Origin of the sequence: Chimaeribacter arupi (assembly GCF_002858805.1) — a bacterium.
Taxonomy (GTDB): Bacteria; Pseudomonadota; Gammaproteobacteria; order Enterobacterales; family Enterobacteriaceae; genus Chimaeribacter; species Chimaeribacter arupi.
In genome coordinates this window covers 56,689-109,096 of record NZ_PJZI01000014.1, presented here as the reverse complement: position 1 = coordinate 109,096, position 52,408 = coordinate 56,689, and the positions used below count along the sequence as shown (strand labels likewise).

The window sequence follows — 52,408 nt, the reverse complement described above, 5'->3', positions numbered from 1 at the left end:
CCGCCGTCACCGGCGATACCGGGCAACGGCGGGGCGGGTACTGGATAAACTGACCCGCCTGCCGGGAGACGGGCAGCGTCTGAGCTATCTGCGCAAAGTCAGTCCCTATGTCTTTGAAGAGCTGTTGCTCTCTGCCTTTGAACGCCAGGGGCTGACCGTGGTGCGCAATGCCTCCTACAGCGGTGACGGCGGCCTTGATGGTCAGGTCATCATTGACGGTGAGCACTGGCTTATCCAGGCCAAACGGTACAGTCGTGCTGTTTCCCCCGCACATGTTGAGGACTTCGACCGGCTTCTCCTGCAGTCCGGCCGCCGGGGGCTGTTTATCCACACGGGCCGTACCGGAAAAATGAGCCGCACCATTCGCACGGCGTCACCGCGTCTGCGCATCATCAGCGGGCAACGCCTGCTGGCCATTCTCGCCGGTCAGGACGTCCGGCAGTATCTCTGAGGAATCTTTTATGCACATCTTCCTGAACAGCCTGCGTTACGCGTTGTGGCTTGTGTTCTGTTTATTCCGTCATGCCGTTTTCGTGCCTGCCGCTTTCGGCGGTGTCTACCTGCTCGCCTGGCTTGTTTTCGGCCATCCGGTCAGTGACCTGAACGACCAGTTGCAGAAGGAGGCAACGGCATGGCGCACCGCGCCGCCCGGACATTACATGTGGGAGGAATGCCCGGCGCCTGATAATGCGGCTCCGCCTGATGCAAAGCCGGCAGCCTGTACCGTCACTGCCGTCTCCACAGAAACCGCGGCGAACAATTACCTGCTGTCATTGCGGGCTGTATGGATCATTTTTTTCATCCTGTCGAATGTTCTGTATGTGCTCTGGCGCTTACTGGCGGATGCCCTGCGTTACCACTCCCTTTCCTGCAGGGAAGCCGGTGCCGGGAGGGGAACGTATATCCGTATAGCCGACGGTAAAATTATAAAGGAGGCAGACGATGAGTAACCGTTACGTCATTGAGGCCCTGCTGCGTCCGGCCGTTGAGCTGAATACCGCCGTGGTATCGGGCATGGCGGCGTATGTCTGTGTGCAGGCACCCTGGGCTGTCGCTCTGGCTCCGTCTGTCAGCTATGTCACCGCAGCCGGGTTTGCGGCGCTGGCCGTCACCCGCACGCATCAGGGGATGAAGATTATTCGCTACCGCCGGAATCTCCGCCGCCTGCCGCGCTATGTCATGAGTACTAAACAGATCCCCGTCAGTCATCGTCGCCTGTTTCTAGGCCGGGGGTTCCGCTGGACGCAGAAACACACCCAGCGGCTGCAGGATACGTTGCGCCCTGAAGTGGCCCGTTACCTGCAGCCAAACCGCTTTTACCTGGGGGCGCGTCAGCTCGAAATGATGACAGAGCACCGTCTGCCCTGGCTGGGTAAGCTGCTGAGTGCCGATACGCCGCTGAACCCGGTGCGGCCATTACCACCGGTGGGCGGCAATCCGGCGCTGCACGGCATCGAGCCCGACGAAAAAGACGTCACCCTGGCTCTGGGGGAGCGCGTTGGCCATACGGTGGTGTACGGCACCACGCGCGTCGGGAAGACCCGGCTGGCAGAGCTGCTGGTCACCCAGGATATCCGGCGGGGTGAAGTCACCATCGTGTTTGATCCGAAAGGCGACGCAGACCTGATGAAACGCGTCTGGGCAGAGGCCCACCGGGCCGGACGCGGGGACAAGCTGTATATTTTTCATCTTGGCTGGCCTGAAATTTCAGCCCGTTATAATGCCGTCGGGCGTTTTGGTCGCGTGTCAGAGGTGGCGTCCCGCGTGGCCGGTCAGCTGTCGGGTGAGGGGAACAGCGCGGCATTTCGCGAATTTGCCTGGCGGTTCGTCAACATCATCGCCCGTGCGCTGGTCGCCCTGGGTGAGCGCCCTGACTACACGCTGATCATGCGCTACGTGAACAATATCGCCGATCTCTATATCCGCTATGCGGAAAAAATCATCCAGGCGCAGCTGCCGGCTCTGCAGACGCAGATTGAGAATAATCAGCAGGTGCTGGGAGAGGACGACGTGCCCCGTAACATGCAGGGTCAGCCGGATGCCTTACGTATCTGGGCCATTGAGGTTGCCCTGAGTTCAGAAGAGGGTAAAAAACTCTATGATCCCATCCTTGACGGGCTGCGGTCAGCGGTACGTTATGACCGTACTTACTTTGACAAAATCGTGGCGTCGCTGCTGCCGCTGCTGGAAAAACTGACCACCGGCAAGACCGCCGAGCTGCTGTCGCCGGATTATCAGGACATTGACGACACGCGGCCGATTTTTGACTGGGAACAGATCATCCGTAAAAAAGCCGTGGTGTATGTGGGGCTCGATGCGCTCAGTGACAGTGAAGTGGCGAGCGCGGTCGGTAACTCCATGTTCGCCGATCTGGTGAGTGTGGCCGGGCACATTTATAAACACGGTATCAATGCGGGCCTGCCGGGCGGGAAAGAAGGGAAGTCCCTGATTAACCTGCACTGCGATGAGTTTAACGAGCTGATGGGGTATGAGTTTATTCCTCTCATCAACAAAGGGGGCGGTGCCGGCATGCAGGTGACGGCCTATACCCAGACGTCTTCTGATATTGAGGCACGCATCGGGAATGCGGCCAAGACGGCCCAGGTACAGGGTAACTTTAACAACCTGATTATGCTGCGCGTCAGGGAGAACCGCACCGCCGAGTTGCTGACCACGCAGCTGCCGCAGGTGGAGATTTACACCAAAACGCTGGTCTCCGGGCACCAGGACACGGCGGATGTCAATGCAGACCAGGACTTCACCTCAAGCACCCAGGACCGCGTCGGGACGGTAAAAGTCCCACTACTGGAGCCGGCCGATATCGTGACGCTACCAAAAGGGCAGGCGTTTGCCCTGCTGGAAGGAGGGCAACTGTGGAAAATCCGCATGCCGCTGCCTGCCGGGGATGCTGATGATGTGCTGATGCCGGAAAGTATTGAGAAAATAGCGGAGGAGATGCGGCGCAGCTATCACAGCGGCGAATCCTGGTGGCGGGACGGCCCGGCCCTGAACGTGCCGGTCACAGGAGGGGCGAATGGCTGAGGTAAAACGTCCCCCACAGCAGCAGACGCTGCCGGAACGCAAGCACGGCATTCTGTATAATCTGCTCTGGGGCTGGCCATGGGCCCTGGTGGGCGTGGTGCTGTCCTCGCTGCTGCTGAGCCTGCTGATTGAATATATCGGCATCGCCTTCTTCTGGCCGGAAGCCGGGGCGGCGCACAGTGAAGCGGTCATGAACACCGAGCTGGGGTGGCTGTCCACAGAGTTCACCCGCAGCCTGCTGCTGTCTGAGCCATCGGTGACGGTTGTGCGCTGGGTTAGCACCGCGTATCAGTGGGCCTTTGTGGACAGTGGCTTCCTTGACTGGGTCCGGCAGCAGTATGCGCACCAGATGCACAGTGACAATGCAGTCACGCGGGAAATCAACAGCTGGAGCGGCTGGCTTGCCGGCTACCTGCGTGAATACCTGCTGGCCACGGTATGGATAAGCATTATCACACTGGTACGCGTCACCATCCTGGTGCTGTCCGTCCCGCTGTTTGTGCTGGTCGTGGTGGTGGCCCTGGTTGAGGGGCTGGGGCGGCGTGATCTGCGGCGTTACGGGGCGGGGTATGAAAGTTCTTTTGTCTATCACCATGCCAAGAAACTGGTCAAACCGGCAGCCGTGGTGCCCGCCATGCTGTACCTTTCCTGGCCCACTGCAGTCTACCCCAATCTGCTGTTGTTGCCGGCGGCTGTCCTGTTGGGTATCGCCGTGACCGTGACCACTGCCTCATTCAAGAAGTATCTTTAAATCAGGGCTGGACGGAGGCGTGCAAAACTTGTTTTGCGCGCCTGCCGTCAGCAGACAAGCCATGAAACCACTGTTACTGGCGCGTCAGTGTCAGTTATTAAATACCGTCAGTTCTGTCACTTTGAAGCTGTCTGGCTTGTTGGTTATGCTGTCGTAGGGTGCCTGTAGCTTCCATTGCTGACCCGGCTCCAGATTTTCAGCCATCGCTGCCGTATTTCCTATTACTGCCCCATTCTGAAGCAAGTTGAATTTGACAATTACAGTCTTCACAGGCCCACCTGACACGTTTGTTCCCGTGCCTTCAATTTGCTGCAAACCATTTGCTGCTGTGGCGAAATGCAGGTCTGAAAGTTGGACTTTGCCAGTACCGTCGGCCGCAAGAACAGGGCCGGTAATCAGTGCAGTGATTAACGTGGCCTTCAGAACAGTCTTCATCATTTTCATTTTCCCTCTGTTTACCGTTGAGTTTTCTTAATATCACAATGAACCTTTATTTACAGCTAAACCTGCCACCGGCACTGACCTGCAATTAATTTTGAAATTCCTGTTTAGGGTTTATCGCTGACCCGACGCTCCCTCTTCCGCATCCTGTCCGCACCCCTTAATCCTTCTGGAGGTGCGTATGAACTCAAATCGTCCGGCCATGCGGCGCAACCGTCGTGTCCCGGGCATCACTGGCCTGGTATTGCTGACCTTTCTGGCATCAGCTGCTGCACAGGCATCCGAGAAAGACGAGCTTGCGTCTGTTCAGCGTCAGCTGGACCAGGTTCAGGCGTCGCTTGAACGGGCCCGCGTGGCGGCTGCACAGGCCGACCCGGCTGACCGTGGCCGCTTTTTCTTTGATTACCGTCAGGCCACATCCGATCTCAACACCATCCGCAGCGGCATTGACCGCTATCTGGAGCCCTCCCGCGCGCAACCGCGTGACCCGTCTTATGTGGCCGGTAATTACCGGCGGGAGCGGCCCTGATGCCCATGACATCCGAACAAACGAACGCGTTTAAAGCCGGCTCCGGCAGTCTTGATGTGAACATCCTTCATCTGCTCTGCATCGGGGCACTGCTGGCATTTCTTTTTTTATGGGCCGCGTGGGCGCTGTCGGATGTCTGGACCGGCTGGAGTAACACCAAAGTGCGGGACGCGGCCCTGGGGCGTTTTGCCGTCCGCACCGTGCTGCTGTTGCTTGTGTGTATCTGGATGTTTGCCAGTTAACCCGATTATGAACGTTAAGTCAGGAGATGAATTCCATGCACCATTCTGAGTCTGTTGTTGCCCGCCTGCGCCGTCTCGCCAGTCGTACGCTGACCCGCGCCGGTACGCTTGCCCTCCTGGGCTGGCTCACCTGCAAACCGGCCTTTGCGGACTTGCCAAGCGTTGAAGCGCCTGAATCCGGAGGCGGAAGCGGGCTGTCCGGACAAATCAAGGGCTACCTGCAGGACGGCATTGTTATCGGGGGGCTGGTCGTGGCGGCCGTTGCCTTTATCAACGTTGCCATTGCCGCCCTGCACACCTTCACCGAAGTCCGCAATGAGAAAGCCACCTGGACCAAATTCGGGGCCATTGTGGTGGTGGGTGTGGTGCTGCTGGTTGCCGTTATCTGGCTGCTCGGCAAGTCTGCCGACATTCTGTTGTAGGAGCCTGCGACGATGCAGACCATTCGTTTTTTACCTGACCGTCTCAACAGTGAGCCCGTGGTATTTCGCGGGTTTACCACCCATGAGATGGGGCTGGCAGCCCTTGCCGGCGCGGGTGCGGGTCTGCTCCTGTCACTGCCGTTTATCCCGCTTGCCGGCTGGGTTGTCGTTCCCACCGGCCTGCTGGTCATGCCGCTGCTGCTCGTCTGGTTCGGCGGCCGCTGGATGGCCAGGCTCAAGCGCGGTAAGCCCGAGAACTGGCTCTGGCAGCGACTGGAGACGAAAAAACGCCGGCTGGGGATGGGCAATCCGAAACTGATTGTGGATGCCCGGGGCTGGTCAGTGAAACGTAACAGGAGAGCCTCATGAGCCGTTTTCGCCATGCGGTAAAAGACCGCGACCAGCATATTCAGACGCTGCGCATCGCCTGCGCCGTGCTTGCCTTTTTCCTTTTATTCACCTGTGCAGGCTGGATGCTGGCACCCAGCAAGCTGACCGTGCATAACCCGCCGGATTTACGTACCGGCAGCACGCGGCCCTGGTGGGAAGTGCCGCCCCCGACGGTCTACTCCTTTGCGTTCTACATTTTTCAGCAGCTCAATGCCTGGCCGAAAAACGGCGAGGTGGATTATTCCGCCAAAATCAATGCGCTGTCGCCGTATCTGACGCCGTCCTGTCAGGATTTCCTGAAAGCGGATGCAAAGAAACGCGGTGACGCCGGGGAGCTCACCGACCGCGTGCGCGTGGTGTATGAAGTGCCTGGTCGCGGTTACCAGTCACAGAGCGTGACCGTACAGGATCGCGATCACTGGATTGCCCGCCTGGACGTGGTGGCCGACGAATATTTCCATGCCGAGCCGGTCAAACGCGCCCTGGTACGTTACCCGCTTAAAGTGGTGCGCTGGGAAGGTGATGCGGAGCGCAACCCGTTCGGGCTGGCGCTGGACTGTTATGCCGGTGTGCCCCAGCGTCTGGAGGCGGCACCGCCTGCACCTAAACCGGAGAAGTCAGGAGTGTTTCAGTGATGAGTAAAAACCCCCACTACCGCGCCGGGCTGATGGCGCTGTCCTTCGCCCTGCTGCCCCTGGCAATGCTGGTATCACGTCCTGCCGGCGCAGATGAGCTGATGAAATGGGAGCGTATTCCGCTGCAGATCCCCCTGAAGGTGGGGCAGGAGCGGGTGGTCTTTGTGGACAAAAACGTCCGCGTCGGTTTTCCGCCGGCGCTTAACGGTAAACTCCGGGTGCAGAGCACCGGGGGAGCCGTCTACCTGAAAGCCGACAGCGCCTTTCCGCAGACGCGGGTGCAGCTGCAGGATGTGGAAAGCGGCGAGGTTCTGCTGTTTGATATCGCCGCCGGTGAAAAAGGGCCGACTGAGCCGGTGCGGCTGGTCTACAGCGGTGATGTCAGCACGCTGAGTCACGCCGGCGATGCGGCCGGTCAGCCAGGTGGTGCAGACCGGGCTGCTTCCGGATCAGGCTCATCTGCTCCCACCGGCAGCGATGATGGTACTCAGGCAAAGCGTAAAAAAATCCGCTACAGCGCCCCCATCCCGGTGCTGCTGACCCGATATGCCGCTCAGAGCCTTTATGCTCCGGCACGTACGGTCGAGGCGGTCCCGGGTATTCATCCGGTCAATCCTCATCTGCCCCGACGTGTCAGCACGCTGTATCCCTCTGAACCATTAACGGTCACGCCGCTGGCTGGCTGGGGTGTGGCAAACCGCAGCGTGGTGGCACTCAGGCTCACGAACACCGGCAGCCGTAAGGTCGTTCTGGATCCACGCTCGCTGCAGGGACAGTTTGTGTCCGCCACCTTCCAGCACCGCTGGGTCGGTCCGGCCGGCACGCCTGAAGACACCACCACGGTGTATGTGGTGACCGCCGGTCGTCCGGAGAGCGCATTCATTGCTGAGCCGTCTGCACTGCGTAAAGCGACCCGCACGGTAAAACAGGAGGCCCGCCATGCAGATTAAATCTAATGCCCTGGTGAAGTTTATCGTGCCGGCCGTGGTGATTGCCGGGCTGGCCGTGGGGCTCAAAAGCTGCAAAAACGAACCGGCAGAACAACCTCAGGCAAAACAAAGCGGCTCCCTGAAAAACCTCTCGCCGGATGAACTGAAGGCGCTGGGGGTGGAAGGCGACACGCCGGAGGACACCCTGCGCACGCTCATCGGCCGGCTGAACGATGTGCGTGACCGCCAGAAAACGCTGGATAAGCAGAACGCGGATTTGGTGAAAGAAAACGAACGGTTGCGCCGGCGCAATCAGGACGTTTCAGGACAGGTGAATGAGGCCGTTAATGGCCTGCGCGAGCAGTACGACAAGCGGCAGGCTCAGCTTCAGAACGAACAACTGAGCCTGACGGCGAAAATCCAGGAGCTGACTGACAAACTCAAAAAGCCTGACAGCGAGAAAAAAACGGCGGACAGCGATATCCCGCTGGGGCTGGGACTGGACGGCATGGGCAGCAGCACCGGGGGGAGCGCTTCTCAGGGCAGTGACGGCATGATGTGGGTCGCGCCGACGGACCAGAAAGAGACGGATCCGCGGGATGCGGCCAGCGGCAAAGCCTCACCTCAGTTCCCGACCTCTTTTCTGGGGGAAAATGAGCTGACCCGCCAGAAAGCCGCCTATGAGCAGAAAGTGAAGGGACGGACGAATGAAAAAGGGGCGGAAGAGAGCGCCGAGCCGGTTTACACGCTGCCGGAAAATTCCACGCTGGTCGGCAGCCGCGCCATGACGGCACTGCTTGGCCGGGTGCCCATCAACGGCACCGTGACCGATCCTTATCCGTTCAAGGTGCTTATCGGTAAGGATAACCTGACGGCGAACGGCATCGAGTTACCGGACGTCGAAGGGGCGATTGTTTCGGGGACGGCCAGCGGCGACTGGACGCTGTCCTGCGTGCGCGGGCAGGTTAACAGCGTCACCTTTGTTTTTTCCGACGGTACGGTGCGCACCCTCCCCAGACCCGACACCAGTAACAACGCCGGCGGGCAAAATAATAACGCTCAGGCTAAACAGGATACCGGCACCAGTGGCGGTATCGGTTGGATTTCGGATGAAAACGGGATCCCGTGCATTGGCGGCGAACGTAAGTCCAACGCCTCCACCTACCTGCCCACCATCTTTGGCCTGTCGGCTGCCGGTGCGGCGGGTGAAGCGATGAGCCAGGGGCAGTACACGACGCAGAACAACGTGAATGGCATTTCCGCCACCATGACCGGCGACGCCGGACAGGCGGCGCTGGGGAAAGCCATTTCCGGCGGCATGTCTGAAACCACCGACTGGATCAAACAGCGTTACGGGATGACGTTTGATGCCATTTATGTGCCGCCCGGTGCCCGTCTCGCCGTGCATATCACCCGTCAGCTGGCCATTGATTATGAAGATAAGGGCCGTAAGGTGCGCTACGACTTCACCCTGCCGGGTGGCGTCAGTGACAATGGCGGACTGGACTGAGTACACGGCCATGGCGGGACAGATAACGTTTTTCCCTCTTTCATCCGTGTGCTGGATGTTCAGCGACGGGGCAGGCTGGCATATTGACGTGATCCCTGCGTCTTCTGCGGTTCTGTTGCTGCGACCCGTCGCGCTGTTGCCTGCCGGCGCACCTTTACTGCGCTGGCGCAATGGCCAGCTTTTACTGGATATCGGCAGGTTCTCCCTGCCGCTCAGTGCCCGGGAGTGTGCCGTTTCGTGGCGCAGCCCGAAAATCCCGCGCCGGCTTTACTGCCCGCGTATGACATTACGGGAGCTGGGGCACCTGCTGAATGTCAGTGCGTTCGTTTTTATCTGCGGCGGTTACGATCCGGCCGCCTCACAAAGGAGATACCGGTAATGTACAGAACGGTTTTCATTCTGGCCCTGAGCTGTGTAATGCTCAGCGGCTGCTCAACCTCCAAAGAGGAAATGCTGCCGGCGGGCGATAACACCATGCTTGAACTGTGGAACGGGGCGGACGGTGGCGGCAGTACTTCCCGCCAGTCTGCGGCGGCCCGCGACACGCTGCGACGCCCGCTGACGGGCAGCGAAACGCAGGCGGACGCGCAGGCCGACCGCAGCTACAGCCGTACTCAGGAAAGCGAAATCACCCAGCAGTTTCCCCGGCTGCCCAACCCCGACATGGTGATGTACCTGTATCCCCATCTGGCAGACGGTAACACGCCGGTGCCGGGTTACAGCACTGTGTTCCCGTTCTACAGCCAGACGCAGTATGCCATGCCTGGCGAGCGCACGGAGGCCCTGTAATGCTTTCACTGTTTACGCGTAATAAATCCACCGACCGGCAGACGCCGGTTGATGACGGCCAGTCCGTTCAGGCAGATGAAACCCTGACCGCGGCCGTGAAGGGCCGGCAACCTCTGAAGCGCCCCGGGAAAATGACGCGCCAGGATGAGGAGAAGGTTTATCACGCCAATCCGTCCATCATTGACTTTTTGCCCTGGGCAGAATTTCTCGATGAAGAGCAGTGTCTCCTGCTTGATGACGGCGTGTCGGTGGGGGCCGTTTATGATGTGACACCGGTGGCGACCGAAGGGCGAACCGAAGAGCGCCTGGAGCAGATCCGGGACTCGGTTGAGGATGCACTTCAGGACAGCTTTGATGAACATGACGTGAATCCCTGGGTCGTGCAGTTCTTCTGCCAGGACGAGGACGACACTGACGCGTACCTGGACAGGCTGCGCGGGTATGTCAAACCACATGCACAGCGCACGGCGTTTACCGACGCCTGGCTGGGTGAAATGGAGCGCCATATCCGCAGTATCTCCCGGCCTGAGGGACTTTTTACTGACTCGCTGATTACCGGCCAGCCGTGGCGCGGGCAGCAGCGCCGCACCCGGATGGTTGTTTATCGCTGGCTTGGTAAAAGCCGGGATCCGATGCCGCCGGTGGCGATGCTCAATCAGGTGTGTGACCGGGTCGTTAATGCCCTGGGCGGGGCGGGGATCCGCTGCACCCGGCAGAACGGCCTGCAGGTGCATGGCTGGCTGCTGCGGCTGTTCAATCCGTCACCGGACTGGGTGGAGAAAACCACGCTCTATCGGCAGGCTGCTTACGCAGACCCGCGCGAGACACCTGAAGGCACCGTGCCGGTCAGCAATGATTTTGCCGAAACCCTGTGGTTCACGCCGCCGGTTTCAGACCCGGAAAACGGCGTGTGGTGGATTGACAACAAGCCGCACTGCGCGGTGGCGGTGGAAAAACTGCGTACACCGCCGGAGCCGGGCACCCTGACCGGCGAGAAAAGCCGGGGTGAAAAGAAAATTAATGCCCTGATGGATATGTTTCCGGAAGGGACCATGGTGTGCATGACCGTGATGGTACAGCCCCAGGACCGGCTTGAAGAGCAGTTTAACCGGCTGTCGAAAAATGCGGTCGGTGAGAATACCGAGTCGGGCCGCGTCCGCCAGGATGTGAAGACGGTCAAAGAGTATCTGGGCAACCGGCACAAGCTGTACCGGGCGGGGATCACCTTCTTGCTGCGCGGCGACGACATGACCAGCCTGAAGCGCAAGCGGCTGGAGCTGTCCACCGTATTGCTAGGGGCCGGTCTGCAGCCGGTACGGCCGGAGTTTGAAGAAGGTCCGCTGAACAGCTGGCTGCGGGCGCTGCCGATGTGCTTTAACCCGGACAGCGACAAAAAACACTGGTATACCCGTCTGACATGGGTTCAGCACCTGGCAGGACTTTTGCCGGTAACCGGGCGGGAAACCGGCACGGGGCATCCCGGCTTCAGCTTTTTCAACCGCGGCGGGGATACCCTTACATTCGATCCGCTCAACAAGCTCGACCGCACCCAGAACGCGCATCTGCTGTTGTTCGGCCCGACCGGGGCGGGCAAGTCGGCCACGCTGTGTGCCGCGCTCTCCCAGCTGATGGCCGTCCATCGTCCGCGGCTGTTTATTGCGGAGGCCGGCAACTCGTTCGGCCTGCTGGCCGACTTCTTTGACAGCCTCGGGCTGACGGTGAATAAAATCAGCGTCAAACCCGGAAGCGGCGTCAGTCTGCCGCCGTTTGCTGATGCTCACAAACTGGTGGAAGAAGGCCTGGCCGCCCAGGCCGTGGATGAGAGCGACCTGCCTGATATCGACACGGACGACGATGGCGAGGATGACAAGCGTGACGTTCTCGGTGAAATGGAAATCTCCGCGCGCATGATGATCACCGGCGGCGACCCGAAAGAAGAGGCTGACCTTAAGCGTGCCGACAGGGCGATGATACGTGAGGCGCTGCTGATGGCGGCACATGCCACGTATAAGGAAGGGCGGCAGATGCTGCCGTCTGACCTGCAGAAGGCGCTGTACGACATTGCCTCTGACAACGATGAGGGCGTCATCAATGTCCGCAATGCTCAGCGCAAGGCGAAAGCGGCGGAAATGGCGGAATCCCTGGGCATGTTCACTCAGGCCGGGAGCTTTGAAGCGGAGCTGTTCAACCGCGAAGGGGAGCTGTGGCCGGAAGCGGACGTGACGCTGGTCGACCTGGGGCATCTGGCGCGTGAGGGTTACGAGGCGCAGATGGCCCTGACCATGGTCTCGATGACCAACATGATCAACAACATCGCGGAGCGTGACCAGTTCCTGGGCCGGGATATTGTCTTCACGGTGGATGAGGCGCATATCGTGACGGTCAACCCGCTGCTGTCGCCCTACATGACGAAGGTGGTCAAGATGTGGCGTAAGCTCGGTGCCTGGCTGTGGCTGGCCACCCAGAACCTTAAAGACTACCCGGATATTGCCGAAAAAATGCTGAACATGGCGGAATGGTGGATTTGTCTGACCATGCCCCCGGAGGAGGTCAAAGATATCAGCCGTTTCCGCGCGCTCACGCCGGAGCAGGAATCGGTGCTGCTTTCCGCCAGTAAACTGTCGGGGTGTTATACGGAAGGCGTGGTGCTGGCGAAACGGATCGAAGCGCTGTTTCGTGCCGTGCCGCCCAGTCTCTTCCTGGCACTGGGCATGACGGAAAAAGAAGAGAAAGCCGAACGCCGGGCGCTGATGAATGAATTTCACTGCAGCGAACTCGAGGCGGCAAAACGCGTCGCGCAGAATCTGGACCGTCTGCGCGGTCTGACGGATAAACAACAGGAGCCTGCCACGGTATGATGACACTGAAGTACCCTGAACCCGCCATTCATGAGCACAGTGGCGGTGCGCTTTTCACCCTGTCGCCTCAGGGGGAGCCCGGCGTGCTCCCGGCGACACATCAGCATCTGGTGAGGCTGCGGGCGATGCTCAGGCAGCGCCTGACCGGGCCGGTCAAAATGACGTGTCACCCGCACCGGGTGGGACTCAGCAGCAGCGTGGCCATCTATCTTGAGGGAAAGCTGAAGCAGGCGGTGAATATTCTTATCACCGTGACGGGACAGACGAGCTGGCCGCAGGAAGAGGAGTATGCGCATCCGCGCTGGTATATCACGGTGCCGGATTCGGCTGACCTGGTGTATCTGATGCTGTGGATTAACGGGCTTGACGTATAACTACAGACTTGCCTTCACCAGGGGCATGATTACAAAAAGAAAATAACAATATTGCATACCGGCCCTCAGGGCCGGTTTTTTGCTAAGTAACGTCATAAAATTGACTACGAGGTCAAGAAGATTTCCTTCGCATAACCTTCTTAACGCATTCACTTATAAATCCTTTTTGCTGATGGGAAATATCCATGAACATTGATTCACCTTCCATTTTGAAAGGTAAAACTCCTCCCTCGTATGCAAACCCTGTTTTGTTTAGAGGATAAAATAGCGCAATCCTATACTCTGCTTCATGAGAAAATATATTTGGTTTAAAAAAAACAAGTTCTTCAGGAGTGAAGCTGTCTGGTGCCGTTCCTGGATGATAATAGATCACATCTTTCCCTTTAATTTCAGTACCCGGGAATCTGTGGTCTAAAAGAGAAAGTCTTTCTTGGAGGAGATCAACGTCGAATGCGATGCAGATATCAGCTTTAAAAGCAGCATAGAGTTCTGGCTCATCTTGCCGATTACTCAAACATATACAATAACAATGACGAGGCGATAGCGTAAACATGGGATCTGCAGTCATATCGTCAGGGTTAAGGGTGCGCCCATTAATTTTTATAGCAACTTGATAACGATCCGGAGTGAAAATTTTTTCCATTTCATTATCGCGCATTTTTTCGTTTTCCATGCGTGAATAATGCGTCAGGTCACACAGTCGTATCGGAGCTTCGTCGCGGATAACGGGGCCAAGAATCTTCTCCTTTCCATACAGATACCTGATATTCATCATCACCTCTGGCAATTTAGTTGAATGATTACAGATTAGTACTTTATGCCGGGTTTAACCGTCTGTAGTTATATCATTAGCTAAATGGTTGTGATCATTTCCTACTGCAAAAGCTACAGATTCGCTGATTAATTTTTTTGTTCGGGTATAGAATTTAATGCGGCTTTTTTGAACGGCCACGGGCACGCTGTCAGGCGATTCAGTCTGACGGAGCCCCGATTCATGAAACTGACCTCACTTGTTTTCCTGCCGGCTCTGCTGCCGGCATCCGTACTGGCCGGCACGGTCGTCTTCACCGACAGTCAGCATCTGCCGGCAAATCTGCCGCCGGACGTGCCGGTGGTACTTCTTGATGGTCCTGACCAACTGCAGGCCGAGATGTTCGGGGAACTGCCTGCAGACCCGCAGCAGGCCGAAGCACAGGTCAGGCAGGTTATGGCATCATCTGCCTGGCAACAAAAACAGCTGCAGCTGAATGATTCCTATCGCCAGGTGGTCCGGGCCTGGGAACTGGGCATTAAAAAAGTGCCGGCCGTGGTGTTTGATGACCGCGATGTGGTGTACGGCACCACGGATGTTGACGTGGCCACTTCCCTGCGTAACCGGGGGGGTGGTCAGTGAATACAAAACCTTCCCGCATCAGAACCACAGTGTGCTCGCTGGCGGTTGCCACGGTACTGGGTACGGCAACCGCGCCGGCAGCTGTTGCAGCACTTAACACGGCGCAGATTATTGCCAGCGCCGTATCGCAAAACTGTATCAGCTGGCGTGTCAGTGGCATCTGTTACTGGCTGTTCTGCACCCCCTTTGGCTGCAAGGTGCGCACGTCGGTCAAAGTCACCCACTTCATTCCTCAGGCAGTCGTTTCGACCTATGTCGCGCCGGGCGGCAACCCGTGGCAGGAAATGGCGTTTGTCAGCCAGACCGCCGGCGGGCTGGAAAGTGCCGTAACCAGCGGGCTTTCCGGTGTTTCTGCCGGAGGAGCCAATCCGGCAGACATGAAAAATCCCGGCCAGCGCAAGTCCGCCGTGCGTTTCAAGTATGCCGATGCGATTGGCCACCCGGCCACCTCCCTGATTGGCGGCAGTATTCCGGGCTATTCCTGTGATACCGCAGCCACCCCGTTAATGCCTTACTTCCTGAGTACGCTGGATTCGGCGGCCTGGCGCACGGGCGTACCGGAGTCCCTGTATCCGGAAGCGCTTGTGCCCGGCCAGCGGGAAATCGGCAGTCAGGCAGCAGCCAATATGTGGGGCAACATCTATCCCCGTTCGGGGTTTATCAGCCAGACCGATGATGACAAAGCCTCTGCCGTGGTGGCGCAGCGTGTGGCAGACATTATCACCCGCGCCGGGCAGCCCCATGTTTATCAGGTGCTCCAGGGCAGCCATCATGACGGGTACTGGCCACCGGGCGAAGTCACGGAAAACACCGGCACGCGCAATCACAAATGGCAGCGGCTGGCTCCCCACATGACTCAGTCATGTGCCGTCTTCCCGGACGGGAGCTATACCGCCGCGAGCGATAACAATGAAGCCTTTGCGTTCTGGCAGCCCTACAGCTGCTGCAAAAAGCGCGGGCAGAAATTTTTGGGCAGCACTGATATCTGATGAGGAAAACCGTGAAAAAAACACCTTCATTTTCAGCCGTTCGCTTAAGCCTGCTGCTGACCGGCTCACTGCTGACTGTCCTCCCGGGCGCGCACGCGGCCGATGATGACAATACCATCCTGGGCATGTCCCTGCCGCAGGTGAACAACAGCGCCATCGGTTACGGCAAGTCCGTCGATGGTGCGGTGTCGGACAAACTGTTCTACACCCTCGGCGGCGGCTCGGTCATTTCCCAGCCGGCCACGCGCGGCAATATGCAGAAGCTGGGGCTGAATACCGGCTGGAGCAGTGACCTGATGTGCGGCAATTTTGATCTGAAAACCACAGTCGGCAACCAGCTCAACGGCGTCACATCAGGCTTTAAAAACCTGATGGGCGACGTGATTCAGGGGGCCACCGGCGCGGTGGCCAGTCTGCCGGCGATGGTCATTCAGCGGGCTAACCCCGGTCTGTATGACATGCTCACCAACGGCGTGCTTCAGGCCAATGTGTCATTCGACAAGGCGCAACTCAACTGCCAGAACATGGCGAAAAAAATGATGGACTTCAGCGACAGCAGTAACTGGACGCAGCAGGCCATGATGGATGAGTACAAATCCATCGTAAACAGCGGTGATGCTGACGCAGTTCGTGTTGATGACGCAGGTCGCAAGGCCAGCGGCGCGTCAGGTAGTAACTGGGTTGGCGGCCAAAAACGTGGGGGGGCGGGGCAGCCCGCGATACGTGTCACCCATGACCTTGTCGCTGCCGGCTACAACATGATGAACGGTCTGCCCGTCACGTCTGATTCGACCGTGGGCGAAAGCAGCTGTAACGGTGGCGCATGCTCTAAATTCGGCAGCGCGGAAGAGGCGGCGGCCATGACCGTGAAGGTGCTGGGCGATCGCTCGATGCGCACCTGTGCCAACGCGAGTGAATGTACCAGCGGTGATGCGGATGACCAGCCCGGTACGACCGTTGCCGGCACCGGTTTTGCCCCACTGCTGGAAGAGGCAACCAAAGCCAACGCTGAGCAGCTGGTCAGGCTCGTCAACGGTACGGAAAAGCCCACGGCCGCGAATCTGGCGAAGCTGAAAACTGGCGGACTGCCGGTGACGGCCGGCGTGATTAAAGCCCTGCAGCGTGATCCGGATAACGCGGCCCTAACCGCCCGCCTTGCAGGCGAACTGGCCATGTCTGACACGGTGGAAACGGCGCTGCTGATGCGTCGCATGATGGTTACCGGTATGTCGGAGCCGAATGCCGCTGCCCAGCCAAAGGCCATTGATACCGCCGGCCAGCGCATTGAGGCGCTGGATCGGGAAATCGCGGCGCTGAAAAACGAGATGGAGATGAAGCGCGAACTGTCACGTAATTCTGTGCTGACCATTATCGACAGGGAGAATCAGCGCGTCGAAACCAACCCGCAGACCCAGTCCGATGACAATACCGACAGTCGCTTCAACCAGATGGCAGCGCCGCAGTCGGCTGAATGAGGGAATAAGGATGCGTAATAAAACGACTGTCAGGAAAGTCTTGACCCGTGCCGGCTTCTTCCTCGCCTGTATGGCGCTGTTCATGGTGGTCTCACTGATGATGGCTGACACCGCCATGAAACATCCGACTGAAGCTGCTGCATTCCGGAGCTGGATGCAGTCGACGCGTTACGGCTGGCTGATGTGGCGACTGGCGCTGTATGCGCTTGTTGCCTGGGGCCTCTGGAAAATCCGGCATGCGCCGGGTTTTCGGGAGGCATACCGGCGGCCGCTGCTGCGCATCAGTGTGGTCAGTGTGCTTTTTATCGCGTTGTGTGAGTACGCGATGTTTACCGGTCCGGGAGCCTGACGATGACAACAAACAGCTATCTTGAGTATTTTCTCACGCTGCTCGGCTGGGTGATCAATAACGGCCTGTGGAATGTCCTGCTGAGCACCGGGCTTTTTGTCCTGCCGCTGGCGTTTAAGGTGGTGGGGATCTGGCTCAAAGTCCGTGAAGAGGGGGAGGATGAAGGCAACAAGGGGATGCTGTCGCTGCCTCGTATCGAGAACGCGCTGTATGCCGGATTCCTGGTGATGATTGCCTGCTGCGTACCGCTGATTAATGTCAGCCTCAGTACGATGCAGTACGACACAACCCGGGCAAAGAGCTGTGGTGTGTGGACGCCAAAAGCGCCGGATGAAAGCGGGTATGCCGGCGTGGTCACCAGTCTCAACGACCAGACGGCCGCAGCACCGGTGTGGTGGGTGCTGATTCATAAACTCTCGAAAGGGGTAACCCAGGCGGCCGTGGCGACCATTCCCTGCCGCCCTGACATGCGGCAGATCCGCTTTGAAGTGCAGCATACGCGTATCGACAACAAAGCGCTGGCGCAGGAACTGCAGGACTTCACCAACGACTGCTATTCGGTTGCGCTGTATCTGTGGAAGCAACAGGATCAGGGCCAGACAAAGGACAAAACTACGCTGCGTGATATCGAATGGATTGGCAGCAGTACATTCCTGAGCCGGTACTATCCTTCGTTGCAGTCCAAACTGCCCCGGGCTGCGTTCCCATGGTCTGACAGCCGGGACAGTGGCCGGCCCAATACCGGAAGAGGAGGCTATCCCACCTGCAGCGAGTGGTGGAGCAGTACGGACACAGGACTGAAAGCGCGGGTGAAAGATCAGGCCGACCCCGATATGTGGCTGCGTATCTCGGCCGCAATGAAAATGTCAGGCTTTAACGACAGTGACTATCAGGAAGCCGTCATCCGTCGTCTGGTAAGCCCGGAAAGCCTGACTGTCTCACAGAATGGTCACGTGTATGCCGGCTATGGCGGCAATGCCGATTTTACCCTGGATAATGCCGCGGCGCGCGTGGCCTCCATTGGCGGTACGGCCCTCGGCAGTCTGGCCGCGTTCCCGGCGTTCGATGCGATGCGACAGGCGCTGCCAATGGTGCAGGCCATCCTGCTGATGGCAATATATGTCATGCTGCCGCTGATCCTGGCATTTGCGGCCTACGAATTCAAAACCGTTATTACGCTGACCTTTGTGATGTTTGCTCTTAACTTCCTGACATTCTGGTGGGAACTGGCGCGCTGGCTCGACAGCTGGCTGTTAACCGCGTTGTACAGTTCGGATACACACAGTCGGTTCAATATGGCGGGACTGCAGAACAGCTCAGATGACCTTATTATGAATCTGGTTATGGGCACTATGTTTCTGGTACTTCCTGCTGTTTGGTTAGGGGCATTATCATGGGCAGGAGTTACCATCGGGAATGCTTTAAGCTCAGCATATCAGCAAGGAACAGCAAAAGCTGAAAGCTCTGGAGGTAAGTTGGGAGAGGCTGGAGCTAATGCTGTTGCAAATAAAGCTATGAAGTAAGCGTAAATTGTCACAAATGAGTAAGGGGGAGCCCTTACTCATCCTCGTTAACCATACGCCCTGCAGCGTCGTACCATCCCCATCCATGCTGGCCATCACGATATTTTCCATAACCTGGCTGCTCTTCCATAAAGTTCTCACATGGTGCATTTTCACTTTCGGAGAGATGTTTTCTATGAGGTGAGAGCACGGCACTAATGAGAAACAATGATCCAAAAGTGAGGATTACAAAACATGCAATGGGTATCATTGGGATATGCCCACACCAAGACGGTAGACGATGAGTAGCCGCCCACGACACACACCGTTTATCCCAGTTTAATAGAGTAGTTCTGGCTCGTTTCCATATACCCGCAAAACGGACGCCACGATTCCAGGCGCGTTTCTCTTGAGACTGATACATCACCCCCTCCGAATTACGTGAATTCTAAAGGGACTATAGCGGAATTTTTGTGCAATTACGAACATCCATGATACCTGACTGAGAACACTAATTAATTCTTTAAAACTCATCAGGTTACTTTTTTCCAAATAGTTACAGCTTGTCATCGTTGAAAATGCATTATTATACTGTATTTATAAACAGTATAATTTGAGGGGGGCGAGTTATGCCAATTCCTTTAGAACAGACGATGTGTTGGGATAAAAGTTCGCAGAAAAATTCAGCAAACACACCGGTTTTGATGATGGCGGCGATAGCCAGACTTACAGGTAGCAATCCATCACTGGCATGTGTTCCTTTGTTTGGCGATGGGGTTTCATGTGGTTTCCCTTCTCCCGCTCAGGATTATGTTGAAAAGCGTCTTTCCCTGGATGACCTTTGTATCCGCTATCCAGAAAGTACTTACCTGGTGCGAGCAGAAGGGGATTCGATGCGTAACGCCGGTATCAGAGATGGAGATTTATTAATAGTTGAATGTATTCGTGAGGCCAAGCACGGTGATATTGTCATTGCAGCTGTAAATGGAGAGTTTACCTGTAAACGACTGCAGTTGTTGCCTTCTCCAGCCCTGTTGCCAGCTAATCCCGCATATTCAGCTATACCCCTGACTGACGACATCGAAACCGTTGTCTTCGGTGTGGTACGCCATCTTGTGCATTCATTCAAGTTTAGGGGCGCTTAGCAGTGTTCGCCCTAGTCGATGTTAACTCATTTTACGCTTCCTGCGAGACAGTTTTCAGACCAGATCTCCGTGGCAAACCTGTGGTGGTGCTGTCTAATAACGATGGCTGCATAATAGCCCGTTCCTCAGCAGCAAAATCACTTGGGTTAAAAATGGGCGATCCCTGGTTCAAGGTTGGTCGTGAGGCTGAGAAAAAGGGTGTTGTAGCATTTTCAAGTAATTACAGCTTATAGTAAGTTAAATGGAATGCAACATCTTCGGTATAAACTTTAATCAGTTGTTATGAACTGAAAGGGGAAGGCCGTGAACACTTCCATGCATTCCGCATCTGCTCTTCTGCTGACTGAGCAGTGGCTTACAATTCTTTCGAATTTAGGAAGAGCCAGCGCAACTATTAAAGCCTATCGAAGTGCCCTGACGCATTTTTTTGCCTTCTGTGAAATACACGACATTGCTCCTGAAAGAGCTTCCTTTGAAGACATTGCAGGATATATCCGACCTCAGCTCCCTGATATGCCGTCGTCCGTTGCAAGCGCCACGCTCCAGTTGCGCCTTTCAGCTCTTCGTCTCTGGTATGACTTTCTGGTTTATCAGGATATTTGCAGTCTCAACCCGTTACCCCGTTCGGGTTTGCCTGGTGCCATTTATACCGGACGCGGCCTGATCCCACGTATCAACCGACTCCCCGTTATTCCCGATGACGGGGAGTGGCTCAGGTTCCTGAAACACGTTTCTGCAGCGCCTCTGCGTGACCGACTGATGCTTGCTCTGGCTTATTATGGGGCGCTCCGACGTACTGAAGTGACGGCTCTGAGGCTTGAGGACATTGACCTGGCTCATCGCCTGATACGCATCCGGGCAGAAACGACGAAAAACAGACGGGAAAGAATGGTCTGCTATAGCGCCGACGTTGCGCCGGTACTGGCAAACCATTTTCAAAAGCTACGGCTGGAAGGCTGGTCAGGCGGTGCTTTGTTCCGTTCCGTCTCTGACCGTAATTACGGCGCTCCTCTCTCTTTCTGGAGCTGGAGTAAAACCGTACGGAAATGGGCGGCAGAGACTGATCAGCCAGACATCACCACGCATACTTTTCGTCACCTCCGGCTGACGCATCTGGCACGGGCCGGATGGAAACTGCATGAACTGGCTACTTATGCAGGGCACAGGGACCCACGTACAACACAAATTTATATTCATCTGTCGGGAACGGATATGGCTGCCCGCATGGCTGCTGCCGTCGCTGAAACCGACCGTAAGATTGCAGGGCTTATCTTTCAGGCGGGAGCCGTGTGATGAAAGCAGAAACAGGAATTCATAAAATTTATGTCCCCTTCAGGCGTTCAGATTATCAGCTGAATAATGTGTTAAGCATTGAAGAGCTTGAGGCATTAAGCACAGGGCACAAACGTATCTCTGCTTTGAGCAAGCAAGGTCCGCTGTCATCTTTACTGCGGCCACTTCAGGATATTGCCGCCCGCAGCGGTACGAGTGACAGACTCGTCAGGATTATCATTCCTGTCGTGCTGGCGGAAATACACCGGACAAGGAAACCCTGCTGGCTGTGGGATTCGGAAAAGTGGCTGACGTTGTGCCTGCAGCACCGTTCCGGCAGGCCCCTTATTGCGGCATTTGCCTTCCATCTTGGCCCGTTTCCCTCACCGTTCGACCTGCCGCATCATGGTGCTCCGTCGTTGTACGCCTGTGCCATCTATGGCCGGGACATTTTCATTCAGGAACTCAACCGGCTGACTGATACGCTTGTCTCGCTGGGATACAAACGACAGAACCAGAAAAACGCCCTGTCAGCCCTGCTGGGCATACTGATGATGATGAACAATAATCCTGAGCTTGAAAGCTTCACAACTGAACTCCTGTGGCGCGCGCAGAATTATCACGATCGGGGAATCGCACGAACAGTAGGCAGAGTTTCACATGCGCTGGCCGCAATGGGCATCCTCAAAAGTGCCGTACGTATGCGCAATTACCGTGAGTGGCACGAAAAACCCACAGAAAATATTGCCACAGAGTGGGTAACGTGGTGCCGGCGCTGGAGAGAAACGTCGGTGCTTCGGCCCCGGTCCAGAGAGAGCCAGTACAGCTTTATCCTCCGCTGCGGTCTGTGGCTCGCCCGCGAGCATCCGGAAATTCGCTCGCCGTCCGACTGGACAATGGAGATCTGCGCCAGCTTCATTGCTGCAATCGGAAGAATGAAGGTTGATGAACTTTCACTGGGTACAGAACGTGGGGTGCGCCGCTCTCCACGTTCCGGAGAGCCCATGCTGCCAAATTCCCGTGCCGGTTTCGTGTATGCCGTTCGTCGTTTTATGTTTGACTACGAACTCTGGGAATGGGGACGTCTGAAATTCAGTCCGGCCCGCCATCTCTCCACACCTGATACACCGCTCTTTCGTCAGGGCGTCAATCCGCGTGTTATTGATGATCCTGTATGGCTGAAACTGGTCTGGGCAAGCCTGAATCTGCGTCAGGAAGATTTGCTCAGTGAAATTCACTACCCCCTCTCTATGCTGCAGGCTATGGCAGTCATCTGGACGCATGCAGGGCTGCGTCAGAATGAGCTGATGCGCCTGACCGCTGGCTGCATCATTCCACAATCGGAAGATATTAACCGGGACGACGGCAGTACCATTCCTGCCGGGACTCTTTGCTATCTGAACGTGCCGGCCGGCAAGACATCTAAAGCCTTTGTTAAGCCGGTTTCTGCAGTGGTGAAAAAGTATGTCGATATCTGGCTGGCAGAACGACCAGAAGAACAGGCAGCTCTGACGGATGAACGCACCGGTGAAAAAGTCCGTTTTCTGTTTCAGTACCGGGGCAAACCGGTGGGAAGAGACATAATAAACCGCACCGTTATTCCGGTTCTCTGTGCCCGGGCAGGAGTGCCTGAGGAAGACAGCCGGGGCCCCATTACCAGCCACAGGGGACGCGCATCGGCCGTAACTGCCCTGGCCAGTGTTCCTCAGGGCATGTCTTTATACGAGCTGATGCAGTGGTCAGGACACTCTTCGCCGCAATCCACCATGCATTATATTCGAATACGCCCGACGCAGCTTGCTGCCTCTTTTGTTAAAGCTGACCGGGTAGCGCACATGATAAGCGTGCTGATTGATCATGACCCCGCAGCAACCAGCCTCACGGGACCTGCGACATATTATGATCTGGGCGACTCTTTCTGTACTAATCCCTTCTGGAGCAGTTGCCCGCACCGTATGGCATGCATCGGATGTGATTTTAATCTGCCAAAGAGAAGTGCAAGAGGACTGTTACTGGAAAGTAAGGCATCGGTAAAACATTATCTTGAAGAAGTGCCACTGACGCCCGATGAGAAAGAAGTAATAGAAGGTGATGTGGAAAAACTGAACGCCGCTCTTATGAAAACAGATATCCCACGTATTCTGTAGCAGGCCCTGACCGGAATTCACTTTATGTGTGTGAAGGACGGCGTAGTAAGGAGCTGCTACGCCGTAACGAAAGTAATAAAAAAGAGCTTATTTACTGAGCCATACTTCCATCTGCCGTATTTCTTCTTTCTAGGCGCTGATAATGCTTTCAGCCATCTTCCGCATTGCCGGTGATTTACCATAACGGAGTTCCGTTTCGGCCATGGCAATGGCTCCTTTGTGATGTTCAATCATGCTCCTGGCAAATGCCCTGTCTGCATCCGGGTCCTGTACGGCCTTTATCATTCCTTCGTGCATATTATTCATGCCGTCCATATAGGCCTCAGAAGACGGTGACATTCCGGCATGGTTTCCGTGTACTGCCTGCGCAGCCGTTGCCGGAAACACGACTGCGAGCATCAGCAATAAAATCATGTTACGCGGTTTCATACTCTCTTCCTTTATCGGAGTGCAGATTAGCGGCTATTTTCAGGTGCCTGTCTTTACCGGAAGAGCAGCCAGACAGGTTACTTACGCAACAGGCGCAGACCGTTTGCCACGACAAGCAGGCTTGCCCCCACATCCGCGAATACGGCCATCCACATGGTCCCCATACCTGCAATGGTCAGGGCCAGGAACACTGCCTTGATCCCAATAGCCATAACGATATTCTGAACCAGAATGTTATACGTCTGCCGGGAGAGTCGGACAAAAGCCGGAATTTTACGCAAATCATCATCCATGAGGGCCACATCGGCAGTCTCGATGGCGGTATCCGTGCCCATTGCACCCATGGCAAAGCCGATATCGGCGCGGGCCAGCGCCGGTGCATCATTGATGCCGTCGCCCACCATGCCGGTCGTGCCCTGCGCCGTAAATGTTTCTACAGCACGCAGTTTATCTTCCGGCAGTTGATCCCCCCGCGCCTCATCGATACCAACCTGACCGGCAATGGCCTGCGCAGTGTGCGCATTGTCTCCGGTCAGCATGAGCGTTTTAACACCCAGACTATGCAACTGACTTATCGCCTCGCGGCTGCTTTCCTTCACCGTATCAGCCACCGCAAACAGCCCTAGCACCTGATGAGTGTCACAGAGCATGATGACCGTTTTACCCCCGGTCTCCAGTTCCGTTAGTGCAGCCCTGACCGCTTCCGGACAGCGCACCGTTTCTTCAGCCAGCCTCAGATTGCCCAGACTGTAGGTTTGACCGTTGATGACGCCGCGCACGCCGCGGCCTGGCAGAGCCTCAAAGTTTTCCACTTCATAACGCTGAATGCCATCTGATGCCGCCGATACAGCCTGCGAAACCGGATGATCGGAGTAACCTGCCAGGCTCACAGCCAGACTGCGCCCCTCATCTTCTGCCACCCCGGTATAGATAATCGCATCCGTCTGTACCGGCTTACCGTGCGTCAGGGTGCCGGTCTTGTCGAGCGCCAGCCACTTCAGCTTTCGGCCTTCTTCAAGATAAACGCCGCCCTTGATCAATATCCCCCGGCGGGCTGCTGCCGTCAGGCCACTGACAATGGTCACTGGCGTGGAAATGACCAGCGCACAGGGGCAGGCGATAACCAGCATCACCAGCGCCTTGTAAATCCACTCCTGCCAGCTTTCACCTGCAATCAGCGGTGGGAGAACGGCAACTGCGACGGCAATAGCAAACACCACAGGGGTATAAATTTGTGCAAAGCGATCAACAAAGCGCTGCGTAGGGGCTTTTGCCCCCTGCGCTTCCTCCACGGCATGAATGATACGCGCCAGCGTGGTATTTCCGGCAGCGGCCGTTACACGGTACTCAAAGCCACCGGAGCCGTTGACCGTCCCGGCGAAGACCGGGTCACCTTCCCCTTTATCCACCGGCAGACTTTCGCCGGTAATAGGTGCCTGATTAATGGCGGTCCTGCCCCGGACCACCGTGCCGTCGAGAGCGATACGCTCGCCCGGTTTTACCCTGACCACGCTGTTAAGGGATACAGACCTGGCCTCAGTTTCTTTCCAGGAGCCGTCCGGTTGCTGAACCGTGGCCGTTTCAGGCGTCAGCTTCATCAGAGAGCCGATGGCATTGCGGGCGCGATCAAGAGATTTCGCTTCAATCAGTTCCGCAATCGTGAACAGCACCATTACCATGGCGGCTTCAGGCCACTGTCCGAGCGCCAGCGCCCCGGTGACGGCAATACTCATCAGGGCGTTGATATTCAGGTTGCCGTTGCGAAGAGCAATCCAGCCTTTTTTGTACGTGGACAGGCCACAGGCCGCAACGGCAGCCAGAGCAAGAGCCGCTTCCAGCCATTCCGGCATGCCCGCCCAGTGCATGGCTTCGGCGGCGATTGCCGCCACACCGGCAAGCGCGAGCGGCCACCAGTGTTTTTTCTTTTCCTCAGTGACCGCGTGCCGGCCATTACTGTCAGGAAGTTCAGGTTCAAAGCCCAGAGAACGAATGGCGGCCAGAACCGGCTCCAGCGTATCCGGTGCGTGAACCACCGTCAGTACACGCTGCATAAGATTGAAATCCAGTTCCTTGACGGCTGACATGCCGTCCAGCTTTTTACGGATCATGCCCTCTTCAACCGGGCAGTCCATCTGCATGATCCTGATACTGGTACGCACCCCGTCAGCGGTCACCTGCTGCGTCTGCAGCTCACCGAATGTGACAGGGGCAGGCGAGCAGCAGGAACCGCCGGTATTTTCCGCCTCACGGCCTGAGCAGCAGCTGCCTTCAGGCTGCATTGCTTTATCAATCGGTTCCGGGTCAAAACCCAGCGAGCGCACCGCCTGCAGAACCGGTTCCAGCGCCTGCGGTGTATGGGTCACGGTAAGCACCCTCTGTATCAGATTGAATTCAAGATTGCTGACGGCAGGTAATTTTGCCAGTTTTTTTCGGAGGAGCGTCTCCTCCGTCGGGCAGTCCATCTGCATGATGCGCAGACGCGTCTGAACGTCATCGTTGCGGGGAAGCTCTGCAACCGGTTCGGACATCTGGCTCAGGCCGTCCGTTGAGCAGCAGCTCCCGGTGCTGCAACAGGCCGGTGTGGTCTGAGTCGTTTTTGGTGGCATTTTCCCTGAAGCCTCAGTCGGGGCAGTGGCGGTATTTTTAACAGACGCCTCCTCTCCGGTTGCGGCTGATCCACATTTTTTATTACTGCAGCAGTCACTCATTTTTTTATCCCGTTCATAACGTATACTGGCATTAAAGACCCTGATGTAACTACAGGGTCAAGCTCAGAAGAGGTGTGATATGAAAATTGGTGAACTGGCCCGCCAGGCGGGATGTCCTGTAGAGACGGTACGTTATTATGAGCGAGAGGGGCTTCTGCAGGCCGCATTGCGGGACCAGACTAATAACTACCGCCATTACGATAGCGCACATCTCGAAAGGCTTATGTTTATCCGGCGCTGCCGGGCGCTCGATATGACCCATGAAGAAATCCGGGTGTTGCTGCAGGCGCGCAGCCAGCCAGACGCAGACTGCGGTACGGTTAATGCCCTGATAAATGAACATCTGAACCACGTTCAGGCCCGTATTCGTGAACTAAATATGCTGGAAAAACAACTATTTGAGCTCCACAGCCACTGCAATGCCAACCGGGCAACACGGGACTGCGGTATTCTGCGCGAACTGGAGCAGGCAGAAGAGCCTGAGGATATCGTGCCGGTTATCACTGCAGGTCATCTGGCCGGAAGCCACTCTTACTGATGCTGCTTTCTGCCATAAGTAGAACGGTTCACTAAAGAAACAGGCTTTTTTTGTGATGTTACTTCGTCATGCCCGACCATTAAGGCAGCTGAAAGTGTGCTGCCGTTAAAATCTGTGTGATATCGTTTAACCGCTATTCCCTCATTAAGCTGTACTGAAAAGCCTGTAAGCACGTCAAAACATATATGAATTTATAAATATAAAGTTGACCTTTCGTCTGCAGCAGACGAGACTTGTTGCTGTCCGCCACGAAGGAGAAATTATGCCGTCACTGCTGCCCCTGCAACTTTTTAAGAATCTTTCTGACGAAACCCGGCTCAGCCTGGTGCTGTTGTTGCGCGAAAAAGGGGAGCTTTGCGTCTGCGAGCTTGTATCTATCCTGAAAGAAACACAGCCAAAAATATCGCGGCACCTGGCCCTGCTCAGAGAGAGTGGACTGCTTATCGACAGGCGCGACGGCAAGTGGATCCATTACCGGTTATCGCCACACATGCCTGCGTGGGCAGCAGCGGTCATTGAGCAGGCATATCTGTGTCAGCGGGATGAAATTCTTCATCTCAGTCAGCAGGCTGAGCGTGATAACGCAACCACCAACGGCAAAGCTGTCTGCATGTAAAAATTTTATCTAAACACATTCGATTAAACGCATATATTTACAGGGTACAGTTAGCAGCCCGCTTCAACGGGCAGTTATAATTAAGAAGGAGAGGGTATGTTTCTGGCGGGTGCGATTTTTATTCTGACGCTGGTACTGGTTATCTGGCAGCCGAAAGGACTCAGTATTGGCTGGAGTGCCGTTATCGGCGCCGCGCTGGCGCTGCTGACCGGCGTAGTACAAATCGGGGATATTCCGGTGGTCTGGCAGATTGTCTGGAACGCCACGGCCACGTTTATTGCGGTCATCATTATCAGCCTGCTGCTCGATGAGTCCGGCTTTTTTGAATGGGCCGCGCTGCACGTTTCCCGCTGGGGAGGCGGCAGGGGCCGGCTGCTGTTCACGTATATCGTTCTGCTGGGTGCGGCAGTGGCGGCGCTGTTTGCCAATGACGGAGCCGCGCTAATTCTGACGCCGATCGTTATCGCCATGCTGCTGGCGCTGGGCTTCAGCCCCGGGGCCACGCTGGCGTTTGTGATGGCGGCCGGGTTTATCGCCGATACCTCCAGCCTGCCGCTCATCGTGTCAAACCTGGTCAACATCGTCACGGCAGACTTCTTTAAACTGGGTTTCAGCGAGTATGCCTCGGTGATGGTGCCGGTGAATATCGCGTCCGTGGCCGCCACGCTGGTGATGCTGCACCTGTTTTTCCGCAGGGACATCCCGGACACTTACGACCTGGCGAAGCTGAAGGCGCCGCGTGAGGCCATTCGCGATGCGCGTACCTTTAAAACCGGCTGGATTGTTCTCATCCTGCTGCTGATCGGCTTCTTTGCCCTCGAACCACTCGGCGTGCCGGTCAGCCTTGTGGCCGCGGTGGCGGCGTTTATTCTCTGGCTGGTAGCCCGGAAAGGCAATGTGATTGATACCGGAAAGGTACTGAAAGGTGCGCCCTGGCAGATCGTTATCTTCTCGCTGGGCATGTACCTGGTGGTATACGGACTACGCAATGCCGGGCTAACTGATTACCTTTCTGCCGCCCTGAACCGGTTTGCCGAGCATGGCGTCTGGGGCGCAACGCTCGGCACCGGCTTTCTGACGGCGGCGCTTTCATCAGTCATGAACAACATGCCTACCGTGCTGGTTGGCGCGCTCTCCATTGACGGCAGCACCGCTCAGGGCGTGGTGAAGGAGGCGATGATTTACGCCAACATCATCGGCTGCGACCTCGGTCCGAAAATCACCCCTATCGGTAGCCTCGCTACCCTGCTGTGGCTGCACGTCCTGGCACAGAAAAACATAACCGTCAGCTGGGGCTACTACTTCCGCGTGGGCATCGTGATGACCCTGCCGGTACTGTTTGTGACGCTGGCTGCGCTGGCCCTGCGCCTGTCTGTTTAACCTTAACCCCGGAGCTGTGCCTGTGCAGCGCCTTTATGGAGTAACGCTCATGACTGACATTACCATTTATCACAATCCGGCCTGCGGGACGTCCCGCAATACCCTGGCGCTTATCCGCAACAGCGGCACCGAGCCCACGGTGATTCTGTATCTGGAAACACCGCCGTCGCGCGACGAGCTGAAAAAGCTGATTACGGACATGGACATTAGCGTGCGTGCCCTGCTGCGTAAAAATACCGATCCCTACGAGCAGCTCGGCCTGGCTGAAGACCGGTTCAGCGATGAAGAACTGCTCGATGCGATGCTGGCTCATCCGATCCTCATTAATCGTCCGGTGGTGGTGACGCCGCTGGGAACGAAGCTCTGCCGCCCCTCCGAAGTGGTTCTGGGCATACTGCCGGACCCGCAGAAGGGAGCGTTTACCAAAGAGGACGGCGAAGCAGTCATTGATGAGCAAGGGAATCGCGTCAGCCACTGATGTTTCCCTTGGCTGTGACAGGGAAAATGTGAAAAAGCCGGCAGATGCCGGCTTTTTTATATGCTGCGCTGGTTTACCCGCTCAGAGAGCTGCGCAGCACTCTCCTTCCTTTCGCTGTAGCGGTCGGTGAGATAACCACTACGACCGCGCGTCAGCAGGGTGAACTTCATCAGTTCCTCCATGACGTCCACTATGCGGTCATAATACGGAGAAGGCTTCATGCGGCCGTCCTCATCAAACTCGGCCCAGGCTTTTGCAACGGATGACTGGTTCGGGATAGTGATCATCCGCATCCAGCGCCCAAGAATACGCATCTGGTTTACGGCGTTGAAAGACTGTGAGCCTCCGCTGACCTGCATGACAGCAAGGGTTTTCCCCTGCGAGGGCCGGACCGCCCCGGACGTCAGCGGTATCCAGTCAATCTGCGTCTTCATGATGCCGGTCATGGCACCGTGACGCTCAGGAGAGCACCAGACCATCCCTTCAGACCAGAGCACTAGCTGGCGCAGCTCTGCGACCTTCGGATGCGTCTCAGGTACATCATCCGGCAGCGGCAGGCCGGACGGATTGAATAACTTCACCTCCGCGCCCATGGCCGTCAGCAGCCGTGCGGCCTCTTCCGTGGTGAGTCGGCTGTAAGAGCGCTCCCGAAGCGAACCGTAGAGCATCAGTATGCGGGGCGGATGCGCCACCTCTTCGGCCTTTAATTTCTCTTCCGAAAGGGGCGTATCCAGGAGTGTCAGATCGATATTGTTCAGGGCATCATTCACGTTATTCACAATGGAGTCTCTTTATGGGAAATCTCGGTAGACAGGCTGCAGCTACTGCCACCGGCGCAGCACTCTTCAGTGAGAAAAGCCATCAGCTGCTCAAGCTGCGCATAGCAAGGTCTGCAGAACAAGGTACGACTCTGCCGTTCCTGGCTTATGAGTCCAGCGGACATCAGCGCTGAAAGATGATGGCTGAGCGTGGAGGCAGGAATCTCAAGGTGCTTCTGCAGTTCGCCAACCGGCAGGCCTTCATGACCAGCCCTGACCAGCTCCCGGTATATGCGGAGACGTGTCGGGTGGCCCAGTTCTCGAAGTGCGTTTGCTGCGGTGTGTAAATCCATGCGGCCTCCTTTAACTATATTTCCAGAATAATAGAAATATGGAAGCCGTCAAACATTTTTTTCGTGAAGGGTAGATGCTCCATGGTCCCGGTTCTGCACAACAGAGCCAGAATGACGCTGCCAGAGGACCACAGAAATCGCCGTAATGATCAGGGTCAGGATGAAGGAAAAAAGCAGCGTGCCGGGTATACCGTAGCGCTCCAGCAGTATGGCATACGCAGACGGAGCCAGTGCCGCGAGAAAAAATGCCGGCGACATCAGTATTCCTGTTTTGCGGGCGTACTGCTGCGGATCAAACAGCACAAGAGGAAGTACGGCCTTCACGATCGTATTCAGTCCGTTTACGGCCCCATAGCCCAGAACGAAAAAGGCTGTAGCCACAGGAGTAATGCTGCCTGCAAGGCCGGTCAGAAAACAGAGGGGAAGCAGGATACCGGTTATAAGGTTCAGGCGTATCGCGGAGATTCGTGCACCTGAAACTACACCCAGCAGACGGGCACCTAACTGCCCCACTCCCCACAGCATGCCAGCCAGAGCAGGCACGCCATAAGAGGCCAGTATCCGGGGAAAATGTGTGGACACGCCGGTGGAGACAAAGCTTATCAACGCTATCAGAGTGGCATACCACAGGCCGCTGATGAGTGCTTTTGTGTCCTCTGATGTTGCTGTTGCGTCAGCCGAATGGCCGGATCGCCCTGTTACGGGAAGTTTTACCCGACTGCCTGCCGGAACGGCAGTTAAAAAAAACAGGCTCAGCAGGCCCGCACAGCCATAAATGATGACGGCATGCCGCCAGTCGGTGACGTGAAGAAGCGCTGCGCCAGCAGGCCAGAAAGCGGCCGACGCGAGACCGCCCAGCAGGGTGACCAGAGAGATTGCCTTGCGAGCCTCTGCGCCTGCGGTTTCCACAAGCATGGCAAAAGCGGCGTCATACAGAGCAAGCCGCATGCCCGCGCCTGTCAGGATCCAGACGGCATCCCACGCTAATGTTGAATAGGTAAACGCCATCAGAAAACACCCGATGGTTATAGCCAAAGTTCCCGCCATCATCAGGGTGCGTCCACCGGTACGGGCCATTACGTGACCGATAAGCGGTGAAACCAGCCCCATAACGAGCATGGCAACGCTCAGGCCGGAGAATGTCTCACCGGAAGACCAGCCTGTTTCCGCCATGATGGCGGCTCCGAAGACACCCGGCATGTAGAACGTAATACCCCAGTTGATAAGCTGCGTCATGCCGATGCAGAAAATGGTGCGGCCTGTCAGATATCCTTGTGTCATTCTGTACTTTCCGGAAGCGTAGCGTCGCCATGCCCGAGCGTACGCTGCAGGATAACCGTATCGAGCCAGCGCCCATGCTTGAATCCTACAGACCTGAGGGTGCCAGTGATGCTGAAGCCTGCAGCGCGGTGAAGAGCAAGGGAGGCAGTATTTTCACTGTTCCCCACCACCGCTACAAGTTGCCGAAAACCACGGGCTTCTGCCCATCCTACTGCACGGGATAGCAGCATTTTTCCAATGCCCCGCCCCTGATACGTGGCATCAACATATACAGAGTCTTCCAGAGTAAAGCGATAGGCGCACCGTTCCCGGTATAGAGACAAATAGCAGTATCCTCGAACAATTCCTCCGTCAACCGCCACCAACCAGGGCAGTCCTGCTGCATGTACCTTTTTCAGCCGGGCTGCCATTTCAGCCTCACCCGGCGGTTCGGTTTCAAAAGTGGCGGTGCCGTGTAATACGTGATAAGCATAAATCTGTTGTATAGCGGGAATATGTCGTTCATCTGCTTCGGTTATTTCCATCAGTACAGCTCCCTTTCAGATCAGAAACAGAGACTAACCCGGATGAATCATTTCAGACAGGCAGCAGGGCTTATCAGCGTTATGAGGAAAACTTTGGCATGGCAACACTGAACCTCGATCATCTGGCTACCTTCAGGCTGGTCATCAGCCGGGGCAGTTTCTCGGGGGCGGCAGAAGTACTTGGCTTGTCGCAACCGGCAGTGAGCCTGCAGATAAGACAGCTGGAGCAGACGCTTAAGGTCAGGCTTATTGAGCGAACCAGCCGGGGAGTAAGACCAACGACTGCCGGTTTGACTCTCGCTGAACACTGCATGAAAATTGATGCGGTGGTAAGCGGAGCGGTTGAAGCGGTTTCCCTGCATTCAGACGAAATAACCGGCACCGTTACTGTCGGCACAGGCGCAACAGCCTGTATCCATCTGCTACCTCACTTACTGCAGCAACTTCGACAGACCCATCCCCTGCTGAAGGTGGATGTACGCACAGGCAATACTTCAGATATTGTACGGGGAGTGGAGGAAAACCGTATAGATATTGGTCTGGTAACGCTGCCGGCAGCCGGTAAATGCCTGAGTGTCAGCCCGCTGGGTACGGATGAGTTTGTTGTAATCATGGAAAAGGACACCTCGGAGCAGAGTGCAAAACCGCTGTCTCCTGATACCCTTTTGCCACTGCCGCTGATTGTATTTGAACCCGGAAGTGCCACACGCGATCTGATTGACGGATGGTTCAGCGATGCAGGGCATACTGTCAGCCCGGTTATGGAGCTTGGCAGTATTGAAGCCATTAAAAGGATGGTTCGTTCCGGCCTGGGTTACAGCATCGTTCCCCGTATGTCCGTTGCAAGTCATGAAGAAAGGCAGGGTCTCAGTCTTTACTCAGTAACGCCATCGCTTCACCGGACTCTGGGGACAGTGATGCGGGAGGATCGGATTGTCAGCAGGGGCATAAGTGAAGTACTGAACAGACTAAGTAAGATCTTTCCTGAATCAAAATAAATTTTTAACATGCCCTGACACAGAAAGTCCTGATAGCTGCTTGTTTTACGAGCTGTCGTTCCGCTATAAATTCAAATAAATCAATAGTCCATTATTTTAATGATATTTGTGTCGCCCCACGCTTCTTGCTTCGTCCGTAAAGTCAGACAATACTACTGTAAATACGTACAGCATTTTGACAGGGATTTTTGCTATGTTTCACGCCTTTGAGTTGATGCACCCGGCGGATAATCCGCCGCCCAGCTACAGGCCCCTTTTCCTGGAACGCGTACCCTGCGGTTTTCCCTCTCCTTGCCAGGACTATGCGGAGCAGGAACTCGACTTAAACGAATATCTAATAGCCCACAGGGCAAGCACCTTTTTCCTGCGCGCACAGGGCAACAGCATGCAGGATATAGGACTTTACGACGGCGATCTGCTGATAGTCGATCGGGCACTCAGGCCTGAGCACGGCGACGTGGTTATCGCTGTACTGTACGGCGAATTTACGGTCAAGCGCCTTCTTATTACCCAGAAAGGGCCGGTATTGCAGCCGATGAATCCCGCCTATCCTGTTATTATCCCAGACCCGGATACCCTGGAAATTTTCGGCGTAGTGGCGCACTTCGTGCACACTCCGCGCCGGAGAAACTGATATGTGCGGGTTATCTACACACGGCGGAGATCATGATGTCCATGTTCGGCCTGGCTGACGTTAATTCATTCTATGCCAGCTGCGAGACGCTGTTCCGCCCGGACCTGCGTGGCAGACCTGTGCTAGTGCTCAGCAACAACGACGGATGCGTCATTGCACGCTCCGCTGGCGCAAAAGCGCTTGGCATCAAAATGGGTGCGCCATGGTTTGAGGTAAAAACACAGGATTATCCGGAAAAGGTGCACGTGTTCAGCTCCAATTACGCGCTTTATCACAGCCTCAGCCAGAGAGTAATGACCGCGCTTGAAGAGATAACGCCACGCGTCGAGCAGTACAGCATTGATGAGATGTTTCTGGATCTCACCGGTATTGACGGCTGTGAGAACTTCGAAACTTTTGGCCGTCGCCTGCGTGCGCATGTCTTTACCACAACGGGTCTCACCGTCGGTATCGGCATGGGGCCGACCAAAACACTGGCAAAATCGGCCCAGTGGGCGGGCAAGGAGTGGAAGCAGTTTCGCGGCGTACTGGCGCTTACGCCAGGTAATCCGAAACGTACTGAAACCCTGCTGGCTAACCAGCCCGTTGAGGAAATATGGGGCGTGGGACGGCGTATCGGTAAACGACTCAACCTTATGGGCATCGAAACTGCTCTGCAGCTATCACGCGCGCGTCCGAAGTTCATTCGCGATAACTTTTCCGTGGTGCTGGAGCGCACCGTACGCGAGCTGAACGGTGAATCATGTATTCCGCTCGAAGAGCTGCCACCGGCAAAACAGCAGATTGTCTGTAGCCGCAGCTTCGGCGAGCGAATTACCTCAAAAGTCGCTATGCAGCAGGCGCTGTGTCAGTACGCTGCGCGCGCAGCGGAAAAACTGCGCGGGGAACGTCAGTACTGTCGCAACATCGGTGTGTTTATCCGGACGTCGCCACACGCAAACGGTGAGGTTTTTTACGGGAACAGCGCTGGTGAGAAACTGACGCTGCCAACACAGGACACGCGTGACATTATTGAATCTGCGATGCGATCACTTGACCGTATCTGGCTTGAGGGTCGAAGGTACATGAAAGCAGGTATCATGCTTGATAACTTCACTCCAAACGGTGTAAGCCAGCTCAATCTGTTTGAAGATAACCAGCCGCGGGCCAATAGCGCACAGCTGATGAAGGTACTGGATGATATCAACCAGTCCGGAATGGGAAATGTATGGTTTGCGGGCCAGGGCATTAATACCGAATGGAAAATGAAACGTGAAATGCTAAGCCCTGCTTGGACCACGCGCTGGTCTGACATACCTAAAGCGCGCGTGCTTTGAGTCGGTTACTAATTAAGCTGTTGAAATTGTATTCCACATAAATGCTGATATGTCAGACAGAGTGATGACTATTTTGCAGTTACTGACTCCGCGTGTGGAAATTTACAGTATCGATGAAGCTTTTTGTGATCTTACGGGTATGCGTAATCTGTTATCGCTTGAGGTGTTTGGCCATCAGATACGTGATCAGATTAAGCGAAGAACACATCTGACTGTGGGAGTGGGAATAGGCCCTACAAAAACGCTCGCCAAACTGGCTCAGTATGCAAGTAAGCGCTGGCCCGCAACGCGAGGTGTGGTAGATCTCAGTGACAGACAGCGTCAGCGTAAGTTAATGGCTTTAGTACCAGTTGAGGAGGTCTGGGGTATAGGACGGCGGCTGGGTAAAAAATTACAGTTTATGGGCATTAACAATGCACTTCAGCTGGCTGAGCTGTCGCCTTCATTCATTCGTAAACAGTTCTCAGTAGTTGTTGAGCGCACGGTCAGAGAGCTGAACGGTATTCCTTGCCTCGGTTTAGAAGAATTTACTGCCCCAAAAGAACAAATCATATGCTCCCGATCTTTTGGAGAAAAACCGTCGGACGAAGTCAGCCTGCATCAGGCCATTTGCGCTCATGCTGAACGTGCAGCAGAAAAACTCCGTGCAGAGCATCAATTTTGTAAACGGGTAGCAGTTTTCATCAGTACCAGCCCTTTCTCAGAAAATGAGGTGTTTTATAAGAATCAGGCGGTAACAGAGCTTGCTGTACCCGCTCAGGATTCACGGGATATCATTAACGCGGCTATAAAGGCATTTGATACGATATTTGTACCAGGGCACCGTTATCATCGTGCTGGCGTGATGCTCACTGATTTCCGAAGCGCTGCCGTATCTCAATTGACCCTTTTTGATGACTTTCAGCCTCATCGTAACAGCGAAGAGCTGATGACATTAATAGACAGCATTAACCATTCAGGCAAAGGCTCTGTTTGGTTTGCAGGGCAAGGTATTAAAGATGCATCTATGGGCTGGAAGATGCGCAGAGAAAGGCTTTCCCCCGCCTTCACGACTAAGCTAAGTGATATAATTAAAGTGAAGTGAGCTTCCTTTTTACGCCCAGCCATTTGGTATACCTCATCATTGACTTTCATTATACAATACGGCAGGGTTTTACAGTCTGTTACAATGTGACGGAATAGTAAGTCGTACTAAAGCTGTTATTTTCACGGTAAAAATAGGGAGAAAAAAGGAATATGAAGGGTCTATATACTATTTTAATACTACCTGTTCTCGTAACAGCTTGTAGTATGAATGATATAGCAACTACAAACCAGAAAATCAGTGATGGTGCCTCAGGAATAATGAATTCCCTGAGAGGTAACTCCTCAGGAAATGATGAGCAGCGTATGAAAGTATCTCCTTCAGAAAAAAAAGAATCGACCTCTAAAAGTTATACTGTACCAGTAGATGTTGATACTGCAGCAGCAAGAATTAAAAGGAAGTTTAAGTTTATCTCTAATGATGAACTGAGATCAATTAGAGAAAAAAATAACGATGGCGAATGGACTGCCAGCGCAATTACCGATAGTAATCAGGAATGGGATGCGATGACTGGAAGTTATTATAAAATGGGCTCAGATTGGGGCGACTATGATGATCACCTAACTATTGAGCTAGAAAAAAATGGGTCAGGTAGTCGTATTCATATAACGTACAGTTCTTCTTCAAAGCAAAGACTCGCAAGTAGCGGCTTGCAGGATTTAATGCAAAATATTAAGAATGTAGCTGAAGGGAAGTAACTAATTATTAAGGGTGTGGATATTGCTATATCCGCACTCATAAATCTATAAGGAGTAAGTGTGTTTAATCTCTTGTCCTATTTCCATAATAAATATAAAGGCCGAATTATAGAGTGTGACGAAACTCTGGATTACAGAGCCAACTTTGAGCATGCATTAAAATTTACAAAAGGGCTGGGCTTTAATGAAGGTTCAATAACGGATTTGAAGGATGGTGAATTGGATTATCATAATATGATGGCAAAAGTGTGTCATGAAGCAGAAGTGGATAGCTTCTCTTTTTCAGCAGGGCAATGTCTCAAGTGGTGTCATTTCCTTCAGCCATATTTTGAATCCGCACTTGGCTGTAAAATTTGGACGACAGTCGGTCAATTATGGAAGGGAGATAAATGGCTTTATAATCCCACATATGATGAATTTGAAAAATGGTCCAACAAGGGATTTCAGCCCGAAGATTTTTCTGAGACGCCTGCTCTAAATCTTCATGCCTGGTATACAACAGATACTGGTCATTTGATTGATATTTCATATCTGAGTACTCTTTCAAATGTATTTCCTGATTGCCATGAATATACTGGAGGTGTGCTGGTAGGTAAGCCAAATGATATTTTTCCTGGCTATCAATACGTACCTATAGTCGTTGGGCAAGGTATAGTAGAAAAAATTCAAAGCAAATCTTTTATACCTTTTCTTGCTAATGACGTTGAGGATCTAATGTCTGTTGGAATGGTGATATATGCAGACCCTAACAATGAATAATATAAGAAAGTTGACGATCATCTGAGGCGTTGCTAACATCACCAGTGCATTAGAAGTCGCTACGGCGACCATCCAAAACCCCTGTAACCTGAGAGGGGTGCCTTCGGGCGGTTACCAGCCAATGCTTCAGCGGTCTGAGAGAAGCGCCTTCGGGTGACTGCCAGCTAATGTCCCACATACCTGAGAGGGACGCCTTATGGCGGTAAACCCGTTTAACCTTTGAAAACGGGGGCCACTAATGTGGATAAGGTCACCGACCAAAAACTGGCCGGCTAACGCCTCAATGATTCACATCTTCCTGATGTTGAATTGTCATTAAAGGAGCTGAATCAGGCTCTGATCTTTCACTACGTTATGATTCTTGCCAGGGATACGCCCTGAGTTTCGTACGACTTTTGCATCGACGGATAAGGCCATTTGGCACATTTGGCCGCTTACGGAGTTGCATTAGGAGCACGAAGCTGCGCGGCGTCACTTGTGAAGTGGCGAAGACACTACCAAGTGACGCGCGCAGCGCATAACGTCTCAACCCACGTACGACGTGGTTTTCAACGTTTTACTACCATCTGACCAACATGTAGTCCGTGTTAGTACGGTATTAAACTCACTTTTACATCAACGTAAGCACGACGGAAGGCCGTCTGAACGTTCAATTATCAGTAAGGAGGAAATCGACTCGGTATCGATGGCGACACTACGAACAGTAGTGTTGGAGGCAGCTTGACGTAAGTCAGCTCTGCATAAGCAGCAAACAGATCAGAGATCTGGGGTGCCTCGCAAGAACTCAACAATTCGCCGCCCCGATGCACAGATACCAGTTGAGACGCAGGAAGCGCAAAAGCAACCGTGTCGTCGGGGATGAATTACTGGGGTACAGATCCGTCCGCTTATTTACAAGCCGAGGGACGTGTATCCCTGTGGAGATATAGGAATGTCCAGATTCAGTAAACAGCTGTGCAAACAACTTGTCACACTTGCTCGTCAGGGAAGGGGAAGTTATAAAACTGTGGCTGACCGCTCAAGAATTGCAGAACGTTTTTCTGAACGTCTGTCTGAACTGAATATTCAGATTAGGGACGTAAAACATATCAAAACTTCCCATATTGAAAAATATATTGAGAGCAGGAAGGCAGACAGTTTGTCTCTCAGGACGTTACAGAATGAGATGTCTGCTATCCGCTCTGTTTTATTATCAGCAGGAAGAAATAAACTGGCCGATCCCAATCATACCAGCCTGAGTAATCAGGCCCTGGGAATTTCTGGTGCTAACCGGGATGGCACTAAACTTCCTATTACAGATGAAAAACTTAATGCGGTTGTGAATTTTGCGCTTAAAAAAGATGAAGGTGTTGCGCTCGCGGTACAACTTTCAAGATACCTTGGATTGAGAACAGAAGAAACCGTGCAGTCCGCAAAGTCGTTAAAAACATGGAAGCAGTCATTGATTAACAATAATGAGCGTGTCCGTGTTGTTTTCGGGACTAAAGGCGGGCGGCCGAGAGAAACAACAGTTTTCAATCGTGAAAAAGTTTTATCAATTCTTGATAAGGCAATTCATTATGTCAGTGAACATAACGGAAAACTGATTGATAAACCTTCTCTGCATACTGCAATAGATCGTTACCGAAATATTGTACGAGAGGCAGGGATGAATGGTAAAAATGCCCCGCATAGTTTGCGTTACGCTTATTCACGTGATGCTGTAAATCATCATATTAAAAATGGAATGAGCCGCGACGAAGCTGAAGCATTAGTATCGATGGATTTGGGGCATGGAGATGGCCGTGGTCGTTATATTAAACAAGTTTATTTTCGCGGTGAAACAGAATAAGTTGTTTCTTTACTGAATTTTCAGGACGTAGCGCCACAGCTCATTCAGGGCTGTGGCTTTTCTAAATTTCAATCCGTATCTTTACATGCTCGAATAACTGTCATGCGTGAAACGCCGGCGAGCCTTGCCGTTTCATTTATTGATTTTCCGTTTTTCTTGCGAAGCGTTCTAATTAACTCATGTTTTTCCTTATCTGCTAGCCTCCCCCTGTATTTCCCTTTTTCCTTGGCGGCTGTAATTCCTTCCATCTGCCTTCTGCGACGATCTTCATAATCTTTACGGGCGATAGCAGCTAACATGTCCAGCATCATATTATTCACTGCCCGGAGCATACTATGAGTAAAGTCATAAGCTGATGGTGTGGACAGGGCAATGTGACTTGTAGGCAAATCAAGGCTTATTATTGAAAGCGATTTCTCATTAATCATCTTTTTTAAAGATTCCCAGCCATTATCATCCAGGCGTGAAAGCCGATCTACTTGTTCTATAAGTATCGCATCCCCTGGCTCTGTATCCTGAAGCAGTCTCATCAGTTCCGGTCGGTGCAATGCTGCGCCTGAAGCATTTTCAACATACCAGCCAGCAATGCGATGATTGTGTTGTTGAGCAAAGTCCTTGAGCCTCGATTTTGCACGCAGTGCATCCTGTTCCTGAGTTGAAGCACGAAGATATCCAAATATAAACAAAGTTCCTCCGGCAGTAACATTAAAATAGTCACATTCCAATCGGTATCATTTAAGTGGTAACTTATTTATATTCTACCAATAAACTGGATAGTATTTAATAGGTATACCCATTTGATACCCAGGTTGACATAATCACTATTTGCTCTGAAAATAGACAGGCTTACTTGTTGCTACATGCAACCAGCTAATGCTCCGGCAGTCTGAGAGGAGCGCCTTCGGGTGACTAGCAGCTAACGTTTCACCGGTCTGAGAGAAACACCTTCGGGTGACCGGAAAATCCTCGCAGCCTGAGAGAGGATACCTTCGGGTGGTAAATCCGTTTAACCTCTGGAAACGGATATTGAATCGCCATGGGTTTAACAGACACCTCAGAGTCATTTAAGATGGCTTAAAGAGAGGTGCCCATGAGCGGTAAGCGTTATCCCGAAGAGTTTAAAACTGAAGCAGTCAAACAGGTTGTTGATCGCGGTTATTCTGTTGCCAGCGTTGCAACACGTCTCGATATCACCACCCACAGCCTTTATGCCTGGATAAAGAAGTACGGTCCGGATTCTTCCACTAATAAAGAACAGTCAGATGCTCAGGCCGAGATCCGCCGTCTCCAGAAAGAGCTGAAACGGGTTACCGACGAACGGGACATATTAAAAAAAGCTGCGGCGTACTTCGCAAAGCTGTCCGACTGAGGTACGCCTTTATCCGTGACAACTCCTGTTGCTGGCCTGTTCGCCTGCTCTGTCGGGTGCTGGATGTTCATCCCAGTGGTTTTTACGCCTGGCTTCAGCAGCCGCATTCACAACGCCATCAGGCAGACCTGAGACTGACAGGACAGATTAAACAGTTCTGGCTGGAATTGGGATGCGTCTATGGTTATCGCAAAATCCATCTGGATCTGCGTGACAGCGGGCAACAGTGCGGAGTAAACAGAGTCTGGAGACTGATGAAACGTGTCGGAATAAAGGCTCAGGTCGGATACCGAAGCCCGCGGGCACGTAAAGGCGAGGCCAGTATCGTGTCACCCAACAGGCTCCAGCGACAGTTCAATCCGGATGCTCCTGATGAGCGTTGGGTAACGGACATAACCTACATCAGGACCCACGAAGGCTGGCTGTATCTTGCCGTTGTTGTTGATCTGTTCTCACGCAAAATTATCGGCTGGTCCATGCAATCCCGGATGACAAAGGACATTGTCCTGAACGCACTGCTGATGGCTGTATGGCGGCGTAATCCCGAAAAACAGGTGCTGGTTCATTCGGATCAGGGCAGTCAGTACACAAGCCATGAGTGGCAGTCGTTCCTGAAATCACACGGCCTGGAGGGTAGCATGAGCCGTCGCGGTAACTGCCATGATAATGCGGTTGCAGAAAGTTTTTTCCAGTTGTTGAAACGTGAACGGATAAAGAAAAAGATCTACGGAACGCGAGAAGAAGCCCGCAGTGATATTTTTGATTACATCGAAATGTTTTATAACAGTAAGCGTCGGCATGGTTCTAGCGAACAGATGTCACCGACAGAATATGAAAAACAGTATTATCAACGGCTCGGAAGTGTCTAGATTATCCGTGGCGATTCAGTACGTTATGTCACCAGAAATGAGACAGGTGAACCCGTTGTAAAAATGCCGGATGACGATGTGCTGAAGGAAGCAACTGAAAGCCTGGGGGTGTTGCCAGAGACTGGTATGGAAAGGGCTAAAGGCATTGTTCTGGTAGAAGGAAAGTCGGATGTCACTTTCCTGAGGCATGCGGCCAGTTCATTTAAACAATCAGGTGTGCTGCCAGCCTCTCTTGAGGACGTGAAAATTGTGCCAGTCCTCATAGGAGGATGCGGGAGCGTCAAACACTGGGTTACCTTAAATCTGGCCAACGATCTGGGGCTTCCCTGGTGCGTATTTCTGGACTCCGATATTGGGGGAGACCCTGCACAGGTTCTGTCCATTCAGAAACGTAAAAAAGAAGTGGAGGAAGCCGGTAAGGTATTCTTCGCCACGCGCAAACGTGAAATAGAGAACTATCTCTGCCCGGATCTGATCGAAGAAATTACCGGTGTAGCAGTCACGTTTACGGACACCTGTGACGCTAAAAAAATAATCGGCCGGGCTGTGGGAATGAAACCCGATAATGTGCTTGATAAATTCTGGCCCCAGATGACAGCGGAAAGAATAATCTCAAGATCAACCTATCATGACGGAACGCAGGAAAGAATTGAACTGATTGAGATCCTGAGCGACATTATTTCCATGACGAGATAATGTGTTAAAATAATCGCAGCTGCATATATTCCGGTCCACAGCAAAGGACCGGAGTATAGAATATAAAAAAACCGAAATTAATCGGGTTTTAATTATTTAACGTTTAACAGGATCCCGTGCCCGGGAGTGATTTAAAATTACGCTTATCATGGCGTTTTTGCAATCTTTATTTTTGACTGCCAAGCCATTTATTCATCTGCTCGATTTCACCTTTCTGAGCTTTAATGATGTCCTGCGCAAGCTTTCTCATTTCGGGATCTTTTCCGTATTTAAGCTCGGTCTCAGCCATTGCTATTGCTCCTTCATGGTGTGCGATCATACCTTTTGCAAAGGCCTTATCGGGATCGGGCTCATTAACGGCGGCCATCATTTTTTCATGCATGTCTTTCATGCCAGCCATATATTCCTGTGACGATGCCGATGAGTGCATATCTGACATTTTCATTTCCGAATGTTCGGCAGAAATTGCTGGCAGGGATAACATTAATATAACAAAAAGGGTGTTTTTGATTTTCATTTAATAAATCCTTTTCAGGTAGGTACCGGTTAATTGTAGCTGAGTCATATAAAAAAGCCCCCTGATGGGGGCAAAAATGTCACAACATATCCGGTTAAGGAATAATCTATCAAGGAAAGGGTAAAAAGCACGGATACTACAGTCGCATTCAGCCTACATTGATCATGCGGCGGTGCGCTTCGGCCATGGCCTGATGTGGGCCGGACTGACCGTTATTCATGAATTCATGGGCAACCGCTGCTCTTTCATGCTCATCCATCGCCGCGTAAGACGTTGAAGGGACGGTCGTGGATACTGTGTTATTTCCCATCATCTTCTGATGACTTTCCACCATTTTCTGGTGCGCATCTGCCGATCCGTTCGTCATGGTTTCATGAGCAATAATGGCCTGTTCATGCTGGTCCATACCGGTCATACGGGGAGCAGTCCCCTGGATCCCGACAGGAGCCGCAGCAGACTGCATCTGGTGAGCAGGGGCCTGTGCATTGTTGACGCGCTCATGGATATTCACGGTTTCAGTGGCCCAGGCCGAAGAAATTAAACCAAAGCCCAGCAAAGATGCTAATACGATATTTTTCATGATAACTCTCCATTTCTCAATTAATGATGTCCGGGGAAGTACAACCGGTGTTTTCAGTTTCATAACTTAAACAGGTTCGGCAGTTCTTATTTCTCCGGGAGATGGCTGGATATTCATTCCTGGCGTACTCTGACGCCGGGTATTGATGAAGCAATCCAGCCTTCCTGATAAGTTGCACTAATTATATCGAATGGCTTCTGTTTGCTGCATGACAGGCTAATGACATCTTTGTCATTTAAATCTTTATTCTCAGTGTTGGGGATCCGGAATCATTTTCTCCAGTCTGGGTACGGATAAAATAAAACGTGTCGAGCGTATATCCGATTCCACATGCACTCTTCCGTGATGTGCTTCCACGATTGACTTCACAATCGCAAGACCGATGCCGCTGCCTTCTCCTTTTCGTTGTCTGGACGGATCCACCCGATAAAAACGGTCAAACAGCCTTGATAAATGCTCTTCAGGGATTGGTTTCCCCGGATTTTCAATCACAAGGTCAAAAAAGCTCCCCTGTTTTCTTATTGAGACGGTGATTGCCTGTCCCTCAGGGGTATAACGCAGGGCATTGGATAACAGATTATTGATCGCTCTTCTAAACATTTGTGGATCTCCCTCGACCAGACAGGGCATCCCGTTAAATTTGAGCGTGATATTGCGTTCTTCGGCCCAGGCTTCGAAAAACTCGAAGACTTTCATGACTTCCGCTCTGAGGTCAAACATGACCCTGTCAGGTATCAGCTGATTATTATCTGCCTGTGCCAGGAACAGCATATCGCTGACCATTTTGGTCATCCGGTTATACTCTTCAAGACTGGAATAGAGGACATCCTCAAGTTCCCTCTGTGTTCGATCCTGACTCAGTGCGATTTCAGTCTGCGTCACCAGATTGGTGATGGGCGTTCTGATCTCATGCGCGATATCGGCAGAGAAATTGGCCTGGCGGGTAAAGACATCCTCAATCTTTCCAATCATATGATTGAACGAGATAACCAGTTGCTCCAGCTCAATGGGAACGCGTGTCGGTTCCAGTCGCGCATCAAGATTCTCGGAGGTGATGTTTTTAATGGCATTGCTGACATTACGAAGGGGCAGGTGCCCCTGACGGACAGCGATTCGAATGATCAGAACAATCAACAGGCTTATCACGACGGCAATCGCAATCAGGTTCTTTTTCAGCGCATCGAGGTAATGGAGATGGAAATTAATGGATAGGCCAGTCAGCATGACATAGTTCTGCTGTTTGCCCTGAAATATCGCCTGACCAGAGGAGGCGATAATCCTGTATGTTTCCATCTTCATTTCGGACCCGGTATCCATCGGTCCCGCAGGATCCTCCACCGTCCAGAGAAAGACATCCCGTGCGCGGCTGTGCTCGCTAAAATCTGCTGAATTCACTGCCGGGCGTAGTGCCGCCCCCTGAGCTGAGCTAAAGAGCACTTCACCCCTGGGATTGAGGAGCAAAAGGGCAACGTTGCGGTAGCTGGCAATTGATTCCTTTATTTTGCTTATTTTTTTATCATCCGGATCCACCGGGGACTGCAGTATACGGTTCAGTGTGGTGCTGATTTGTTGAAGATCGCTGACATCCTGCTCGGCAAAATGATTTTCAACAGAATGCAGCATAAACCAGGTGAAGGCGATAAAAGCCAGTATCGTGGACAGGCTGATAAAAAAGGTCAGCCGCAGAGCGAGTGAGAAAGGGCGTCTGGAAGGTTTGCTATGCATCCGGGACCTCCAGCATGTAGCCCACGCCCCGGACTGTCTGGATCAGCTTTGTCTCGTAATCGTTGTCTATTTTAGCGCGGAGTCGCTTTACTGCGACATCGATCGCATTAGTGTCGCTGTCAAAATTCATGTCCCAGACCTGAGAGGCAATCAGGGAGCGGGGAAGAACCTCTCCCTGATGGCGAATGAAGAATTCCAGCAGGCTGAACTCTTTACTGGTGAGCACAATGCGGTTTCCGGCGCGACTGACTTTTCTGGATACGAGATCAATCGAGAGGTCAGCCACCTTAAACTGGCTTTCCGTGATCATCGTGTTTCCCCGCCTCAGAAGGGTTCTCACCCGGGCGAGCAGTTCGGCAAACGCAAAGGGTTTAACCAGATAATCGTCCGCACCCAGTTCCAGTCCTTTGACCCTATGTTCGATCGTGCCGAGGGCTGTCAGCAGTAAGACCGGCATACCCTTTCCGGCAGTGCGCAGCATGCGGATGATATCCCAGCCGTTCACATCAGGTAGCATGATATCCAGAATGACTAAATCATACTCGGCTGTCATGGCGAGATGATATCCGGTAAGACCATTATCAGCGTGATCCACTACGAACCCTGCCTCTGTAAGCCCTTTGCTGAGATATTCACCTGTTTTAATTTCGTCTTCGACGATCAATATTTTCATCTTGCTCCCCGGCTGGCTGCTAATGTCATTCTATTGCGCCCACGATCGTTATCAACGGATTACAGCAAAAATGACAACATTGTCATTATCCTGTCACTCGGCAAACAGAGAGCGTTAGGTAAAGTACCCCTATCAATACTCTGGACTTCATTTGAACCATTTACCAGGTCTGCCTGGACGAGAAGCGTTATGTTCAAATTAAAATTACTCAGCATTAGCACGATATTCATCCTGGCAGGCTGCGTGTCGCTTGCGCCTGAATATCAGCGGCCCGCAGCACCGGTACCCCAGCAGTTTTCACTGTCCCATAACAGCCTGACGCCAGCGGTAAATGGCTATCAGGATACGGGCTGGCGTAACTTTTTTGTCGATCCCCAGGTTACCCGGTTGATCGGTGAAGCTCTGACTAATAACCGTGATTTGAGAATGGCTGCCCTGAAGGTTGAAGAGGCCCGAGCCCAGTTCAACGTCACGGATGCAGATCGTTACCCCCAGCTGAATGCCTCATCCGGGATAACATACAGCGGTGGTCTGAAAGGTGACAAGCCGACCACACAGGAGTACGACGCGAGACTGGAGCTCAGCTATGAGCTCGATTTTTTCGGCAAACTTAAGAACATGAGTGATGCTGACCGCCAGAACTACTTTGCCAGCGAAGAAGCCCGTCGGGCCGTACACATCCTGCTGGTCTCCAACGTTTCACAGAGCTATTTCAGCCAGCAACTGGCGTACGAACAACTCCGTATTGCGCGGGAAACGCTGAAAAATTATGAACAGTCCTATGCTTTCGTTGAGCAACAGCTCGTGACCGGGAGTACGAACGTTCTGGCACTTGAACAGGCGAGAGGACAAATCGAAAGTACCCGCGCCGAAATAGCCAAACGAGAAGGCGATCTGGCTCAGGCAAACAATGCCCTGCAACTGGTGCTGGGAACGTACCGCGCACTTCCGTCAGAAAAAGGGATGAAAGGCGGGGAGATCGCACCAGTAAAATTGCCACCAAATCTATCTTCACAAATTTTGCTGCAGCGACCGGATATTATGGAAGCGGAATATCAGCTGAAAGCGGCTGATGCCAATATTGGCGCAGCGCGAGCGGCCTTTTTCCCCTCCATTACCCTGACCAGTGGTCTTTCCGCAAGCAGTACGGAGCTGTCAAGCCTGTTTACGTCAGGAAGTGGAATGTGGAATTTTATCCCTAAAATTGAAATTCCTATTTTTAATGCTGGCAGGAATAAAGCCAATCTGAAGCTGGCTGAAATTCGCCAGCAACAATCGGTGGTTAATTACGAACAAAAAATTCAGTCAGCCTTTAAGGATGTTTCCGACACGCTTGCGCTGCGCGACAGCCTTAGCCAGCAACTTGAGTCACAGCAGCGTTATCTTGATTCACTTCAGATAACTCTCCAGCGTGCCAGAGGATTATATGCAAGTGGTGCTGTCAGTTACATCGAAGTGCTGGATGCAGAACGTTCCCTCTTCGCTACGCAGCAAACCATTCTCGATCTTACCTATTCCCGACAGGTTAACGAAATTAATCTGTTTACCGCGCTGGGTGGCGGTTGGGTAGAGTAAATTTATTTAATTAATCAGGAAATTAAAAATGCGTAATTCACTTAAAGCCGTTTTATTTGGTGCCTTCTCTGTCATGTTTTCTGCCGGTCTTCATGCTGAAACACATCAGCATGGCGATATGAATGCTGCCAGTGATGCTTCGGTACAGCAGGTTATCAAGGGCACCGGTGTCGTTAAAGACATTGATATGAATAGTAAAAAGATTACCATTTCGCACGAAGCAATCCCTGCTGTGGGCTGGCCTGCAATGACCATGCGCTTCACTTTTGTTAATGCAGACGACGCTATCAATGCCCTGAAAACCGGCAACCATGTCGATTTCTCGTTTATTCAGCAGGGCAATATCTCCTTACTCAAAAGCATTAACGTTACGCAATCCTGATTATCAGTCCGGAGCGAATACATCCAGTGCGCCTGAACATTCATTAAGGGATTACTGTGAATGAATGATCGGGCGCATATGCCAGGTGTTTTGATTTTTCAGCGAGAAATTGTATGGCTTCTTTAAAGATAAAATATGCTGCAATAATTATCAGCAGCCTCATAGCAGGAGGGCTGATATCGGTTACTGCCTGGCAGTATGTAAACTCATCACAAAAAACAGTACAAACCGAACAAAAGGCACCGGAGCGAAAGGTACTTTTCTGGTATGACCCGATGAAACCGGATACCAAATTTGATAAACCCGGAAAATCTCCCTTTATGGATATGGACCTGGTGCCAAAATATGCTGATGAAAGCGGCGATAAAAGCAGTGGCGGGATCCGTATCGATCCAACGCAGGTTCAGAATCTGGGATTAAAAACGCAAAAAGTCACGCGAGGAATGCTGAATTATTCTCAGACAATCCCGGCTAATGTCAGTTACAACGAGTATCAGTTTGTCATTGTGCAGGCGCGCTCTGACGGTTTCGTCGAAAAAGTGTATCCCCTGACGATTGGCGATCATGTGAAGAAAGGCACTCCGCTTATCGATATCACCATTCCTGAATGGGTTGAGGCACAAAGTGAGTTCCTGCTGTTATCCGGTACAGGCGGTACGTCAACCCAGATAAAAGGGGTTCTGGAGCGACTTCGTCTAGCTGGTATGCCGGAAGAGGATATTCAAAGGCTGCGTTCAACCCGCACAATCCAGACCCGTTTTACCATTAAAGCACCTATTGATGGTGTCATTACTGCGTTTGACCTGCGCACCGGAATGAATATTTCGAAAGATAAAGTAGTGGCTCAGATTCAGGGGATGGACCCGGTCTGGATCAGCGCTGCAGTGCCAGAATCTATCGCATATCTGCTGAAAGATACGTCGCAGTTTGAAATTTCGGTACCGGCTTATCCGGATAAAACATTCCATGTCGAAAAATGGAACATTCTTCCCAGCGTGGATCAGACAACCCGTACGCTTCAGGTCCGTCTCCAGGTTTCTAATAAGGATGAGTTTCTCAAGCCGGGCATGAATGCCTATCTGAAACTGAATACCAAGAGCCAGGAGATGCTGCTGATACCAAGCCAGGCCGTTATCGATACCGGCAAAGAACAGCGCGTGATTACTGTTGATGATGAAGGCAAGTTTGTGCCGAAACAGATCCACGTTCTGCATGAATCACAGCAACAGTCCGGCATTGGCTCCGGCCTGAATGAAGGCGATACCGTGGTGGTCAGTGGCCTGTTCCTCATTGACTCCGAAGCCAATATTACGGGCGCGCTGGAACGTATGCGCCACCCTGAAAAAACAGAAAACAGTATGCCAGCAATGTCTGAGCAGCCTGTAAATATGCATTCAGGGCACTGAGGAGACGACGATGATTGAATGGATTATCCGGCGCTCTGTCGCCAACCGTTTCCTGGTCATGATGGGCGCACTGTTTCTCAGCATCTGGGGCACATGGACGATAATTAACACGCCGGTCGATGCGCTGCCTGACCTGTCAGATGTGCAGGTCATTATTAAAACCAGCTATCCCGGACAGGCCCCGCAGATTGTAGAAAACCAGGTCACCTATCCGCTTACCACCACCATGCTGTCCGTACCTGGCGCAAAAACCGTGCGTGGCTTTTCACAGTTCGGTGATTCGTATGTGTATGTCATTTTTGAAGACGGCACCGATCTGTACTGGGCCCGTTCGCGCGTGCTGGAATACCTGAATCAGGTTCAGGGCAAACTGCCTGCGGGTGTGAGCTCTGAAATCGGCCCGGACGCCACGGGAGTGGGCTGGATATTTGAATATGCCCTTGTCGATCGCAACGGAAAACACGACCTTTCAGAACTGCGCTCTCTGCAGGACTGGTTCCTGAAATTTGAGCTGAAAACCATCCCGAACGTGGCTGAGGTCGCTTCGGTTGGCGGCGTGGTGAAACAGTACCAGATTCAGGTCAATCCGGTAAAACTGTCCCAGTACGGTATCAGCCTGCCCGAAGTGAAACAGGCACTTGAATCGTCTAACCAGGAGGCCGGTGGCTCATCCGTTGAAATGGCCGAAGCGGAGTATATGGTCCGTGCCAGCGGTTATCTTCAGAGCATTGATGATTTTAATAACATCGTCCTGAAAACAGGTGAGAACGGCGTGCCGGTTTATCTGCGGGATGTTGCCCGCGTGCAGACCGGGCCCGAAATGAGGCGTGGTATTGCCGAGCTGAACGGCCAGGGAGAAGTCGCTGGCGGCGTGGTGATCCTGCGGTCGGGTAAAAATGCGCGCGACGTTATCACGGCAGTGAGGGATAAACTGGAGACGCTGAAGGCCAGCCTGCCGGAAGGCGTTGAAATCGTGACCACCTACGATCGCAGCCAGTTAATCGACCGGGCGATTGATAACCTCAGTTCCAAACTTCTGGAAGAGTTTATCGTGGTGGCCATCGTCTGTGCTCTGTTCCTGTGGCACGTACGTTCTGCCCTGGTGGCGATTATCTCTCTGCCGCTTGGCCTGTGTATCGCCTTTATCGTCATGCACTTCCAGGGACTGAACGCCAATATCATGTCGCTGGGAGGGATAGCGATTGCCGTCGGTGCGATGGTGGATGCCGCCATTGTGATGATTGAAAATGCGCACAAACGGCTTGAGGAGTGGGATCATCAGCATCCGGGTGAGCAGATTGACAACGCCACCCGCTGGAAGGTGATTACCGACGCCTCCGTGGAAGTGGGACCCGCGTTGTTCATTAGCCTGCTGATCATCACCCTGTCCTTTATTCCTATCTTTACCCTGGAAGGGCAGGAAGGTCGTCTGTTTGGCCCGCTGGCATTCACGAAAACGTACTCCATGGCGGGAGCGGCCGCACTGGCCATCATCGTCATTCCTATTCTGATGGGATTCTGGATCCGGGGGAAAATTCCTGCCGAGACAAGTAACCCCCTGAACCGGGTGCTGATCAAAGCGTATCATCCTTTGCTGCTGCGGGTCCTCCACTGGCCAAAAACAACCCTGCTGGTTGCGGCCTTGTCCATTTTCACGGTTATCTGGCCACTGAGTCAGGTGGGCGGTGAATTTCTGCCGAAGATTAACGAGGGCGATCTGCTGTATATGCCGTCGACCTTGCCTGGCGTCTCTCCGGCAGAAGCTGCAGCGCTCCTGCAGACAACAGACAAGTTAATCAAAAGCGTTCCTGAAGTGGCTTCTGTATTTGGCAAGACCGGTAAAGCAGAGACCGCAACGGATTCCGCGCCGCTCGAAATGGTGGAAACCACGATCCAGCTCAAACCTGAGGATCAGTGGCGTCCCGGCATGACAATTGACAAGATTATTGATGAACTCGACAGGACAGTCCGTTTACCGGGTCTGGCAAACCTCTGGGTGCCGCCTATCCGTAACCGTATTGATATGCTCTCAACCGGGATCAAAAGCCCGATAGGTATCAAAGTGTCCGGGACTGTTCTGTCCGATATCGACGCGACGGCGCAGAGTATCGAGGCGGTAGCCAAAACCGTGCCTGGCGTGGTGTCTGTCCTGGCTGAGCGACTTGAGGGCGGGCGCTACATCGATATCGATATCAACCGGGAGAAAGCCTCCCGCTACGGGATGACGGTAGGTGATGTCCAGCTGTTCGTCTCTTCAGCAATCGGAGGTGCTATGGTGGGTGAGACGGTTGAAGGGGTGGCCCGGTACCCTATTAACATTCGCTACCCGCAGGATTACCGGAACAGTCCGCAGGCGCTGAAACAGATGCCGATCCTGACCCCGATGAAGCAGCAGATCACGCTGGGCGATGTCGCGGATATTAACGTCGTTTCTGGACCAACCATGCTGAAAACCGAAAATGCCCGGCCAGCCAGCTGGATTTATGTTGATGCCCGCGGCAGGGACATGGTGTCGGTGGTTAACGACATTAAGACGGCCATCAGCGAGAAAGTGAAACTGAGACCGGGAACCAGTGTGGCATTCTCCGGACAGTTTGAACTGCTTGAGCATGCCAACAAGAAACTGAAGCTGATGGTGCCGATGACGGTGATGATCATTTTCATCCTGTTGTATCTGGCATTCCGCCGGGTTGACGAAGCCCTGCTGATCCTGATGAGCCTGCCGTTCGCCCTGGTTGGCGGAATATGGTTCCTGTACTGGCAGGGCTTCCATATGTCAGTGGCGACCGGAACCGGGTTTATCGCCCTGGCCGGGGTGGCAGCAGAGTTTGGCGTGGTCATGCTGATGTATCTGCGTCATGCCATTGAAGCGCACCCGGAATTGTCCCGTAAAGAGACGTTCACACCGGAAGGTCTTGATGAAGCCCTCTATCATGGTGCCGTACTGCGTGTCCGGCCGAAAGCCATGACCGTGGCGGTGATCATTGCGGGTCTGCTGCCAATACTCTGGGGAACCGGCGCAGGTTCAGAAGTCATGAGCCGTATTG

52 protein-coding genes and 2 pseudogenes (1 of these 54 cut by a window edge) are annotated in these 52,408 nt (G+C 53.4%); 41 read left to right on the top strand and 13 right to left on the bottom strand.

All coding sequences use genetic code 11. The annotated features are described in order from the left end of the window. The 4 genes from CYR52_RS10500 to CYR52_RS10485 form a co-directional block, all read left to right on the top strand. Window positions 1–451: restriction endonuclease (locus tag CYR52_RS10500; protein ID WP_101828535.1), on the top strand; the 451-nt coding region annotated here is incomplete at its 5' end. A gap of 10 nt (window positions 452–461) precedes the next feature. Continuing rightward, a complete protein-coding gene (locus tag CYR52_RS10495) occupies window positions 462–950 on the top strand; it encodes a hypothetical protein (protein ID WP_006785964.1) in 489 nt (162 codons plus the stop codon). Then, window positions 943–3,042, top strand: a complete 2,100-nt coding sequence (gene traD, locus CYR52_RS10490) for a type IV conjugative transfer system coupling protein TraD (protein WP_006785965.1) — start codon at window positions 943–945, stop codon at window positions 3,040–3,042. Before CYR52_RS10495 ends, traD begins: the two co-directional genes overlap by 8 nt. Next, the gene (locus CYR52_RS10485; RefSeq protein WP_006785966.1) at window positions 3,035–3,793 is read left to right on the top strand and encodes a TIGR03747 family integrating conjugative element membrane protein; all 759 of its coding nucleotides are present in this window, start codon (window positions 3,035–3,037) and stop codon (window positions 3,791–3,793) included. The genes traD and CYR52_RS10485 overlap by 8 nt, the downstream gene beginning before the upstream one ends. A 90-nt stretch (window positions 3,794–3,883) precedes the next feature. Here the strand turns inward: CYR52_RS10485 and CYR52_RS10480 are convergent, their stop codons facing one another. Then, window positions 3,884–4,231 carry an FxLYD domain-containing protein gene (locus tag CYR52_RS10480; RefSeq protein WP_016808262.1) on the bottom strand — a complete coding sequence of 116 codons (348 nt, stop codon included), beginning with the start codon at window positions 4,229–4,231 and terminating at the stop codon, window positions 3,884–3,886. Window positions 4,232–4,415: 184 nt separating this feature from the next. Here CYR52_RS10480 and CYR52_RS10475 point away from each other — a divergent pair, with 184 nt between their 5' ends. From CYR52_RS10475 to CYR52_RS10425, 11 genes are read left to right on the top strand one after another with little or no spacing between them, the layout of a single operon-like run. After that, window positions 4,416–4,763, top strand: a complete 348-nt coding sequence (locus tag CYR52_RS10475; protein WP_006785967.1) for an integrative conjugative element protein, RAQPRD family — start codon at window positions 4,416–4,418, stop codon at window positions 4,761–4,763. Then, entirely contained in the window at window positions 4,763–5,005 is a 243-nt protein-coding gene (locus CYR52_RS10470) for a TIGR03758 family integrating conjugative element protein (RefSeq protein ID WP_003029734.1), read from the top strand. Before CYR52_RS10475 ends, CYR52_RS10470 begins: the two co-directional genes overlap by 1 nt. Before the next feature lie 35 nt (window positions 5,006–5,040). Continuing rightward, on the top strand, window positions 5,041–5,427 hold the full coding sequence (locus CYR52_RS10465; protein WP_006785968.1) for a TIGR03745 family integrating conjugative element membrane protein: 387 nt from the start codon (window positions 5,041–5,043) through the stop codon (window positions 5,425–5,427). Between the two features lie 12 nt (window positions 5,428–5,439). Then, the gene (locus tag CYR52_RS10460; RefSeq protein ID WP_004115534.1) at window positions 5,440–5,796 is read left to right on the top strand and encodes a TIGR03750 family conjugal transfer protein; all 357 of its coding nucleotides are present in this window, start codon (window positions 5,440–5,442) and stop codon (window positions 5,794–5,796) included. Continuing rightward, entirely contained in the window at window positions 5,793–6,452 is a 660-nt protein-coding gene (locus tag CYR52_RS10455) for a PFL_4703 family integrating conjugative element protein (RefSeq protein ID WP_004115533.1), read from the top strand. The genes CYR52_RS10460 and CYR52_RS10455 overlap by 4 nt, the downstream gene beginning before the upstream one ends. After that, on the top strand, window positions 6,452–7,402 hold the full coding sequence (locus tag CYR52_RS10450; RefSeq protein WP_006785972.1) for a TIGR03749 family integrating conjugative element protein: 951 nt from the start codon (window positions 6,452–6,454) through the stop codon (window positions 7,400–7,402). The genes CYR52_RS10455 and CYR52_RS10450 overlap by 1 nt, the downstream gene beginning before the upstream one ends. Then, window positions 7,392–8,891, top strand: a complete 1,500-nt coding sequence (locus CYR52_RS10445) for a TIGR03752 family integrating conjugative element protein (RefSeq protein WP_006785974.1) — start codon at window positions 7,392–7,394, stop codon at window positions 8,889–8,891. Before CYR52_RS10450 ends, CYR52_RS10445 begins: the two co-directional genes overlap by 11 nt. Then, window positions 8,875–9,270 (top strand): hypothetical protein, encoded by a 396-nt coding sequence (locus CYR52_RS10440; protein WP_020899223.1) that lies wholly within the window; start codon window positions 8,875–8,877, stop codon window positions 9,268–9,270. Before CYR52_RS10445 ends, CYR52_RS10440 begins: the two co-directional genes overlap by 17 nt. Beyond that, complete coding sequence (locus CYR52_RS10435; protein WP_006785978.1) at window positions 9,270–9,680, top strand: TIGR03751 family conjugal transfer lipoprotein; 411 nt, start codon at window positions 9,270–9,272, stop codon at window positions 9,678–9,680. The genes CYR52_RS10440 and CYR52_RS10435 overlap by 1 nt, the downstream gene beginning before the upstream one ends. Further along, complete coding sequence (locus CYR52_RS10430) at window positions 9,680–12,538, top strand: conjugative transfer ATPase (RefSeq protein ID WP_072926971.1); 2,859 nt, start codon at window positions 9,680–9,682, stop codon at window positions 12,536–12,538. The genes CYR52_RS10435 and CYR52_RS10430 overlap by 1 nt, the downstream gene beginning before the upstream one ends. Beyond that, window positions 12,535–12,912, top strand: a complete 378-nt coding sequence (locus CYR52_RS10425; protein WP_004115528.1) for a hypothetical protein — start codon at window positions 12,535–12,537, stop codon at window positions 12,910–12,912. The genes CYR52_RS10430 and CYR52_RS10425 overlap by 4 nt, the downstream gene beginning before the upstream one ends. Window positions 12,913–13,024: 112 nt before the next feature. Here the strand turns inward: CYR52_RS10425 and CYR52_RS10420 are convergent, their stop codons facing one another. Further along, window positions 13,025–13,570, bottom strand: a complete 546-nt coding sequence (locus CYR52_RS10420; protein WP_223151192.1) for a hypothetical protein — start codon at window positions 13,568–13,570, stop codon at window positions 13,025–13,027. Window positions 13,571–13,906: 336 nt separating this feature from the next. Between CYR52_RS10420 and CYR52_RS10415 the strand changes: the two genes are divergently transcribed. From CYR52_RS10415 to CYR52_RS10375, 9 genes and pseudogenes are all read left to right on the top strand, one after another. Then, window positions 13,907–14,305 carry a TIGR03757 family integrating conjugative element protein gene (locus tag CYR52_RS10415; RefSeq protein ID WP_006785980.1) on the top strand — a complete coding sequence of 133 codons (399 nt, stop codon included), beginning with the start codon at window positions 13,907–13,909 and terminating at the stop codon, window positions 14,303–14,305. After that, window positions 14,302–15,294 (top strand): TIGR03756 family integrating conjugative element protein, encoded by a 993-nt coding sequence (locus CYR52_RS10410; RefSeq protein WP_020899220.1) that lies wholly within the window; start codon window positions 14,302–14,304, stop codon window positions 15,292–15,294. Before CYR52_RS10415 ends, CYR52_RS10410 begins: the two co-directional genes overlap by 4 nt. Continuing rightward, window positions 15,294–16,769 carry an integrating conjugative element protein gene (locus CYR52_RS10405; protein ID WP_020899219.1) on the top strand — a complete coding sequence of 492 codons (1,476 nt, stop codon included), beginning with the start codon at window positions 15,294–15,296 and terminating at the stop codon, window positions 16,767–16,769. The genes CYR52_RS10410 and CYR52_RS10405 overlap by 1 nt, the downstream gene beginning before the upstream one ends. 10 nt (window positions 16,770–16,779) lie before the next feature. Next, complete coding sequence (locus CYR52_RS10400) at window positions 16,780–17,118, top strand: hypothetical protein (protein ID WP_020899218.1); 339 nt, start codon at window positions 16,780–16,782, stop codon at window positions 17,116–17,118. Window positions 17,119–17,120: 2 nt separating this feature from the next. Next, complete coding sequence (locus CYR52_RS10395) at window positions 17,121–18,641, top strand: conjugal transfer protein TraG N-terminal domain-containing protein (protein ID WP_006785984.1); 1,521 nt, start codon at window positions 17,121–17,123, stop codon at window positions 18,639–18,641. 686 nt (window positions 18,642–19,327) lie between these two features. After that, window positions 19,328–19,765 (top strand): translesion error-prone DNA polymerase V autoproteolytic subunit, encoded by a 438-nt coding sequence (gene umuD, locus CYR52_RS10390; RefSeq protein ID WP_029376740.1) that lies wholly within the window; start codon window positions 19,328–19,330, stop codon window positions 19,763–19,765. Window positions 19,766–19,767: 2 nt separating this feature from the next. Beyond that, a pseudogene (locus CYR52_RS10385) lies at window positions 19,768–19,995 on the top strand (Y-family DNA polymerase); the annotation flags it as partial. A gap of 85 nt (window positions 19,996–20,080) precedes the next feature. Beyond that, the gene (locus tag CYR52_RS10380) at window positions 20,081–21,058 is read left to right on the top strand and encodes a tyrosine-type recombinase/integrase (protein ID WP_023202702.1); all 978 of its coding nucleotides are present in this window, start codon (window positions 20,081–20,083) and stop codon (window positions 21,056–21,058) included. Continuing rightward, complete coding sequence (locus tag CYR52_RS10375) at window positions 21,058–23,184, top strand: tyrosine-type recombinase/integrase (RefSeq protein ID WP_006785987.1); 2,127 nt, start codon at window positions 21,058–21,060, stop codon at window positions 23,182–23,184. Before CYR52_RS10380 ends, CYR52_RS10375 begins: the two co-directional genes overlap by 1 nt. A gap of 129 nt (window positions 23,185–23,313) precedes the next feature. Here CYR52_RS10375 and CYR52_RS10370 read toward each other — a convergent pair whose 3' ends face one another. Continuing rightward, window positions 23,314–23,613, bottom strand: coding sequence for a DUF305 domain-containing protein (locus CYR52_RS10370; RefSeq protein ID WP_006785988.1), 300 nt, complete (start codon window positions 23,611–23,613; stop codon window positions 23,314–23,316). 77 nt (window positions 23,614–23,690) lie between these two features. After that, the gene (locus CYR52_RS10365; RefSeq protein WP_006785989.1) at window positions 23,691–26,141 is read right to left on the bottom strand and encodes a heavy metal translocating P-type ATPase; all 2,451 of its coding nucleotides are present in this window, start codon (window positions 26,139–26,141) and stop codon (window positions 23,691–23,693) included. Window positions 26,142–26,400: 259 nt separating this feature from the next. Here CYR52_RS10365 and cadR point away from each other — a divergent pair, with 259 nt between their 5' ends. The 4 genes from cadR to arsC all read left to right on the top strand — a co-directional run bounded on the left by cadR (window position 26,401) and on the right by arsC (window position 29,333). Beyond that, window positions 26,401–26,859: a Cd(II)/Pb(II)-responsive transcriptional regulator gene (gene cadR, locus CYR52_RS10360; RefSeq protein ID WP_006785990.1), complete on the top strand. Its 459-nt coding sequence runs from the start codon at window positions 26,401–26,403 to the stop codon at window positions 26,857–26,859. Between the two features lie 262 nt (window positions 26,860–27,121). Continuing rightward, window positions 27,122–27,475, top strand: coding sequence for a metalloregulator ArsR/SmtB family transcription factor (locus CYR52_RS10355; RefSeq protein WP_006785991.1), 354 nt, complete (start codon window positions 27,122–27,124; stop codon window positions 27,473–27,475). A 96-nt stretch (window positions 27,476–27,571) separates the two neighbouring features. Beyond that, window positions 27,572–28,855 (top strand): arsenic transporter, encoded by a 1,284-nt coding sequence (locus tag CYR52_RS10350; RefSeq protein WP_006785992.1) that lies wholly within the window; start codon window positions 27,572–27,574, stop codon window positions 28,853–28,855. Window positions 28,856–28,904: 49 nt separating this feature from the next. After that, window positions 28,905–29,333, top strand: a complete 429-nt coding sequence (gene arsC, locus CYR52_RS10345) for a glutaredoxin-dependent arsenate reductase (RefSeq protein ID WP_006785993.1) — start codon at window positions 28,905–28,907, stop codon at window positions 29,331–29,333. Between the two features lie 56 nt (window positions 29,334–29,389). On the opposite strand, the gene arsH is transcribed toward arsC, so the two are convergent. From arsH to CYR52_RS10325, 4 genes are read right to left on the bottom strand one after another with little or no spacing between them, the layout of a single operon-like run. Next, on the bottom strand, window positions 29,390–30,112 hold the full coding sequence (gene arsH / locus CYR52_RS10340; protein WP_006785995.1) for an arsenical resistance protein ArsH: 723 nt from the start codon (window positions 30,110–30,112) through the stop codon (window positions 29,390–29,392). Next, window positions 30,109–30,444 (bottom strand): ArsR/SmtB family transcription factor, encoded by a 336-nt coding sequence (locus CYR52_RS10335; RefSeq protein ID WP_006785996.1) that lies wholly within the window; start codon window positions 30,442–30,444, stop codon window positions 30,109–30,111. Before CYR52_RS10335 ends, arsH begins: the two co-directional genes overlap by 4 nt. Before the next feature lie 48 nt (window positions 30,445–30,492). After that, complete coding sequence (locus tag CYR52_RS10330; protein ID WP_101828534.1) at window positions 30,493–31,725, bottom strand: MFS transporter; 1,233 nt, start codon at window positions 31,723–31,725, stop codon at window positions 30,493–30,495. Beyond that, entirely contained in the window at window positions 31,722–32,249 is a 528-nt protein-coding gene (locus CYR52_RS10325; RefSeq protein ID WP_020899215.1) for a GNAT family N-acetyltransferase, read from the bottom strand. Before CYR52_RS10325 ends, CYR52_RS10330 begins: the two co-directional genes overlap by 4 nt. A 98-nt stretch (window positions 32,250–32,347) precedes the next feature. Between CYR52_RS10325 and CYR52_RS10320 the strand changes: the two genes are divergently transcribed. From CYR52_RS10320 to CYR52_RS10290, 7 genes are all read left to right on the top strand, one after another. Further along, window positions 32,348–33,247, top strand: a complete 900-nt coding sequence (locus CYR52_RS10320) for a LysR family transcriptional regulator (protein ID WP_006786000.1) — start codon at window positions 32,348–32,350, stop codon at window positions 33,245–33,247. Between the two features lie 193 nt (window positions 33,248–33,440). Beyond that, window positions 33,441–33,881 carry a translesion error-prone DNA polymerase V autoproteolytic subunit gene (gene umuD / locus CYR52_RS10315; protein WP_006786002.1) on the top strand — a complete coding sequence of 147 codons (441 nt, stop codon included), beginning with the start codon at window positions 33,441–33,443 and terminating at the stop codon, window positions 33,879–33,881. 41 nt (window positions 33,882–33,922) lie between these two features. Continuing rightward, window positions 33,923–35,197, top strand: coding sequence for a translesion error-prone DNA polymerase V subunit UmuC (umuC, locus tag CYR52_RS10310; RefSeq protein WP_023202697.1), 1,275 nt, complete (start codon window positions 33,923–33,925; stop codon window positions 35,195–35,197). A gap of 25 nt (window positions 35,198–35,222) precedes the next feature. After that, a complete protein-coding gene (gene umuC, locus CYR52_RS10305; protein WP_308302662.1) occupies window positions 35,223–36,281 on the top strand; it encodes a translesion error-prone DNA polymerase V subunit UmuC in 1,059 nt (352 codons plus the stop codon). A 206-nt stretch (window positions 36,282–36,487) separates the two neighbouring features. Then, window positions 36,488–36,979, top strand: coding sequence for a hypothetical protein (locus tag CYR52_RS10300; protein WP_023888462.1), 492 nt, complete (start codon window positions 36,488–36,490; stop codon window positions 36,977–36,979). A 60-nt stretch (window positions 36,980–37,039) separates the two neighbouring features. Next, window positions 37,040–37,738, top strand: a complete 699-nt coding sequence (locus CYR52_RS22400) for a hypothetical protein (RefSeq protein WP_020899212.1) — start codon at window positions 37,040–37,042, stop codon at window positions 37,736–37,738. Between the two features lie 931 nt (window positions 37,739–38,669). Further along, on the top strand, window positions 38,670–39,569 hold the full coding sequence (locus CYR52_RS10290) for an integrase domain-containing protein (RefSeq protein ID WP_006786007.1): 900 nt from the start codon (window positions 38,670–38,672) through the stop codon (window positions 39,567–39,569). A 68-nt stretch (window positions 39,570–39,637) separates the two neighbouring features. On the opposite strand, the gene CYR52_RS10285 is transcribed toward CYR52_RS10290, so the two are convergent. After that, window positions 39,638–40,255: a recombinase family protein gene (locus CYR52_RS10285; RefSeq protein WP_020899211.1), complete on the bottom strand. Its 618-nt coding sequence runs from the start codon at window positions 40,253–40,255 to the stop codon at window positions 39,638–39,640. 404 nt (window positions 40,256–40,659) lie between these two features. On the opposite strand from CYR52_RS10285, the gene CYR52_RS10280 reads away from it, so the two are divergent. Together CYR52_RS10280 and CYR52_RS10275 are read left to right on the top strand one after the other, a co-directional pair. Continuing rightward, window positions 40,660–41,807 (top strand): IS3 family transposase gene (locus tag CYR52_RS10280; protein ID WP_087464944.1). Its coding sequence is split into 2 segments (ribosomal slippage): window positions 40,660–40,909 and window positions 40,909–41,807, totalling 1,149 coding nucleotides; the frame shifts between segments, so codons are not numbered across the junction. Between the two features lie 12 nt (window positions 41,808–41,819). Next, a pseudogene (locus CYR52_RS10275) lies at window positions 41,820–42,503 on the top strand (TOPRIM nucleotidyl transferase/hydrolase domain-containing protein); the annotation flags it as partial. Between the two features lie 166 nt (window positions 42,504–42,669). Here the strand turns inward: CYR52_RS10275 and copM are convergent. The 4 genes from copM to silR form a co-directional block, all read right to left on the bottom strand. Next, the gene (copM, locus tag CYR52_RS10270) at window positions 42,670–43,020 is read right to left on the bottom strand and encodes a CopM family metallochaperone (RefSeq protein WP_006785879.1); all 351 of its coding nucleotides are present in this window, start codon (window positions 43,018–43,020) and stop codon (window positions 42,670–42,672) included. 148 nt (window positions 43,021–43,168) lie between these two features. After that, entirely contained in the window at window positions 43,169–43,600 is a 432-nt protein-coding gene (gene silE / locus CYR52_RS10265; protein ID WP_006785880.1) for a silver-binding protein SilE, read from the bottom strand. Window positions 43,601–43,849: 249 nt separating this feature from the next. Further along, complete coding sequence (gene silS / locus CYR52_RS10260; protein WP_000555738.1) at window positions 43,850–45,325, bottom strand: copper/silver sensor histidine kinase SilS; 1,476 nt, start codon at window positions 45,323–45,325, stop codon at window positions 43,850–43,852. After that, on the bottom strand, window positions 45,318–45,998 hold the full coding sequence (gene silR / locus CYR52_RS10255; protein WP_000697968.1) for a copper/silver response regulator transcription factor SilR: 681 nt from the start codon (window positions 45,996–45,998) through the stop codon (window positions 45,318–45,320). Before silR ends, silS begins: the two co-directional genes overlap by 8 nt. Window positions 45,999–46,187: 189 nt before the next feature. Between silR and silC the strand changes: the two genes are divergently transcribed. The 4 genes from silC to silA all read left to right on the top strand — a co-directional run. Further along, window positions 46,188–47,573, top strand: coding sequence for a Cu(+)/Ag(+) efflux RND transporter outer membrane channel SilC (gene silC / locus CYR52_RS10250; protein ID WP_000475503.1), 1,386 nt, complete (start codon window positions 46,188–46,190; stop codon window positions 47,571–47,573). A 28-nt stretch (window positions 47,574–47,601) separates the two neighbouring features. After that, the gene (cusF, locus tag CYR52_RS10245) at window positions 47,602–47,955 is read left to right on the top strand and encodes a cation efflux system protein CusF (protein ID WP_001246153.1); all 354 of its coding nucleotides are present in this window, start codon (window positions 47,602–47,604) and stop codon (window positions 47,953–47,955) included. 113 nt (window positions 47,956–48,068) lie between these two features. Next, window positions 48,069–49,361, top strand: a complete 1,293-nt coding sequence (gene silB, locus CYR52_RS10240; RefSeq protein WP_001485328.1) for a Cu(+)/Ag(+) efflux RND transporter periplasmic adaptor subunit SilB — start codon at window positions 48,069–48,071, stop codon at window positions 49,359–49,361. Between the two features lie 10 nt (window positions 49,362–49,371). Then, a protein-coding gene (gene silA / locus CYR52_RS10235) for a Cu(+)/Ag(+) efflux RND transporter permease subunit SilA (RefSeq protein WP_000574021.1) crosses the window boundary here: on the top strand, window positions 49,372–52,408 show its 5' portion. Its footprint extends 110 nt past the window's final position; the window shows 3,037 of its 3,147 coding nt (coding positions 1–3,037); its start codon is at window positions 49,372–49,374; its stop codon lies off the right edge, out of view.

Bases quoted from the DNA above. Each gene is read 5' to 3' on its own strand.
- CYR52_RS10495 (WP_006785964.1), top strand. From the start codon at position 462: ATGCACATCTTCCTGAACAGCCTGCGTTACGCGTTGTGGCTTGTGTTC.
- traD (WP_006785965.1), top strand. From the start codon at position 943: ATGAGTAACCGTTACGTCATTGAGGCCCTGCTGCGTCCGGCCGTTGAG.
- CYR52_RS10485 (WP_006785966.1), top strand. From the start codon at position 3,035: ATGGCTGAGGTAAAACGTCCCCCACAGCAGCAGACGCTGCCGGAACGC.
- CYR52_RS10480 (WP_016808262.1), bottom strand. From the start codon at position 4,231: ATGATGAAGACTGTTCTGAAGGCCACGTTAATCACTGCACTGATTACC.
- CYR52_RS10475 (WP_006785967.1), top strand. From the start codon at position 4,416: ATGAACTCAAATCGTCCGGCCATGCGGCGCAACCGTCGTGTCCCGGGC.
- CYR52_RS10470 (WP_003029734.1), top strand. From the start codon at position 4,763: ATGCCCATGACATCCGAACAAACGAACGCGTTTAAAGCCGGCTCCGGC.
- CYR52_RS10465 (WP_006785968.1), top strand. From the start codon at position 5,041: ATGCACCATTCTGAGTCTGTTGTTGCCCGCCTGCGCCGTCTCGCCAGT.
- CYR52_RS10460 (WP_004115534.1), top strand. From the start codon at position 5,440: ATGCAGACCATTCGTTTTTTACCTGACCGTCTCAACAGTGAGCCCGTG.
- CYR52_RS10455 (WP_004115533.1), top strand. From the start codon at position 5,793: ATGAGCCGTTTTCGCCATGCGGTAAAAGACCGCGACCAGCATATTCAG.
- CYR52_RS10450 (WP_006785972.1), top strand. From the start codon at position 6,452: ATGAGTAAAAACCCCCACTACCGCGCCGGGCTGATGGCGCTGTCCTTC.
- CYR52_RS10445 (WP_006785974.1), top strand. From the start codon at position 7,392: ATGCAGATTAAATCTAATGCCCTGGTGAAGTTTATCGTGCCGGCCGTG.
- CYR52_RS10440 (WP_020899223.1), top strand. From the start codon at position 8,875: ATGGCGGACTGGACTGAGTACACGGCCATGGCGGGACAGATAACGTTT.
- CYR52_RS10435 (WP_006785978.1), top strand. From the start codon at position 9,270: ATGTACAGAACGGTTTTCATTCTGGCCCTGAGCTGTGTAATGCTCAGC.
- CYR52_RS10430 (WP_072926971.1), top strand. From the start codon at position 9,680: ATGCTTTCACTGTTTACGCGTAATAAATCCACCGACCGGCAGACGCCG.
- CYR52_RS10425 (WP_004115528.1), top strand. From the start codon at position 12,535: ATGATGACACTGAAGTACCCTGAACCCGCCATTCATGAGCACAGTGGC.
- CYR52_RS10420 (WP_223151192.1), bottom strand. From the start codon at position 13,570: ATGCGCGATAATGAAATGGAAAAAATTTTCACTCCGGATCGTTATCAA.
- CYR52_RS10415 (WP_006785980.1), top strand. From the start codon at position 13,907: ATGAAACTGACCTCACTTGTTTTCCTGCCGGCTCTGCTGCCGGCATCC.
- CYR52_RS10405 (WP_020899219.1), top strand. From the start codon at position 15,294: ATGAGGAAAACCGTGAAAAAAACACCTTCATTTTCAGCCGTTCGCTTA.
- CYR52_RS10400 (WP_020899218.1), top strand. From the start codon at position 16,780: ATGCGTAATAAAACGACTGTCAGGAAAGTCTTGACCCGTGCCGGCTTC.
- CYR52_RS10395 (WP_006785984.1), top strand. From the start codon at position 17,121: ATGACAACAAACAGCTATCTTGAGTATTTTCTCACGCTGCTCGGCTGG.
- umuD (WP_029376740.1), top strand. From the start codon at position 19,328: ATGGCGGCGATAGCCAGACTTACAGGTAGCAATCCATCACTGGCATGT.
- CYR52_RS10380 (WP_023202702.1), top strand. From the start codon at position 20,081: ATGCATTCCGCATCTGCTCTTCTGCTGACTGAGCAGTGGCTTACAATT.
- CYR52_RS10375 (WP_006785987.1), top strand. From the start codon at position 21,058: ATGAAAGCAGAAACAGGAATTCATAAAATTTATGTCCCCTTCAGGCGT.
- CYR52_RS10370 (WP_006785988.1), bottom strand. From the start codon at position 23,613: ATGAAACCGCGTAACATGATTTTATTGCTGATGCTCGCAGTCGTGTTT.
- CYR52_RS10365 (WP_006785989.1), bottom strand. From the start codon at position 26,141: ATGTCCGAACCGGTTGCAGAGCTTCCCCGCAACGATGACGTTCAGACG.
- cadR (WP_006785990.1), top strand. From the start codon at position 26,401: ATGAAAATTGGTGAACTGGCCCGCCAGGCGGGATGTCCTGTAGAGACG.
- CYR52_RS10355 (WP_006785991.1), top strand. From the start codon at position 27,122: ATGCCGTCACTGCTGCCCCTGCAACTTTTTAAGAATCTTTCTGACGAA.
- CYR52_RS10350 (WP_006785992.1), top strand. From the start codon at position 27,572: ATGTTTCTGGCGGGTGCGATTTTTATTCTGACGCTGGTACTGGTTATC.
- arsC (WP_006785993.1), top strand. From the start codon at position 28,905: ATGACTGACATTACCATTTATCACAATCCGGCCTGCGGGACGTCCCGC.
- CYR52_RS10335 (WP_006785996.1), bottom strand. From the start codon at position 30,444: ATGGATTTACACACCGCAGCAAACGCACTTCGAGAACTGGGCCACCCG.
- CYR52_RS10330 (WP_101828534.1), bottom strand. From the start codon at position 31,725: ATGACACAAGGATATCTGACAGGCCGCACCATTTTCTGCATCGGCATG.
- CYR52_RS10325 (WP_020899215.1), bottom strand. From the start codon at position 32,249: ATGGAAATAACCGAAGCAGATGAACGACATATTCCCGCTATACAACAG.
- CYR52_RS10320 (WP_006786000.1), top strand. From the start codon at position 32,348: ATGGCAACACTGAACCTCGATCATCTGGCTACCTTCAGGCTGGTCATC.
- umuD (WP_006786002.1), top strand. From the start codon at position 33,441: ATGTTTCACGCCTTTGAGTTGATGCACCCGGCGGATAATCCGCCGCCC.
- umuC (WP_023202697.1), top strand. From the start codon at position 33,923: ATGTTCGGCCTGGCTGACGTTAATTCATTCTATGCCAGCTGCGAGACG.
- CYR52_RS10300 (WP_023888462.1), top strand. From the start codon at position 36,488: ATGAATGATATAGCAACTACAAACCAGAAAATCAGTGATGGTGCCTCA.
- CYR52_RS10290 (WP_006786007.1), top strand. From the start codon at position 38,670: ATGTCCAGATTCAGTAAACAGCTGTGCAAACAACTTGTCACACTTGCT.
- copM (WP_006785879.1), bottom strand. From the start codon at position 43,020: ATGAAAATCAAAAACACCCTTTTTGTTATATTAATGTTATCCCTGCCA.
- silE (WP_006785880.1), bottom strand. From the start codon at position 43,600: ATGAAAAATATCGTATTAGCATCTTTGCTGGGCTTTGGTTTAATTTCT.
- silS (WP_000555738.1), bottom strand. From the start codon at position 45,325: ATGCATAGCAAACCTTCCAGACGCCCTTTCTCACTCGCTCTGCGGCTG.
- silR (WP_000697968.1), bottom strand. From the start codon at position 45,998: ATGAAAATATTGATCGTCGAAGACGAAATTAAAACAGGTGAATATCTC.
- silC (WP_000475503.1), top strand. From the start codon at position 46,188: ATGTTCAAATTAAAATTACTCAGCATTAGCACGATATTCATCCTGGCA.
- cusF (WP_001246153.1), top strand. From the start codon at position 47,602: ATGCGTAATTCACTTAAAGCCGTTTTATTTGGTGCCTTCTCTGTCATG.
- silB (WP_001485328.1), top strand. From the start codon at position 48,069: ATGGCTTCTTTAAAGATAAAATATGCTGCAATAATTATCAGCAGCCTC.